This window comes from Desulfovibrio oxyclinae DSM 11498 (assembly GCF_000375485.1).
Lineage (GTDB): Bacteria > Desulfobacterota > Desulfovibrionia > Desulfovibrionales > Desulfovibrionaceae > Pseudodesulfovibrio > Pseudodesulfovibrio oxyclinae.
Map to the genome: position 1 here is coordinate 171,966 of NZ_AQXE01000007.1, position 46,161 is coordinate 218,126.

The 46,161-nt window shown below is 61.6% G+C and carries 42 protein-coding genes (1 of these 42 cut by a window edge); 31 read left to right on the forward strand and 11 right to left on the reverse strand.

Annotated features, from left to right (window positions below):
- Nucleotides 1-396: the 5' end (the start) of a cyclopropane fatty acyl phospholipid synthase gene (cfa, locus tag B149_RS0109355; protein WP_018124927.1), read on the reverse strand. The gene continues 717 nt to the left of window position 1, outside the view; the window shows 396 of its 1,113 coding nt (coding positions 1-396); it begins with the start codon at nt 394-396; the stop codon falls past the left edge of the window.
- A 471-nt stretch (nt 397-867) separates the two neighbouring features.
- On the opposite strand from cfa, the gene B149_RS0109360 reads away from it, so the two are divergent.
- The 4 genes from B149_RS0109360 to corA all read left to right on the forward strand — a co-directional run bounded on the left by B149_RS0109360 (nt 868) and on the right by corA (nt 4,948).
- Nucleotides 868-1,878: a BMP family lipoprotein gene (locus tag B149_RS0109360; protein ID WP_018124928.1), complete on the forward strand. Its 1,011-nt coding sequence runs from the start codon at nt 868-870 to the stop codon at nt 1,876-1,878.
- Nucleotides 1,875-3,482, forward strand: coding sequence for a HAMP domain-containing sensor histidine kinase (locus tag B149_RS17920; protein ID WP_051069542.1), 1,608 nt, complete (start codon nt 1,875-1,877; stop codon nt 3,480-3,482). Before B149_RS0109360 ends, B149_RS17920 begins: the two co-directional genes overlap by 4 nt.
- Nucleotides 3,483-3,649: 167 nt before the next feature.
- Nucleotides 3,650-3,880 carry a LapA family protein gene (locus tag B149_RS0109370; protein WP_018124930.1) on the forward strand — a complete coding sequence of 77 codons (231 nt, stop codon included), beginning with the start codon at nt 3,650-3,652 and terminating at the stop codon, nt 3,878-3,880.
- A 6-nt stretch (nt 3,881-3,886) separates the two neighbouring features.
- Nucleotides 3,887-4,948, forward strand: coding sequence for a magnesium/cobalt transporter CorA (gene corA / locus B149_RS0109375; protein WP_018124931.1), 1,062 nt, complete (start codon nt 3,887-3,889; stop codon nt 4,946-4,948).
- Between the two features lie 7 nt (nt 4,949-4,955).
- Here corA and polA read toward each other — a convergent pair whose 3' ends face one another.
- Genes polA through cbiR form a run of 4 tightly spaced genes read right to left on the reverse strand, consistent with a single transcriptional unit; the run spans nt 4,956 to nt 9,988 of the window.
- A complete protein-coding gene (polA, locus tag B149_RS0109380; RefSeq protein ID WP_018124932.1) occupies nt 4,956-7,592 on the reverse strand; it encodes a DNA polymerase I in 2,637 nt (878 codons plus the stop codon).
- A 17-nt stretch (nt 7,593-7,609) separates the two neighbouring features.
- Entirely contained in the window at nt 7,610-8,605 is a 996-nt protein-coding gene (locus B149_RS0109385; protein ID WP_018124933.1) for a DHH family phosphoesterase, read from the reverse strand.
- A gap of 7 nt (nt 8,606-8,612) precedes the next feature.
- Nucleotides 8,613-9,116 (reverse strand): bifunctional adenosylcobinamide kinase/adenosylcobinamide-phosphate guanylyltransferase, encoded by a 504-nt coding sequence (locus B149_RS0109390; RefSeq protein WP_018124934.1) that lies wholly within the window; start codon nt 9,114-9,116, stop codon nt 8,613-8,615.
- Nucleotides 9,113-9,988 carry a cobamide remodeling phosphodiesterase CbiR gene (cbiR, locus tag B149_RS16870; RefSeq protein ID WP_342661891.1) on the reverse strand — a complete coding sequence of 292 codons (876 nt, stop codon included), beginning with the start codon at nt 9,986-9,988 and terminating at the stop codon, nt 9,113-9,115. The genes B149_RS0109390 and cbiR overlap by 4 nt, the downstream gene beginning before the upstream one ends.
- A gap of 27 nt (nt 9,989-10,015) precedes the next feature.
- On the opposite strand from cbiR, the gene B149_RS18710 reads away from it, so the two are divergent.
- Nucleotides 10,016-10,165, forward strand: coding sequence for a hypothetical protein (locus tag B149_RS18710; protein ID WP_018124936.1), 150 nt, complete (start codon nt 10,016-10,018; stop codon nt 10,163-10,165).
- Here the strand turns inward: B149_RS18710 and B149_RS0109405 are convergent.
- A complete protein-coding gene (locus B149_RS0109405) occupies nt 10,162-13,263 on the reverse strand; it encodes a UvrD-helicase domain-containing protein (protein WP_018124937.1) in 3,102 nt (1,033 codons plus the stop codon). The genes B149_RS18710 and B149_RS0109405 overlap by 4 nt on opposite strands.
- Nucleotides 13,264-13,369: 106 nt before the next feature.
- Between B149_RS0109405 and B149_RS0109410 the strand changes: the two genes are divergently transcribed.
- Genes B149_RS0109410 through B149_RS0109425 form a run of 4 tightly spaced genes read left to right on the forward strand, consistent with a single transcriptional unit; the run spans nt 13,370 to nt 18,609 of the window.
- A complete protein-coding gene (locus B149_RS0109410) occupies nt 13,370-13,858 on the forward strand; it encodes a MarR family winged helix-turn-helix transcriptional regulator (RefSeq protein ID WP_245533208.1) in 489 nt (162 codons plus the stop codon).
- Nucleotides 13,837-14,376, forward strand: coding sequence for a DUF2269 family protein (locus B149_RS0109415; protein WP_040372512.1), 540 nt, complete (start codon nt 13,837-13,839; stop codon nt 14,374-14,376). The genes B149_RS0109410 and B149_RS0109415 overlap by 22 nt, the downstream gene beginning before the upstream one ends.
- Nucleotides 14,369-15,445, forward strand: a complete 1,077-nt coding sequence (locus B149_RS0109420) for an efflux RND transporter periplasmic adaptor subunit (RefSeq protein ID WP_018124940.1) — start codon at nt 14,369-14,371, stop codon at nt 15,443-15,445. Before B149_RS0109415 ends, B149_RS0109420 begins: the two co-directional genes overlap by 8 nt.
- 8 nt (nt 15,446-15,453) lie before the next feature.
- Nucleotides 15,454-18,609, forward strand: coding sequence for an efflux RND transporter permease subunit (locus tag B149_RS0109425; protein ID WP_018124941.1), 3,156 nt, complete (start codon nt 15,454-15,456; stop codon nt 18,607-18,609).
- Between the two features lie 78 nt (nt 18,610-18,687).
- Here the strand turns inward: B149_RS0109425 and argB are convergent, their stop codons facing one another.
- Complete coding sequence (gene argB, locus B149_RS0109430) at nt 18,688-19,599, reverse strand: acetylglutamate kinase (RefSeq protein ID WP_018124942.1); 912 nt, start codon at nt 19,597-19,599, stop codon at nt 18,688-18,690.
- A gap of 168 nt (nt 19,600-19,767) precedes the next feature.
- On the opposite strand from argB, the gene B149_RS0109435 reads away from it, so the two are divergent.
- Complete coding sequence (locus tag B149_RS0109435) at nt 19,768-20,961, forward strand: putative sulfate/molybdate transporter (protein ID WP_018124943.1); 1,194 nt, start codon at nt 19,768-19,770, stop codon at nt 20,959-20,961.
- 82 nt (nt 20,962-21,043) lie between these two features.
- On the opposite strand, the gene B149_RS16875 is transcribed toward B149_RS0109435, so the two are convergent.
- Nucleotides 21,044-21,628 carry a tetratricopeptide repeat protein gene (locus B149_RS16875; protein WP_018124944.1) on the reverse strand — a complete coding sequence of 195 codons (585 nt, stop codon included), beginning with the start codon at nt 21,626-21,628 and terminating at the stop codon, nt 21,044-21,046.
- Between the two features lie 200 nt (nt 21,629-21,828).
- On the opposite strand from B149_RS16875, the gene B149_RS0109445 reads away from it, so the two are divergent.
- On the forward strand, nt 21,829-22,335 hold the full coding sequence (locus B149_RS0109445) for a peptidylprolyl isomerase (RefSeq protein WP_018124945.1): 507 nt from the start codon (nt 21,829-21,831) through the stop codon (nt 22,333-22,335).
- Between the two features lie 62 nt (nt 22,336-22,397).
- On the opposite strand, the gene B149_RS0109450 is transcribed toward B149_RS0109445, so the two are convergent.
- The gene (locus tag B149_RS0109450; protein ID WP_245533209.1) at nt 22,398-24,686 is read right to left on the reverse strand and encodes a GGDEF domain-containing protein; all 2,289 of its coding nucleotides are present in this window, start codon (nt 24,684-24,686) and stop codon (nt 22,398-22,400) included.
- Nucleotides 24,687-25,392: 706 nt separating this feature from the next.
- Here B149_RS0109450 and B149_RS0109455 point away from each other — a divergent pair.
- The 4 genes from B149_RS0109455 to B149_RS0109470 all read left to right on the forward strand — a co-directional run bounded on the left by B149_RS0109455 (nt 25,393) and on the right by B149_RS0109470 (nt 31,616).
- The gene (locus tag B149_RS0109455; protein WP_018124947.1) at nt 25,393-27,081 is read left to right on the forward strand and encodes a DNA primase family protein; all 1,689 of its coding nucleotides are present in this window, start codon (nt 25,393-25,395) and stop codon (nt 27,079-27,081) included.
- A 349-nt stretch (nt 27,082-27,430) separates the two neighbouring features.
- Entirely contained in the window at nt 27,431-28,909 is a 1,479-nt protein-coding gene (locus B149_RS17925) for a hypothetical protein (RefSeq protein WP_051069544.1), read from the forward strand.
- Complete coding sequence (locus B149_RS0109465; protein WP_018124948.1) at nt 28,906-29,745, forward strand: hypothetical protein; 840 nt, start codon at nt 28,906-28,908, stop codon at nt 29,743-29,745. Before B149_RS17925 ends, B149_RS0109465 begins: the two co-directional genes overlap by 4 nt.
- Nucleotides 29,742-31,616, forward strand: a complete 1,875-nt coding sequence (locus tag B149_RS0109470; RefSeq protein ID WP_018124949.1) for a terminase gpA endonuclease subunit — start codon at nt 29,742-29,744, stop codon at nt 31,614-31,616. The genes B149_RS0109465 and B149_RS0109470 overlap by 4 nt, the downstream gene beginning before the upstream one ends.
- 233 nt (nt 31,617-31,849) lie before the next feature.
- Here B149_RS0109470 and B149_RS0109475 read toward each other — a convergent pair whose 3' ends face one another.
- Nucleotides 31,850-32,260, reverse strand: a complete 411-nt coding sequence (locus B149_RS0109475) for a hypothetical protein (RefSeq protein WP_018124950.1) — start codon at nt 32,258-32,260, stop codon at nt 31,850-31,852.
- Nucleotides 32,248-32,997, reverse strand: coding sequence for a hypothetical protein (locus B149_RS0109480; RefSeq protein ID WP_018124951.1), 750 nt, complete (start codon nt 32,995-32,997; stop codon nt 32,248-32,250). Before B149_RS0109480 ends, B149_RS0109475 begins: the two co-directional genes overlap by 13 nt.
- Before the next feature lie 227 nt (nt 32,998-33,224).
- Here B149_RS0109480 and B149_RS0109485 point away from each other — a divergent pair, with 227 nt between their 5' ends.
- From B149_RS0109485 to B149_RS0109565, 16 genes are all read left to right on the forward strand, one after another.
- Entirely contained in the window at nt 33,225-33,488 is a 264-nt protein-coding gene (locus B149_RS0109485; protein WP_018124952.1) for a hypothetical protein, read from the forward strand.
- Nucleotides 33,481-34,269 carry a BRO-N domain-containing protein gene (locus B149_RS17930; protein ID WP_018124953.1) on the forward strand — a complete coding sequence of 263 codons (789 nt, stop codon included), beginning with the start codon at nt 33,481-33,483 and terminating at the stop codon, nt 34,267-34,269. Before B149_RS0109485 ends, B149_RS17930 begins: the two co-directional genes overlap by 8 nt.
- A gap of 202 nt (nt 34,270-34,471) precedes the next feature.
- On the forward strand, nt 34,472-34,684 hold the full coding sequence (locus tag B149_RS0109495; RefSeq protein ID WP_018124954.1) for a hypothetical protein: 213 nt from the start codon (nt 34,472-34,474) through the stop codon (nt 34,682-34,684).
- Nucleotides 34,684-36,207: a phage portal protein gene (locus B149_RS0109500; protein ID WP_018124955.1), complete on the forward strand. Its 1,524-nt coding sequence runs from the start codon at nt 34,684-34,686 to the stop codon at nt 36,205-36,207. Before B149_RS0109495 ends, B149_RS0109500 begins: the two co-directional genes overlap by 1 nt.
- The gene (locus tag B149_RS17935; RefSeq protein ID WP_018124956.1) at nt 36,197-37,564 is read left to right on the forward strand and encodes a S49 family peptidase; all 1,368 of its coding nucleotides are present in this window, start codon (nt 36,197-36,199) and stop codon (nt 37,562-37,564) included. The genes B149_RS0109500 and B149_RS17935 overlap by 11 nt, the downstream gene beginning before the upstream one ends.
- Nucleotides 37,565-37,566: 2 nt before the next feature.
- Entirely contained in the window at nt 37,567-37,950 is a 384-nt protein-coding gene (locus B149_RS16895) for a capsid cement protein (RefSeq protein ID WP_018124957.1), read from the forward strand.
- 17 nt (nt 37,951-37,967) lie between these two features.
- Entirely contained in the window at nt 37,968-38,960 is a 993-nt protein-coding gene (locus B149_RS16900) for a hypothetical protein (RefSeq protein WP_018124958.1), read from the forward strand.
- A gap of 80 nt (nt 38,961-39,040) precedes the next feature.
- The gene (locus tag B149_RS0109520; RefSeq protein ID WP_018124959.1) at nt 39,041-39,313 is read left to right on the forward strand and encodes a hypothetical protein; all 273 of its coding nucleotides are present in this window, start codon (nt 39,041-39,043) and stop codon (nt 39,311-39,313) included.
- An 8-nt stretch (nt 39,314-39,321) separates the two neighbouring features.
- Nucleotides 39,322-39,738, forward strand: a complete 417-nt coding sequence (locus B149_RS0109525) for a DUF5675 family protein (RefSeq protein ID WP_018124960.1) — start codon at nt 39,322-39,324, stop codon at nt 39,736-39,738.
- Nucleotides 39,739-39,740: 2 nt separating this feature from the next.
- On the forward strand, nt 39,741-40,331 hold the full coding sequence (locus B149_RS0109530; RefSeq protein WP_018124961.1) for a 3TM-type holin: 591 nt from the start codon (nt 39,741-39,743) through the stop codon (nt 40,329-40,331).
- A complete protein-coding gene (locus B149_RS0109535) occupies nt 40,328-40,927 on the forward strand; it encodes a hypothetical protein (protein ID WP_018124962.1) in 600 nt (199 codons plus the stop codon). Before B149_RS0109530 ends, B149_RS0109535 begins: the two co-directional genes overlap by 4 nt.
- Nucleotides 40,924-41,523, forward strand: coding sequence for a phage tail protein (locus B149_RS16905; RefSeq protein WP_018124963.1), 600 nt, complete (start codon nt 40,924-40,926; stop codon nt 41,521-41,523). The genes B149_RS0109535 and B149_RS16905 overlap by 4 nt, the downstream gene beginning before the upstream one ends.
- Nucleotides 41,520-41,999, forward strand: coding sequence for a hypothetical protein (locus B149_RS0109545; protein WP_018124964.1), 480 nt, complete (start codon nt 41,520-41,522; stop codon nt 41,997-41,999). Before B149_RS16905 ends, B149_RS0109545 begins: the two co-directional genes overlap by 4 nt.
- 9 nt (nt 42,000-42,008) lie before the next feature.
- Complete coding sequence (locus tag B149_RS18855) at nt 42,009-43,160, forward strand: phage tail tube protein (protein WP_018124965.1); 1,152 nt, start codon at nt 42,009-42,011, stop codon at nt 43,158-43,160.
- A gap of 530 nt (nt 43,161-43,690) precedes the next feature.
- Nucleotides 43,691-43,855, forward strand: coding sequence for a hypothetical protein (locus B149_RS0109560; protein WP_156816789.1), 165 nt, complete (start codon nt 43,691-43,693; stop codon nt 43,853-43,855).
- A 9-nt stretch (nt 43,856-43,864) separates the two neighbouring features.
- On the forward strand, nt 43,865-46,006 hold the full coding sequence (locus B149_RS0109565; protein WP_018124968.1) for a phage tail length tape measure family protein: 2,142 nt from the start codon (nt 43,865-43,867) through the stop codon (nt 46,004-46,006).
- Nucleotides 46,007-46,161: the final 155 nt, after the last annotated feature.

The window sequence follows — 46,161 nt, forward strand, 5'->3', positions numbered from 1 at the left end:
GTCCGTACCCTCGAAGTAGCCACAACTGTATTGCAGGTAGTCGTCGAGAAAAGAGAGAAAAAGGTCGTTGCCCAGGTCGTAATGCTGCTCCGCTACAATACGGCTTCGCAGTTTGGACTGAAGATTCAGGATTATTCCCGGGAGCATTCGCAGCAGGTGTCTGGGACTTCCCGTGACCTTTTCATGCAGGCGGGCCGCGAGCAGCCGCTTGATCATCTTGTCGATGCGCGGACAGTCCCACCAGCCGTCCATGTAAGATTCGCCAAGACCGAGGTTCTTATCGCGCCAAATGCGGGCGTACCACCTGTCGTCATACACCCGGATGTCCCAGGGTCTCTCACCGTTGATGGAAATGTCGGCCGACTCCATTAGTTCCCGGATGGTTTTGGCAATCACGACTCAAGTCCTCCTTTCGTCCGGAACAGAGCCAAAACGTGAGCCGCTCATAAGACTCCTTAGGCTCCATGGACGAGTCTTGGTCGGTTAGGGGAAAGGGTATTTTTCAAGATTTAACAAAAATTGACATTGATGCAACCTGCTTCAGTCGTTTTCACTGCACTGTGAAACTTCAGCGTGGCAGGAAATGTGTGGTTTGCGAATTCCATGGCGGTGAGAAAACGGAAAATCGCTTCAGTGGGCAATGCCCGGACATGATTGTCTTTCGTGCCCTCATGGAAGGGATGGGGGCGTACAGCGCCTTGCCAAGCCGTGCCGTTTGTGCAACTTTTCGCTCAGGAGCCGGGCACGGCGGCTACCGATTTTCATCCATTGCATGGGGGGAGCATGGTGAGAGCGTCCAGCGGGAAAACAATTCGGGAAAAAACAGCATTTATACGATCTTTTTGTCGCCTTATTGCGCTTTGCGTAATGCTTGTGCTTCCTCTCGGATGTGCTGAAGGGCCTTCTGAGAAGCGGGAGCAGAAGAGCAGCATCGCTGAAGAGCGCGGCGTGCTGTTCGGAATGTATCTGGATGCCAGCGGTCTCGGTGACAGGGGCTTTCTCGACATGCAGTATCAGGGGCTGGTGCGCGGTTGCCAGAAACACGATGCGCGTTTCGTCATCGAACAGCGTGAGAGTGATGACGGAGTGGAAGAAGCGCTCGGGAGTCTGGAGCATCTGGTGGCACAGGGGTGTCGCGCCGTATTCTGCACCAGTCTGGTCATGCGGGAAGCCATGCAGATTGCCGCAAGAAATCACCCGGACGTTCTGTTCGTGCTCATGGATACCCGACTGGAGGACTATCTGCCGAATACCGCCTCGGTCACGTTTCGTACCGGAGAGGCGTCGTACCTTGCGGGATACATAGCCGCCCACATGAGCGACAGTATCGGCATCATAGGCGGCACCGACGTGGTCCCGGTTCGGGAGTTCGTTGTCGGTTTTCGTGAGGGAATCCGGGCCGCGAGTGAGCAGACGGCCATCCATGAGCGCTACATCGACGATGTGGACGCAACAGGGATCGTATGGAACAACCCGTCGGCAGCCGCAGGCATTGCCAGAGCCATGTCGGAAACGCATGGCGTGGATCTCTTCTTTCCGGTGGCCGGCGCTTCGGCGCTGGGCGTATTCAACTACATCGAAACGACGGACAAGCTCGCAATTGGCGTGGACTCGGATCAGGATTATCTGGCCAAGGGTCAGATAATCACGAGCGTCATCAAGCGCATGGATGTGGCGGTGGAAGACCTCGTGGGCGAAATCTCGGCAGGGCGTTTCGAAAATCGCGACTATGCCTTCGACCTGTCCAGCGGCGGGGTGGCTCTGAGCCCAATGCATCACACCCGTCACATGCTTCCAGACGGCCTGCATGACGAGGTGGACTCGCTCAGGAAGAAGATAATCGACGGCACCATTCAGGTCCCCACGGCATACAGGTGAAAACGGTGAGAAGGGCGCTTCGGAGTTTACTAAAGGGCATCGGGGCCCGCCTTTCCCTGAAGATCAACCTTGTGGTGGTGGTCTGCATGGTCATGCTCATGCTCATCCCGGCCATTCTGCTGGCGCAGACTTACCGCCAGCGGCATCTGGAAAGCGTAAGGCGCGACGCGGAACGGATGGTGGAGCTCTTTGCCGAACTGTCTCAGGACCAGCTGGCTCGTCAGGCTTACGGCATGCTCTATTACAATGCCAAGAGCCTCATGGGAAAGGAAAACGTCCGCTTCGTGAACATCTATGACACGCAAGGTGTCAACCTGCTTCCCTTCACCGGAAAAGGTTCGCTTCCGGACGACAGTGTGCATGTGGTCAGCCGGGACGTGGTGGCCCGTCACATTGAATCCGGGTTCGTGGGACGCGTGGTGGTCGGCGTGGATCTCGCCCCGGCGGAGGCCGAGGTGGATCGGATGTTCGCTCTGCTGCTGCTTGGTATCTTCGGTTCCGGAGGCATCCTTGTGCTAACGCTGACCCATATGCTGCAACGGTTTGTGGTGCGGCCGGTGAACACCCTGGAAGAATCAGTCAGGACCATCGCGACCGGAGATCTGGAGCATCGCATAGCCGAAACCGGTCACGACGAGCTTGGGCGACTGGCTTCCAACATCAATATTATGACCGCCAACCTCAATATGAGCATGCGGGCCAGACGACAGGCCGAGGCCGGACTGGAGAAGCTCAACCGCGAGCTTGAGGAAAAGGTGCGCGAACGCACCGAGCGGCTTTCCGAAAAGGCCGTGGAGTTGGAAAAGGCCAACGAACGGCTTCAGGGGCTTGATCGTGTGAAGTCCTCCCTTCTTTCGCAGGTTTCCCATGAACTCAGGACGCCCCTGACTTCCATTCTCGGTTTCACCAAGGTCATTCACCGGGATTTCGACAGGCTTTTTATGCCGCTGGCCCGGGAGGACGGCACCCTGTCCCACAAGGGGGAGCGCATCGTCTCCAATCTTGAGATCATCGAGAACGAAGGAGACAGGCTGACACGGCTCATCAACGACCTGCTTGACCTGAACAAGATCGAATCGGGACACATGGAGTGGCGCGACAGGGTGGTGGACTTTTCGGAATGCGTGGAGCAGGCGGTCCGCTCGTGCTACGGCGCGTTTACCGCCAAGGCGGACGTGCAGCTTGAATGGGAAGTGGAAGACGAGCTTCCCGCCGTGTTCGTGGACCCGGACCGTATGGACCAGCTGCTGACGAACCTCATCGGAAACGCGGCCAAATTCACCCACTCGGGCAGCGTCTCCGTGACGGCTCGCAGGTGCGACGAAGGCTGGATCGAGGTCAGCGTGGCGGACACCGGAGTCGGCATCCGCAGCGAGGATCTGGACAGGATTTTCCGCAAGTTCACGCAGGTGGGGCAGGAAAACTGCGAAACCACTCGCGTGCGCGGGACCGGGCTTGGTCTGGCTATCTGCCGTGAAATCGTGGAGCGGTACGGCGGTTCGCTGCGGGTCGAGTCCGAATACGGAAAAGGCAGTGCGTTCATCTTCACCCTGCCGGTATACGGTCCCGATTTCCGAAAGACCGGCGAACCCTTGCTTGACTAGTACCTTACACAGCATTTTCGACTACCTTGCCGGAATTTCTTCCGGTTCTTGGCAACAGACCGCATATCGCGTTATGGTGCGATCACACTCAGGAAGCTTCTGCTCCCGGCAGAGCGCGCGTACGCGTTCGTAAGCCATCAGGCCGGGAGAACACCGAGGAGGTTGTTATGATCGCACGTTGGGAACGCATGAATATCAAAGAGCGTATCAGACTGGTTCTGGTGACGCTGCTCGTCGCCCTTGTCCTGCTGTTTTTCATTCAGAACAATGAAACCGTGCAGGTTGCCTTTCTGTGGGGAACCTTCGCGCTCCCCCGTTTCGTGATGCTCCCGGGACTGCTGCTTCTGGGATTCGTGGCCGGATACCTTGTGGCAAGACTGCGGAGGCACCGGAGGTAGCCGCTCATGGCAAGGTTTCTTCGCAAGATAGACCGCAAGGCTGGCCAGCCGCCCGGAGCGGTTATCTTTGTGGGCGAGCGGAAGATGGAGCGGCCGAGGCTGCGCGTCATTCGCTTCGACCCGCAGACCGTTCAGGAGGAAGAACCGGAGTCGGTAGAAGACGTGCAGGCCGCAGCGTCCCGGGGTGGCGTGCTCTGGGCAAATCTCGACGGGCTGCACGATGAATCGATATTGCATCGCTTCGGTGCGGGGTTCGACCTGCCGTCGCTCGTGCTCGAAGACGTGGCTAACACCTCTCAGCGTCCGAAGGCTGAGGATTTTGAGGAGTTCTCGTTCATCTGCGCCCGGATGCTCTGGCTTGGCGAAGACCGGCAGGTGCATGCGGAGCAGTTGAGCATGGCGGTGTTTTCGTCCGTGCTGCTCACGTTTCAGGAGCGGACCGGGGATGTCTTCGATGCAGTGCGCCAGCGTATTCGCTCTGGGCGGGGGAGGGTACGCAGACGCGATGCGCCCTATCTGGCCTGCGCATTGCTGGATTCCGTCATGGAAAACTGTATCCGGGTCATCGAGGTGCTCGGTGAACGGATAGAGGATATGGGCGAGGAAGTGCTGAATGATCCGTCCCCCGAACTGTTGGAGGAAATCCACGAATACCGGCGTGAAGTGGCCTATGTTCGCAAACATCTGAGGCCCATGCGGGAAATGGTGCATCGGCTTGCGCGCAGCGAGTCCGAGCTGTTCGGTCCGGACATGCGCCCGTTCCTCGATGAATTGACCGATCTGGCGGATCAGGCTTCCGAGGCCGCGGACCTGTACCGGGACATGCTGGGCGATCATCTGAACGCCTATAACATGGTCATGGCCAACAGGCTCAACGACGTCATGCGTTTTCTGACGGTGTTCGCCACCATCTTCATCCCATTGACTTTCGTGGCCGGGGTGTACGGCATGAACTTTCAGCACATGCCGGAGCTTGGCCTGCGTTGGGCCTATCCCGCATTCTGGGGTCTCATCGTCGCCCTCGGTGGCGGAATGATTGTCTATTTTCGCAAGAAAGGGTGGCTCTAGGCCGGGGCTAGTGTGCCTCGGCCCAGTTCACGCCAACGCCTACGTCCACCTTCAGCGGCACACTGAGGTCCACGGTGGACTGCATTACTTCCTGAAGACGGTTGCCCGCCTCCTGCGCCCGGTCCTCGGGCACTTCCGCGATGAGTTCGTCATGCACCTGAAGAATGAGGAGTGCGCCAAGGTCGCGCAGTTGTTTGTCGTCGCGAGCCTTGATCATGGCCATCTTGATGACGTCCGCGGCGCTGCCCTGAATCACGGTGTTCACCGCCTGCCTGCGCGCCTGGGAGACCACCTGGTTATTGCGGGAGTGCAGTTCCGGCAGCAGCCTGCGGCGTCCCGCCAGCGTGGTGACGAACCCTTTCTCCGTGGCGTCCTCGATGATGCCTTCGTAAAAACCCTTGAGCGTGGCGAGCTTTTCGAAGTAGCGCTCAATGAACTCCTTGGCCTCGTTCACGGTGATGCCGAGCTCGCGCGAAAGCTTCTGTGGTCCCATGCCGTAGATCAGGCCGAAGTTGACGGTTTTGGCGTTGCGGCGTTCCGAGTCGGTCACTTCGGAGGACGTTTTTTCGGCAAGCAGAGCGGCTGTTGCGGTATGAATATCCGCATCTTCGCGAAACGCTTCCACCAACGCCGGGTCCTGTGAGAAGTGGGCCAGCACGCGCAGTTCGATCTGCGAGTAGTCGGCCGCGGCCAGCAGGTTGCCCTTTTCGGCGGTGAAGCAGGCGCGCATGCGCTTGCCGTACTTCCCGCGGATGGGAATGTTCTGCAGGTTGGGCCGCGAACTGGAAAGTCTGCCGGTGGCTGTTGCGAGCTGATTGAAATGCGTGTGGATGCGACCGTCGTTGCCCGCCAGTTTTGGTAGCGGTTCCAGATAGGTGGAGCGCAGTTTTTCGAGCATCCGGTATTCCAGGACATCGTCCACGATGGGGTGTTGGTCGCGGATTTTCTCAAGCACGGTGTTGGCGGTGGAGTACTGGCCCCCGGCCGTCTTGCCCGCGGGCTTGAGCCCGAGCCTGTCGAAGAGCACGCCGGAGAGCTGCTGGCTGGAGCGGATGTTGAATTCCTCGCCCGCCTTGTCGATTATCTCGCGTGTCAGACCGGAGAGCTGCTGACTGACTTCATTGAGGAAATCGTCGAATGCTTCGCGGTCGATGGCCACCCCGGCTTTTTCCATCTCTACGAGCGCCGGGATAAGCGGAATCTCCAGGTCGCGCATGAGCGGGCCGAGCTTGGCGTTGTCTATCTGCGGCGACACGCCGTGCATGTAGGCGAGTGCGGCCAGACCGTCGGCGTCGGGATGTAGGTCCGAACCCGCGTCACTGAAGGCCTGTCCGGAAAAAAGGGACTGTTTCAGGCGGTCCCACTCGTACCCGCGTGATTCGGGGTCGAGCAGGTAGGCTGCGAGGCTGAGGTCGTACCACTGCGAGCTGGGTATGGACTCCCAGCACTCGTGGTCGCGAAGCAGCTCCTGAAGGCTGGGCGTGGCAATGAGCATGGCCTTGCCAACCTTCTCTGCCAGTGCCGGAGCTTCGGCGGTGCACAGGTATTCCTTTCCCTCAAAGCCGATGCGAAAGCCGTCCGGCGTGACGCAGAGACCGACTTCTCCACCCTTGAACGAGGGAAGCCCGTCCGCATCGGTCGTGGTCATCTCCAGCGGCGGCTGATCCTTTTTTTCTTCCACGGCCTCGCCGAAGAGGGAAAGCTGTTTCTGCCCGTTGTCGCCGGAAGGCTTGGGCGCGGCAGGAGCCGCCTTGCCGGATGACTTGGCCGGGACGGGGATGCTGGCCGCAAGCGACCTCAGCTCGTAGTTTATCAGAAATTCACGCAGCTTCTCCGCTTCGGGATCGCGCACCTCGAAGATTTCGAGCTTGTCCATGCAGCAGTCGAGCTTCATGCGCGTGAGTTCGCGGTACATGAAAATATTGTCGAGCTCCGGCTCAACCTTTTCCCTGAGTTTGGGCGGCAGGTTCTCGTAACCGTCGCGCAGGTCCTCCAGCGTGGGGTAGTCGGCCATGATCTTCTTGGCAGTGACCGGGCCCACCTTGGGAATGCCGGGGATGTTGTCCGAGGAATCGCCGATAAGAGCTTGAAAGTCGGGCCACTGGTTCGGTTCCATGCCTTCCTCTTCCCGAAAACTCTCAAGCGTGATCAGCTTTTCCTGCTTGCCTGCCGGATTGAGGATTACCACGTTTTCGTCGAGGCACTGCTTGAGGTCCTTGTCCGAACCCACGATCACCACGGGACGGCCGCCTTTGTAGCGGGCCGCAAGCGAGGCGATGCAGTCATCGGCCTCCACGCCTTCGGAGACCAGCAACTTGAGGCCGAGCATCTGCACGCCCTCGCGCACCGGTTCGATCTGCGCGGCGAGGTCTTCAGGCATGGCGGGACGGTTGGCCTTGTACTGGTCGTACAGGTCGTGGCGAAAATTCGGTCCCTTGCCGTCCATGATGAACCCGCAGAACGTGGGCTGTTCCTTTTTGAGAAGGTTCAGCACCGTGCGCAGGGTGGTGTTGATGGCACCTGTGGGAAAGCCGTCGGACCGGCTCAGGTTGGAGCGGGCGTAAAACGAACGGTACAGCAGGGCGGTCCCGTCAATGAGAAAGACGGGCTCTTTGTCGAAATTCAATTGTTTTATCAGTGACATGTGGTGCCGTCTCAGGGCTAGATTCGTTTTATCACGCCCCGTTTGCCCTTTCCGAGCTTTTTGAGCATGAAGATTTCGGGGTCCTCGTTGCCGAGGTTCTCCAGATCCACTTCGGCGCGGGCGGCTTCCTTGTGCCCACCCGCGGAACCAAGCTCACCGAAGAGGTTGGTGGCCATCTTGCCCATGTCGCGGCGCATGCCGTCGCCCCGGAAAATGACGACCAGCTTGCCTTCGTAGACGCCGGAGACGACGAGCCACGGGACACCGTGGATTCTGGTGAAGAAGTCGGCCACGATCACGAGGATGTCGGGGTTCTCAACCTTTCCGGCATGGGCGAACAACCCCTGTCCGACGCGGCGGAGATTGTAGAAGGAGCGGGAGAAGTAACGCATCCAGTCGAGGTGGAACTCGCTGCGGCTGATGCGGTTCATGAGCTTGGTGTCGGCGTACTTGTTCAGATATTTGAAGGCCGCCATGTCCGCGTCGATGAACTCGCGCTCGAAGCTTCTGGTGTCGCTCTTGATGCCGTACATGAGCGCGGTGGCCAGCAGCTTCGCGGGCCGGATGCGCATATTGTACAGGTATTCCGTGAGCATGGTGCAGGTCGAGCCGTATTTTGGACGCACGTCCACAAAGTCGGCCTCGGGCTTCTTCTCCGGAAGCAGGGGGTGGTGGTCTATGACCACGGAAAAATCGAACTGCTCGAATTCCGGATTGTGGTGCGGCTGGGAATCCACCAGTGCGAACTTGTCGTACTGTGCCGCGAGGTTCGGAATGAGTTTGCGCGTGGGGATGCGCAGATAGCGGATCATGGCCAGGTTGTCGGGCCGCTTGATCTCGTTGATCTGGCCGATGCCCACGTGGGACACCTTGCGGGCCATGATGCGCCTGAGGGCCAGTGCGGACCCGAGTGCGTCCGGGTCGGCGTTGATGACGATCAGCCAGGCGTCGTCCTTCTTGAACAGGGCGAGCAGTTTCTCGACGTGTTCATCCAGTTGGCGAAAAATAGCCATGCTGTTCCTATTTGAGCTTGAGCGGCAGGCCCGCGGCCACTAGGTGCACGCGGTCCGCGATGCGGGCCGTCCGGCGGTTGAGTTCACCGAGGTTGCGTATGAAGGCACGGACTTCGCCCGACATGGGCAGCGGTCCGAGACCGGCCTCGCATGAAACCAGAATAAGCTCAGCTCCTCTCCAGTTTTGAAGCGTGTCCAGCAGTTGCTGCACGGCTTCTGTTTCCGTCCCGGCCTCCCGGCATGCAAAGAGCCAGAAGTCGAGACTGTCCGCAAGCACGGAACCAAAGTCCGTGTTAGCTTGTCTGAGTCTTTGAGGCAAGTCCCACCCGACCTCAAGCACCTCGATGAGAGGATTTCTTTCGTGACGGTGGGTATTTATCTGCCTTCGAAATTCCTGATCCCCCGCCTTTCCCGTGGCCACAAAGGCCTTTGGACCGGGGGCCTGCTCCAGCAGTTCCAGCGCGTAGTCGGACTTGCCCGACTTGTTTCCGCCAAGCACCAGCGTGATCATGCGCCGTCCTCCCGGTCGCCAAGCAGTTTATGCAATCGGCGCAGTGAACTTTCAAGCTGCCCCTGCCGAAAAACTTCCAGCACGAGGCTTCCGTCCTGCGGAAGCCGCCCGACCCATCGACGCAGCATATTCGCGCCTTTTTCGTCAAGATCGTCCAGCGGGCCGTGTTCGCCCCTTGGTCCGGGACCGTAAACGTGCAGCATCCGCACACGCTCCCACAGACCCGGCAGCGACTCCAGTCCGTCCTGCCCGAAGGCAATGCGGTGGCCGATGTCCAGGCACACCCCGTAACCGTTTTCGGCGATCTCTCCCCAGCAGGCCGAAAGATCGTTGCCCTCGATGTTTTCGATGAGCACTGATTCGGTGGCGATACCGCCGTCTGCAAGGAGTTGGGAGAGTTGCCCGAGTTTCCGGGCATCATCTGGGGGATGTAGGACATAGGCCGTCGGGCGAAGATAGTCAACCTTGCGGGCGAGGGCGAGGATGGCTTCGGCCACTGACGTGACGCCTTCCTGCCACGGCAGGTCGAGCGGAAGGTGCACGCTGTAACGCAGGTTCAGTTCCGAGAGGTCCGGAGGCAGGTCGTTTTCGTCATAGGCGAGGCAGGAGTCGGTTTCAAAGAACGTCAGACTGACCTCGTCCACCATTCCTTCCAGATGACGGCAGTTGCCGCCCACCGTGTCCGGAATCACGAACGAAGGCGCAGCAATGCGCGGCCCACCGTCGAAAAGTCGACGAGTGCGCGAAAAATGTTCGCTTTTGCCGGACGTATTCTCGGAAACGTGGGAAATAACGGCCCGGTTGCCGGAGCAAGGGGTTGATAAGTGAAGACTATCTCTTCGGGGCATGACTATTGCTGAGTCTGTTGACATCGGAAACCCTGTCCGGAGGGTCAGGCCATGAATTCCATACGAAACATTGCACAGCACACATTCAACCCCCTGCACGTCTTCTGCAGACTGCGGCAGGTAGGTATGAATATCCGCGCGGCGCGCGTTGTCTGCCGTGTCTATGAAAACTGTCTGTATAAGCTGATGTTCCCGTTCTAGCCGAGCAGGCTCATCTGCTTTTCCTTCGTGACCTTCTTGGCGGTCATGGTGCTGTGGGTGAACATGTCCGCGGGCACTTCGCGAAGATAGCGGGAGGGCGGCAGGTGAAGCTCCTTGCCGAACAGGTGCCGTTTATCGGCCCGGCTCATGAAAAGCATCCTCTTCGCCCTTGTCATGGAGACATAGAGCAGACGACGTTCCTCGGCGAAAGACTGGCCCCGTCCGGGGGTGAGCGTCACCTTGGCCGTCAGCAGGTCCAGTCCGGCAAAGGGCATGATCCCTTCTTCCAATGCCGGAATGAAGACCGCATCGAACTCCAGTCCCTTGGCCGCGTGCATGGTCATTATCTGAACTTTCTCGGCGGATTTGCCGACAAGCTCGGTCTCGCTCTGCAGGCTGACCCAGTTGACGAGCCCGGCCCAGCCGCCTCGCCTGTCGAACTCGGCTTTGAGCTGTTTGAACGGCTTGCTTTCCCAGAAGAACTGGTCGAAAGGCGGTACTTCCTCAAGGTAGGCCGAGAGCCCGATGGGACCCTTGGCAAGGATGTGTTCCGGCACTTCCAGCACTTCCTCGCTGCCGATCATGGTCATGCCGAGGAAGCTTCCGGCCGCGTCAAGGATGATTTTGCAGCGTTCGTCGTTCCAGAACGGTTCGGTCTCGGGCGTGGCAACAGGCAGGCCGAACCGTTTGAGCGCGGATTCAAGTATCGGCACGAGGGCCTTGAACCGAACCAGCACGGCGATGTCGCCGGGGGCCATGGAGCCGTGGCCGATCTCGTCGGCAAGGGTGTGGCTCGTGGCACCGATGAGTTGCTTGGCGCGGTCCGCTATCCACGCGGCCTCGCGGGTGTCGTCGGGGGCTTCGAAGGCGTGCAGCACGGTCTCCCGGTCCCGGACCGCGCGAATGCGCGTGTCATCAGGGAAAAGGTGCTGGGCCGCAGTGAGCACATCCTGTCCCGAGCGGTAGTTCTCTTCAAGCGTGATGGTTTTCAGCGACGGCCAGAAGCGTTTCAGCTGTTCCTCCGCGTTATCCGTGGCGCCGCGGAATCCGTAGATGGACTGGCGCGGGTCGCCGATGCAGAAAACGCCCTTGCCGGATTCGGGGGCGATGCCCTTGATCACCGCAAGCTGCAACGCGGTGAGGTCCTGCACCTCGTCCACGAGTACGTGTCGCCACGGCTGATGAAAGGTGGGCGCCTCGGTCTGCTCAAGCATGAACTCCAGCAGGTCGGTGTGATCCAGCAGGTTCCAGTGGTTTTTCTGGTTGCCGTAGTTGATGTGGGCGTCAAACAGGTCGTCGGGCACCGGTTCGAGCCGCTCGCGCGAAAGATTGTATTTGTTCCAGTAGTGCTTGAGGTGCTTCTTGGAGATGTCCGGGTTCACCTCGTGAAACAGCTTGATGGCAGCGTCTTCGGGCAGGATGACCGGAGTCTCGGAGTAGGCGTGCTTCCAGTAGTCGAAGCACAGGGAGTGCAGGGTGCCTGCCTGCGGCTGCTCGTCGTCCATGCGTTCGCGCTTCAACCGGTCACGAAGCTCCTGTGCGGCGCGGCGGGTGAAGGTCAGGCACAGGATGCGTCTGGCGCGTTCGCCCTCGTCGAGCAGGCGNTTGACACGGCCCATCAGGGTCTGCGTCTTGCCTGTTCCGGGGCCTGCGAGCACCAGCGTCGGTTCAGGGCCGGCCTTGATGGCCTTCTGCTGCGCATCATTATAGGTAATGGTCTCGGGTTCCACTGAGGCGGCTGCTTCCGGTACGGACGGGGAGACACAAACGGCCTCGGCCTCATCTCCCTTGGCGGGGCGGGGGATGTCCACCAGCGTGGCGCCGTTGCGGATCTGGTCGCGCTCCTGCTGCGTGAAGACGCTGATGACGCCGAATTCGCCGTCGTAACCGGGGGTGCGGATGACGCGTCCCTCGCGCATGCGGCCGATGCCTTCGGCCAACGGGCAGCCAAAGCGCTTGAGTTCTTCCTCCGGCGCACGTTGCAGCACGTTCAGCTCGGAGCCGAATTCGGCGATGAGGTCCATGTACGCCTTGTGCACTTTTTTGGAGCCGGGGCCAACGCCGATGACCTCGCTGAGCACTTCCTTGAGCGGGATGAGCGAGGTGTAGCCGGGCTGGTTGGCTGGCTGCTTGGCTTCGTGGCGGTCCGCCAGTTCAAGGACGCGGGCGTAGACGCCGCGGGTGATCGGCTTTCCGCAGACGGGGCAGAGCCCCCCGCGCGATTCGGATTCGCGAGGGTCCATGACTACGCCGCATTTGCGGTGGCCGTCCATGTGGTACTTGCCCTCTTCTGGGAAGAATTCGACGGTGCCGAGAAATTTGTTGCCCAGTCCTTCGCCCTTGAGTGCGCGATAGATGCCCTCGTAGGACATCTCGGCCCGGAACAGGTTGGCCTCGCGCCCCAGTTTTTCCCCGGAATGCGCATCCGAGTTGGATACGAGCCGGATGCGGTCGAGCTCGCTCCAGGTCCAGTTCATCTCCGGGTCCGAGGACAGGCCGGTTTCCATGGCGAAGATCTCACGGGAATATTCGCCAAAGCATTCGGCAATGGAGTCAAAGCCGGATTTGGAGCCGAAAATGGAGAACCACGGAGTCCAGATGTGAGCGGGGACAACGAAGCCCATGGGGCTTGTGTTCAGGACGAGGTCCAGCAGGTCGCGGGAGTCGAGCCCGAGAATGGGGCGGCCGTCGGATTCGATGTTGCCGATGGCGTCGAGTTTTTCATTGAAGCGCTTAACGGATTCGATATCGGGCAGGTAGACGAGGTTGTGGACTTTCCGGGTCTTGCCGCCGCGCTTGTATATGGAACTGATCTCCGCCTGAAGCATGAAGCGGGTGGTTCCGGCCAGCGGCCCCTGTGTTCCGGGAATGATCTCCTCAAGTCCCTGAGGGTCCTTGAGCGTCAGCAGCCCGGAACCGTCGTCCACAAGGTTTTCCTCAATCTCCTCCAGCCATCCGGGATGGGTGAAGTCGCCGGTTCCGAGGACGTTCAGGCCCTTGACTCGACCCCACGCGGCAAGCGTCCGAATGGTCAGATTCTTGCTGGTGGCCCTCGAAAAACGCGAATGAATGTGCAGGTCGGCGGTGAAACGTTCCATGGCCGAAACACTATGCCCAAAGGTCCGATATTGCAACCCGGATGGAGACATTTCACCTTGACGGCTGTTGTTGGTTGCGCATACAACGGCTGCCATGAAAACCGACATGCTCAAAGCGAGGGATTCCCTCGGTTATCTCAGCTATAAAACAAGCCGCGTCATATCCAATGCGCTGGCCGCAAAGTTTGCGGAAAACGGCATCAACGTCACGGTGGAACAGTGGCGCGTCCTGATGCCTCTTAGCAAGGTGGACGGGCTTCCGCAGGGCCGCATCGGCGAAGTGCTCATGCAGGAAAAGACCGGCATCAGCCGCTTGGTGGCGGGACTGGAGCGGCACGGCTACGTGCGCCGCGAGTCAGATCCGCAGGACCGGCGGCTCAAACGGCTCTTCATCACCGACGCCGGGCGTGAACTGGTTGAAAGAACCATAGTGCTCATGCATGAGGTGAACGATGTCGTGGAGCAGGGCATTGCGCCGGAAAGGCTGGCCTCGGCCAAGGAAGTGATGCACAAGGTGTTGGAAAACCTTTTGGGTCACCCCGACCCCGCGGTGGCCTGTTCTCAGGAGCAGCCATGCGACAAGGAAGACGATTGAGGCTCTCGGTCACCGGGCGCAAGTGGCTCAAAGTGCTGCATCTGGCTGCCGCGGCGTGCTGGATCGGCGGGGCGGTTTCGCTTCTCTCGCTGTGGTTTCTCAAGCAGGGGCTGCTGGACGGGGCGGTGGTACACGGCATCAACCGTGCCGCGCATCAGGTGGACATGGTGGTCGTGGTCGTTCCCGGCGCATTCGGATGCCTCTTTACCGGGCTGGCCTACTCGCTGCTGACGGACTGGGGCTTTCTGCGGCACGGCTGGATTATCGCTAAATGGGTTCTCACTGTGGGTGCCATTCTTTTCGGCACGTTTTATCTCGGCCCCTGGGAAACGGCCATGATGGACCTGACCGGTGAACTTGGCTCGGAAGCGTTGACGGATGCGCAGTACATCCGCAGCCAGGCACTGAATTTTCAATGGGGAACGGTGCAGGTGGGCGTCCTGCTTCTGACGGTGTGGCTTTCCGTCTTCAAGCCGTTCAGGAATCTGCAAAACAGGAAGGATAAGCGACATGCGTAATATTATTTCCGCTTTGGCGGTGCTGGCGTTTCTCATGGCGGGAAGCGTTGCGGCACACGCTCAGGACAAGAAAGGCGGCCAGCCGCCCGCGCCGGTGGTTGTCGGCGAAGTGACGCAGGGCAAGGTGGCTCCGCGCACCGAATACATCGGTACCGTCTACTTCACCGAGCAGTCCGAAGTTGCCGCGGAAGTCGCGGGCAAGGTCGTGGACATTCCGGTGAACCACGGTTCCCGCGTCAAGAAGGGCGACGTGCTCGTGCAGCTGTCCACCGATATCATCGACCGCAAGGTCGCCAACGCGCGTGCGCTTGTGAATCAGGCTCAGGCCGAATACGAGAATGCGCGCCTCGAAGGTGAGCGGGTTACCAAGCTTTTTGACAGCAAGTCCGTTGCCGAGGGCGAATACGACGCCAAGCGTCTCGGCGCGGAATCGGCCGAGATGAAGATGGTCGCGGCTCGCGCCGTGCTGAATCGCCTCGAACTGGAACGCCGGAAAAAGACCATCCGCGCCCCCTACGACGGTGTCGTGGTGCAGCGGAACGTCAGCCGCGGCGAATGGGTTTCCACCGGCTCCGAGGTTCTGGTCATGGGTCGCGATGACGAGTTCGACGTGGAATGCAACATCCCTGCCCGCGCCGCAGGCGTGGTACAGGAAGGGCTTGAAGTGATTGTGCGTGTGAACGACCGTGAGCTTGATGGCCGGGTTTATGCGGTCATTCCCAAGGGCGACGTCTCCACCCGTACGTTCCCGGTCAAGATCCGGGTCAAGAGCCCGGGCTGGCTGGCCGAAGGGATGGAAGCCCGCGTGTCCCTGCCTTCCTCCGCACCCGGCGAGACCCTGATCGTCCCCCGCGACGCGGTTATTTCCTCGCGCGGCCAGATGGTCGTCTGGACCATCGAGGACGGCAAGGCTGCGCCGATTCCCGTTCGGGTCACCGGATTCCGCGGTCTGGAGGCCGGGGTGGTGGCCGAAGGGCTCAAGGAAGGTATGCCCGTCGTGACCAAGGGCAATGAACGTCTGCGTCCCGGACAGCCCGTGCGGCCCGTTCAGGCCGACAAGGAACAGTAGGGGGCGCAATGGATATCGTCAAAACGGCAATCACCAAGCCGGTCGCGGTTCTGGTGGCCGTCATTCTGATCCTCCTCTTCGGTTCGCTCGCTCTCATCGGCCTGCCGTATCAGCTTTCGCCGAACGTAAGCGAGCCGGAGATATCCATCACCACCACCTGGCAGGGTGCCACGCCGTACGAAATCGAGCGTGACATCATTGAAGAGCAGGAAAAAGTGCTCAAGGGTGTGCCCGGCCTCGTGGAAATGGAATCCACCTGCTCCAACGGGCAGGGTGAGCTGACGCTGAAATTCGAGATCGGCACCGAGGTCAACGGTGCGCTCCTGCGCGTGTCCAACAAGCTCGACGAAGTGCCGAACTATCCCGACGCCGTGGACAAGCCGATCATTTCCGCGTCCGGAGCTTCGGCCTCGCCGGTCATCTGGATGATCCTGCGCACACTGCCCGGCAACGAACGGGACCCTCAGACCTACCGTACCTTCTTCGAGGACGAGGTGCGCCAGTACATTGAGCGCGTCGATGGCGTGGCCGACCTGTTCATGGGCGGTGGACGCGAGGACGAGATGCAGGTGATCGTGGATCCGGTGAGACTGGCCGCGTACAACCTGACCATCGGCGAACTCAAGGCGGCGCTCCAGTCCGCCAACGTCTCCATGTCCGCGGGCACCCTCGGTCTGGGCCGGCGCGACTACCGCGTGCGCACACCGGCCGACCTCAACACGCCGGAGAAGCTGCTCGACACCGTCATCAGCTCCTCCGGACAGTTCCGCGTGCAGCTTCGCGACGTGGCCGACGTCAAACTCGGTCACGAGAAGGCCACGGTGGTCATGCTGCATAACGACGAGACCGGCGTTGCCATCGGCGTGGAACCGCAGCCGGGCAGCAACGTGCTGGAGTTGACGGATCGCGTGCACGACGTGGTGCAGGAGCTTAACGCCGGCATCATGAAGGACAACAACGTCACCTTCGACTGGGTCTATGACCAGCGCTCCTACATCAACGGCGCCATCGACCTCGTCCAGAAAAACATCATCATCGGTGGCCTGCTCGCCATTGCCGTGCTGATGATTTTCCTTCAGAGCGGCACGGCCACGATCATCGTCGCGGTCGCGATTCCCATATCCATCATCGGCTCGTTCATCATTTTCGGCATAGCGGGACGAAGTTTGAACGTCGTATCAATGGCGGGCATATCGTTCGCGGTCGGGATGCTGGTGGACAGTGCCATTGTCGTACTGGAAAACATCGACCGACATCGAAACATGGGCAAGTCGCCGTTCAAGGCGGCCTATGACGGGGCCAGCGAGGTGTGGGGCGCAGTGCTTGCCTCCACCCTGACCACTGTGGCGGTCTTTTTGCCCGTGGTCTTCATGGAGCAGGAGGCGGGGCAGCTGTTCAAGGACATCGCCATCGCCGTCACCTGCGCCATCATTCTCTCGCTGTTCGTCTCGGTGCTGGTGATTCCCATGCTCGCCAACCGTCTGTATTCCTTCGCCGCCAAGCGCAAGGCAAAGAAAATGGCGGGCAGCGAGGAGCCGGAAAAAGAGAAATTCCTCAAGCGCGTCATGAAGCCGGTAACCCGGCTGGGCGGACGCATCTCGGACATGGTTATGGCCCTGTTGCGGCTGGGCATCTCCACCTGGAAAGGAAGGGTGGTCACCATCCTGTCCCTGACGCTGGCTTCGGTGCTCATCGTCTGGGCCTTCTTCCCCAAGATGGAATACCTGCCGCAGGGCAACCGCAACCTCATCCTGAACATCCTCATCCCGCCGCCGGGGCTTTCCTACGGTGAACGTGAAGAGATGGGGCGCAACGTGTTCGACATGACCGCTCCCTACTTCAAGGACGAGGTGGACGGAATGCCGCAGATCGACGAGATGTTCTATGTCTCCGCGCCCACCATCAATCTCTTCGGCGTCATCTCAAAGCAGGAACAGCGAGCCGGGGAGTTGATTCCCATGTTCTCGCGCGTGCTCAACTCCATGCCCGGCGTGTATGGTGTTTCGCTTCAGGCGAGCATCTTCGAGCAGGGGCTCGGCGAAGGGCGCAACATATCCATAGACGTCAGCGGTCCCAACCTTGAGCGGATAGTCGCGGCAGCAGGGACTATGTTCGGCATGGCCAGAAAGGAAATACCCGGCGCGCAGGTGCGTCCGATTCCTTCACTGGAGTTGCTGTATCCCGAGGTGCGCTTCAATCCCATGCGCGACCGCGTGCGGGCCGCAGGGCTCACCGCTCGCGATCTTGGCGAGGCCGTGGACGTGATCCTCGACGGACGCAAGATTGGCGACTACAAGGCCGCCGGGAAGAAGAAGATCGACCTGGTGCTCAAGGGCGCCGACGAGCTGGTGCGCACACCTGAGGATCTGGAACGCGCGCTCATTGCAACGCCCAACGGCGGCGCGGTGCCGCTCGATTCGCTGGCAAAGGTCGAACGGACCTACAGCCTGAACCAGATTCGCCACCTTGAACGCAGGCGAACCATCACCCTGCAGGTGACGCCGCCCGAGAACATGCCGCTTCAGGAAGCCATGGAGATCGTGCAGAACAAAATGGTTCCGGCCGTGAAGGGCATGGGACTTCTCGAAGGGCTTCAGGTGCGCCTGTCCGGTGCTGCCGACAAGCTCACAGTGACGCGAGACGCGCTGCAGTGGAACTTCATCCTTGCGCTGTTCATCACGTATCTGCTGATGGCCGCACTGTTCGAGAACTTCATCTATCCCTTCATCATCCTGTTCACTGTGCCGCTGGCCGGTGCGGGCGGGTTCCTCGGGCTCAAGCTGGAGAACCTGTTCATCGCGCAGCAGCCACTGGATATCCTGACGATGCTCGGCTTCGTCATCCTCGTGGGGGTCGTGGTCAACAACGCGATTCTCATCGTGCACCAGTCGCTCAACAACGTGCGCGAGCATGGCATGGAGCATCTGGAAGCGGTGTTGGAGGCCACGAGAACGCGTCTGCGGCCCATCTACATGTCGGCGTCCACATCCATCTTCGGTATGCTCCCGCTGGCCGTGGCTCCCGGCCCCGGTTCGGAGCTGTACCGCGGACTCGGATCGGTGGTGCTTGGCGGGCTGGCCCTGTCCACCATCTTCACGGTGTTCGTGATTCCCGCGCTGCTCATGTTCTTCATCAAGATGGAGAAGGTGGGAAGCAAGGCGTAAAAGCGTCAACAGAACCAACAAAAACGCCCGCCGGAGTGATCCGACGGGCGTTTTTCGTTTTGCGGGAAGAGGGGAAGGCTAGTCGGGCGTGATTTCCGTGCCGATGCCGGACTGGGTGAACATCTCCAGCAGGACGCAGTTTTCCACGCGGCCGTCGATGATGTGGGCTTTCTCCACTTCGGGCAGGGCTTCGAGGCAGCATTTTATCTTGGGGATCATACCGCCCTTGGCGGTGCCGTCCTCAATGACGCCGAACGCCTCGGTGCGGGTCATGGAGGTGATGAGCTCGCCGTCCTTGTCCAGCAGGCCGGGGACGTCGGTAAGCAGGTGCAGTCTCTTGGCGCCGAGCTTGGCGGCCACGGCCCCGGCAACGGCGTCGGCGTTGATGTTGTAGGTGTTGCCTTCCTCATCCACGCCCACGGGCGCGATGACCGGGATGAAGCCGGACTGCTCCATGGAGCGGATGACGTCCACGTTCACATCAGCCACTTCGCCGACCTTGCCGAGGTCGATGATCTCGGGTGCGGTCTCGTCTTCGCCTTCGATGGCCAGCTCCTTGGGCTCGGCGCGGATGAGCATGCCGTCCTTTCCGGACAGGCCCACGGCCTTGCCGCCATGCATGTTCAGCAGGTTGACTATCTGCTTGTTGACCTTGCCCACGAGCACCATCTCGACCACGTCCATGGTGGCGTCGTCGGTAACCCGGTAGCCCTGCCGGAACACGGTGGGAATCTTCAAGGCCTCAAGCATTTCGCCGATCTGCGGGCCGCCGCCGTGAACGATGACCGGGTTGACGCCGATGAACTTGAGCAGCACCACGTTGAGCGCGAAGGCGCGCTTGAGATCCTCGTCGATCATGGCGTTTCCGCCGTACTTGATGACCACGGTCTTCTTGTAGAATTCGCGGATGAACGGCAGCGTCTCGATGATGCTGCCCGCCTGAAGCTGGTAGCGCTTCATGTCGCGTTGGCCGATGGGTTTCTTTTCCATTGTATTCCTCGTCTTCTTGATTCCGTTGACGGATAGTTGCCCGCCCGGCGGGCGGCTGTCAACATCCATGGCGCGGAAGAAGGCGGGAAGGTGCCGTTAATTCGGCGGGATGCCCTTGTCAGGAGGGGCGGAAATCACCTATCGTAACCGGCAACCAAGGAGGGCGCGGTGAAGGAGTTCCGATTCAACCGGGTGGAGTTCGCCGGATCGCTCGGCGATCTGGGAACCCTGCTTCCGCTGGCAATGGGCATGATCATGGTCAACGGTCTTGACCCTGTGGGCCTCTTCGTCACCGTGGGGCTTCTTTACGTGCTCGGCGGCAGCTACTACCGCGTGCCCATTGCCGTGCAGCCCATGAAGGTCATCAGCGCCTATGCCATCGTCACGGCCGCCTCGCAGGCGCAGATCATGGCGTCGGGCTGGCTCATGGCCGCCTGCCTGCTCTTTCTGGGCCTGACGGGACTCGTGGACAACGTGGCCCGGATGATTCCCAAACCCGTGATTCGAGGCGTACAGCTTTCTACCGGTATCCTGCTCATGTCCAAGGGAGCCGGCTTCATCGCCGGAACCTCTCCGTTTCAGCAGGGGCAGGGCATGGCCGAGCCGTTTCTCGCATTCCAGATGGTCGGTCCCGTTCCCGTAGGTATCATCATTGGCGCGCTGCTCGGGGCTGCTGCGCTGTTGCTTCTGGACAACAAGCGCTATCCCGCCGGACTGGTGGTGGTCGCCGCCGGTGCCCTGTGCGGACTGCTGCTCGGGGCCGCGTCCGGGCTGGGCAAGCTCTCCACCGGCTTCAATCCGCCGCCGCTGCTCCCCTTCGGATTCCCGTCCGGTGCGGACTTCACGCTGGCCCTGTTCACTCTGGTTTTGCCGCAGCTTCCCATGACCGTGGGCAACGCCGTCATCGCCAACCGTGACCTGAGTCTCGAATATTTCGGCGAGAACAGCAGGCGAGTCACCGACCGCGCCCTGTGCGTAACCATGGGCATCGCCAACGCCGTGGGCGCTCTGCTGGGCGGTATGCCGCTATGTCACGGGGCCGGTGGGCTGGCGGCGCATTATCGTTTCGGCGCCCGCACTGGCGGGTCCAACATCATCATCGGCGCCATTTTCCTCGCTCTGGCGATTCTCTTCGGAGCAGGCATCCTCAATATCCTGCACCTGTTGCCCATGGCAGCGCTCGGGGTGCTGCTGATCTTTGCCGGAGCGCAGCTGGGGCTGACCATACTGGACATGCGCCAGCGGGATGAGCTGTTCGTTATTCTTGTGATGGTGGGCGTGGCGCTGGCCTTCAATCTGGCGTGGGCCTTCGGAGTGGGATTGCTGGTGGCATGGGTGCTGCGCCGTGGTGTTTCCATCTGAGCCGTTCGAGGTGACGCATTTTTGCCCAAAAAAAGCGGACGGAGTTTTTCTCCGTCCGCTGTAATTATTGGCGGGTGAGGCTTTACTGTTTTTCCAGAGCCATCTTGATGAATTCCCGGACAGGCATTCCGTTGGGTGCCTTGGCTTCGGGATCGATCTCCAAAACGCGGCGCCATGTCTTGGCTGCCTCCTGAGGGCGTTCCAGATCATAGAACAGCACGATGCCCTTGTTGAACAGCGGGGTGATGTGAATCGGGTCCAGCTCCATGGCCTTGTCAAAGGCTTCGATGGCCTTCTGGGGCTTGCCGGTGCGACGATACATCACGCCAAGGTCCGACCAGACGCCGGGCTTGGACGGGTCCAGCTCCAGCGCCTTTTGATATGCTTCAACCGCCTTGCCCGGGCGGTCGTGGTCGAAGTAGTGGTTGCCCAGCGCGGTCCATGCGCGCGGGTCTTCGGGGTGGTTCTTCACCGCCTGAACAAGCTTGCCGGACTGGTCCTGCGTCGGTGCCTGAGAGGGCATCTGTGCCGGTGTCTGCGCCTGATGGGCGGTGCCGCCCGAGCCGGTGCTCATGGTCATGACGGTGACCGCGTTGCCCACGAACGCCCCGGCGAGAAAGGCGAGGACCGCCACGATAATGATCTTGGAATTGCCTTTTTCGGCCATACGGTTCCTCCGTTTTCTTGCGTTTGAGCCGAAAATGGTACCTGTTTCGGCCCTGAAAGGCCACGATAAAATATCTACATCAAGGGTATGAAATGGGAGCGTCGGAGGGCTTGCCGTTTCAGGGATGTGCGGGTATCTTGCGCGTCCCGAAAACATTGCAAGGAGGGGCAGCCAGCTGCCGTTCGTCAGGAGATGAAGAAATGGAAAATCCGCTTGTCTTGCTTGAGACCCCCGCAGGGGAAATACTCGTTGAACTGTATCCCGACAAAGCGCCCGAGACCGTCCGCAATTTCCTCGAATACGTGGACGAAGGATTCTACGACGGAACGCTCTTCCACCGGGTCATCAAGGGATTCATGATTCAAGGCGGCGGCCTGACGTTCTCCATGGAAGAAAAGTCCACGCGCGACGCCATCGCCAACGAGGCGAACAACGGCCTCTCCAACGTGGAGGGCTCCCTCGCCATGGCCCGTGAACCCGAAGCGCACAGCGCACGGGCGCAGTTTTTTATCAATGTGGCCGACAACTCGGACATCGACTACAAGGATGACACCGACGAAGGCTTCGGTTACTGCGTGTTCGGTCAGGTGGTGGATGGCATGGACGCGGTGACGAAAATCGCCAAATCCAAGACACGGTCATTTCAGGGCTTCGACGACGTACCGGTGGATCCGGTCTCCATCATCGCGGCCTACCGTTTCGAGTAGGCGATGGAGTTAAGAGAATATACAGCGCGGGGCTTCGGCTCCGCGCTTTTTTTGTGGGAAAGCTAGCCTTCCACGCATTCGATTTCCGCACTGCCGAGGGGCGGGCGCCGATCCATGGCGACGGAATTGCCGGGCATGGACTTGGCGTATTTCTTGATGTGCGCGGCACGTTCGCCCACTTCCATGAGTGAGCAGGGAGCCACCACTTCGAGGACGCCCATGGAAACGCTCACGAGTGGATATTCACGCTCAAGTCCGTCCCGGCCCTTGGCCTTGATCCACCCGGATTTGCGGTCCTCTTCGGTATAGCAGCCCCTGACGGCTCGCTGGAAACAGCGGCGAATGGAACGACACGTGCGCTCCACGGCCTGTTTGGAGGTGATGATCACGAAGTCGTCGCCGCCGATGTGGCAGGCAAGCGCGTCCGATGGACCGTGCTTGCGTGTGGCCCAAGTGATGATATCCGCACAGAGTTTGATGATGCGGTCGCCGTTTCGGAATCCGTATGAGTCGTTGTAAACCTTGAAGTTGTCCAGGTCAGCGTAGATGATGCAGAATTGTTCAGCCCGTTGCATCCGCGCCTCAAGCTCCTGTTCGATGGCGACATTGCCCGGCAGCCCGGTAAGGGGGTTCGTGCCCTTGGCCATCTCCACCTGAACCTTGGCAAGCGTATCCAGCAGTTTCTGCACCGAGACCGTGCCGAAAAGCTTTCCCCGGCGAACCACAATGACCTCGTCGTAGGCCTTCATGGCATCACGGTCCATGGCCAGACGGGCGGCCTGCTCCACAGGCATGGTTGCGTCCACTATAAGCGGATTGTCGTCCATGACAGACGTGACTTCCCGCTTGTAGTAAAGGGCTACTCCATATTGGGAGGAGAGTTGTCTGTTGAGATAATATTCCGTCACAAGACCGATGGGGCTGTCGTTTTCCGTCACCACAAGGCTGGAGAACTGATTATTACGCTTGAAGAAGTCCTGTGCAAACGAGACCAGCGTGTCCGGCGCGATGGCGTGTGGCGCTTCCACCACTTCGCCAACCGGAATGGAGCAGGTGACCATCTTGTGCGAAATCTGGGCGATGGATTTAAGCTCGTCCCAGTTGTTGTGGGCGTTTCGTTTCTGTCTGCTCGGGCGACCAAGGTAGTAGCCCTGCCCGCAGTGGACACCGATGTCCATAAGGCAGATGGCCTGATCGCGATTTTCTATGCCTTCCGCAATGATTCGAGAGCCGATCTTGTCGGCGAAGCTGGTGATGGTCTCGGCAAGCGCACGCTTTACCGGGTCTCGGTGAATGTCGTGAATCAGCGACTTGTCCAGCTTGATATATTCGGGCTGCAGTTCCGCGATGGCAGACAGGCCGGAGTAGCCGGCACCCACGTCGTCCACCGCCACTAGAAATCCCTGGCTTCGATAGTGCGCAAGTGTCTTGTAGAACAGGCCGAAGTCCTGAACGCTCTGGCGTTCCGTTATTTCGAAAACCACGTTTTCCGGGGAGAGCCCCTGTCTTTCGAGAAGTTCGAGTGTGTTTCCGGGAGTGAAGAGAGGGTCGGCCAAGGTTTTGGGATGGATGTTCAAAAAGATCTTCTGGTGGTGATCCATGGGGCCGAGGCCGCTGACGGCTCGCTCGCGGCATAGCTGTTCCAGACGGAACAGACTGCCGAGCGGTTCAGCCAGTTCGAAGAGCATGAGGGGCGATTCCAGCCTGCTGTTGCGGGGGCCGCGTGCCAGCGCCTCCCATCCGTGCACTTCGCCCTTTCGCAGATCGAGTATGGGCTGATAGCTTGATCGGATGCGTCCGTTGTTGAGGATGTCCTCGAACTCGGCGGCGATCCGGGTATTTCGCAGTTCGAGCGGAAGGGACGCCATGCGACGCGCTTCGGACAGGGCCGCAGGCAGTTCAAGGACATCGCCCGCCTCGTTGGTGCCGGTCAGGGAGTATCCCACGCCCACTTCCATGCCGATGCCGGTCCACTGCAACATGGTTTTCTTGAGCGCGCTCTGAAGTCGCACTTTCACGGCGTACGTCAGGTCGGCCGGATCGGGCTGGCTGTTTCCGCTGCAGTCCCATGCAATGATGTATTCACCCGGTTCGGAGGGCAGAGCTCTGGTCCGGTGCTCCGGGAGCACTTCGTCCACGACCTCGCGCACGGCTTTGGAAAGTTCGGTTTCGATTCGGTCCGTGATTTCGCTGCCGTAGACTCCGTTGTAGAGGGCAAAGTCCCGAATGGTGACAAGCAGAATGATGACCTGTCTGTTGAGGTCGGGAACCCATGACTGTTCCATACCCCCACAGGGGGGCTGACTGACGTTCTCATGATGGCGGATCTTGGAAATGAAGGATCGTAGCATGGTTCGCTGTCCCGTTTGTTGCTGAATGATCACCCTCCATTGGTACTCGCAATGAACGACACTGTGTTACGGTTTCGTGGTCTTGAGGAAAAGAATGGGAAAAGGATTGGTGGAGAAAAAACACTTTCGCTCCGCGATCGAATGCGGTTCCGGGCAAAAGGAAGGGCCTTCGCTCAGTGGGTAGCTATAGGGTAGCAAAAAATAAAACGGCCGCATGCAGTAATGCATGCAACCGTTTGATTTTCTTGGTGGAGACGAAGAGATTTGAACTCTCGACCCCTGCCTTGCGAAGGGGGAAAGTGTGTCAAAACCACACGATTCCCAACGCTTTTGGCGGCCATTCCCCCTCAAGAATAAGCCCTTCTTTTCGCAGTAAAGGTGAATTAAAGGTGAGCTGCTCACCTTCGCCTTTTAGACAGCCTGCAAGTAAATACGCGCTAGCGAAAGCTGGCGCATCCTTCAATGGGCGTCGCCCTTCTTGCTTCCCCCATACCCCTTCTCAAAAAAGCGAGGCAGAAGGGCTAAGGGCCTTTATTGATTCGTATATCTCTTTTTGGGTCCTCTGGTGCCTGTGGCGGGCACGGGTGCAGAGAGGCGCGGGGTTTGCGGTTGGGTGGGGTGGTAAAAGTTTTACAATTTTACAATCCATGCTGCGGTTGCGTCTGTGGCCGTGCAGCCTAGCCTCTGCGTTTGTAGGGGGTGCGGCATGAGTACGCGCGAAGAAGTGCGCAAGGCCGTGGCCGCTGAACGGGAGGAACATTTACAAGCCGAAGAGAACGGCGGCGGCGAATCTGCGGCGACTGGTCCGGCACAGTCGGGCGGGAGCGGGTACTTCGACCAGCTGCGTCAGGATTTCGAGGATAACCACCTCGGTGATGCGCGGCGCTTTGCGAATCGGTTCAACGGAAGCCTGCTGTTCGACAATACGCAAGGGCGATGGTCGCGCTTCGACCGCACGCACTGGACCGAGGATCGTGGGCGGACGCATCTGCACAGCTTGACGGAGATTGCGGAGGACTATCGGCGGCAGTCGCTGTTTTATGCCAAGAAGATCAAGGAGACCTCGGAGTCTCCGGAATACAAGAGCTCAAACAAGACCGAGAAGAACGACTTGCTGCGGCCGCTGCAACAGCAAAAGAAATCATGGGAGCAGCGGGCAAGGGAGCTCAAGGACCCGACCAGGATCAACAAGGTCCTGAGTCTGGCCAGCGTGTGCAATCCGGGATTTCTGGGAATACTCGGCAAGGAGTGGAACCCGGACCCCAAGCTGTTCGCCTGCGGGAATGCGGTTATTGATCTGGAAACCGGCAAGCAGCTTGACCCCGATCCCATGCAGTTCATCAACCGCTCCACCGACGTGGAGTGGATGCATCTGAACGATGAGTGTCCGTTGTGGGAGGAGACATTTCTGCCGCAGGTGTTCAACGGCGACACCGAGCTCATCGACTACGTCCAGAAGCTGGTGGGCTATTGGCTGACCGGGCTGATGACGCACCAGGAGTTCTATTGCCTCTGGGGGCCGCAGGGCCGAAACGGCAAGGGCGTTTTCTTCCGGACCATACGCCGGATCATGGGCAGTTACTTTCAGACGATTCCACCCAAGTTCCTGCTGGACGAGAAGTCGCTGCAGGCCACCGACAAACCCGACCAGATTCTGGTGACGCTGGAGCACACCCGGCTTGCCTGCGCCTCCGAAGCGCCCAAGCGCGCGAAGTTTTCCGAAGGCGCCATCAAGCAGCTGTCCGGGGGAGACCCCATTACCTGTCGAGGCATGTGGGCCGAGCATCTCACGGAGTACATCCCGAAATTCAAGATGCTGTTCGCCACCAACCGGGTGCCGTCAGTGAGCGGTGACGACAAGGCTTTTCAGGAACGGCTGCGGATTATCAAGTTTCCGTGCACGTTCCGCATGAACGCCAAGCCGGATCCGGAAGCCAAGGTGTATCCGATGAACCCTCAGCTGGAGTTCGAGCTCCATACGCCGGAGGCGCTCTCCGGCGTGCTTGCCTGGGCAGTGCGCGGCGCTGTCGAGTTTCTGCGCACCATGGACCTCACCCCACCGGCCTCGGTGCTTGAGGACACGCAGGACTACATGCAGGACAACGACTTCGTGGGCGAGTTCATCCGGGAGTGTCTCGTGGTGACCGCGGCCGATGACGGCGTCACGTGGCATGACGGAATCCGGACGCAGATGAAGGACGTCTACAAGGTGTTCGTGGAGTGGTGCAAGCGGGAGAAGTCCATCCCGGAGTCCAAGATATGGAGCCAGAATGCCCTGGGAAAGGACTTCGTCAACCGCACCGAGCTGGTCAAGGTGCCGCCGAAGAACAAGACGTTTTACAACGTGGCCGTCAAGAACGACTGGGCGAGCCTGATGGACGACGGGGGGCTGTAGCTGTGAAAGGACGAAGCCCCGAAGCAAGGTCGAAGCAAAGGTCGAAGTGGTCTTTTGTCAGGGAATCCGGCCCTGTCTATGATTCTTCTATGCCTCTTCTTACCCCTTTATACCTTTTGAAAGGGAAAGGGGTATGGAGAAAAAATATAAAGAGGAAAAATAAAGCGGCCGCCAACTCGCCGTTTTTAGGTCGAAGGGCGAAGTTGGTGGATGAAAGTTCGTGGTTCCAGTCGCTTGTGTTGAAAAACAAGGCCGAAGCAAGGTCTACCCGCTTCGCCCTTGGCGTCTGTCTTCGCCCTTGCGGCCATTTGTCTGCCGCGATGGTGCCTGACGGCAAAGGGGGGCGGCGATGAGTATTGCGATGGAACGCATGAGCGCCGAAGAACGCCGCAGTGTGGCCGAGTCGCTGCTGACCGAGGTGGTGCCCTACAAGGCCGAGGAAATCGGCAGTCACTGTCCGTTTCATGCGGAGCAGACCCCGGGCGGTGCGTTCTTCTACAACTTCGCCATGGACTCGGCCTACTGTCACAGTTGCAGCCAGACGTCCGACCTGGTCGGGATTTTCAACGTCGTGCACGGCAGAGCCGAAGATGATGCGGACGGCTGCCGCGAATTTGTCAAAACCTACTGCCCGGAGAACGGGCCGGTCCGAGTTCCCTCGACCAGACGGCAGGAGCGTCCGCGTCGGCAGTGGCATCCGGGCGGTGTGGAGTTGCCGCCGAAGGTCTGGCGGGAAAAGGCGAACCTGTTCGTGGAGCACGCCGTGGAGCGGCTGCAGGATAATCCGGAGCAGCTCGCCGAGTTGGAGCGGTTCGGGATCGATGCCGACACGGCGCGGGCCTGCCGGTTCGGCTGGAACGACCGGGACAAGTGGCCGCCGTTCTCTGCGTGGGGGCTGCCCAAAGAGATGAACGACCGTGGCAAGGAACGGAAGGTCTGGCTGCCGGAAGGTCTCGTGATTCCCGCTGTGCGTGAGGGCGAAGTGGTCAAGCTCAAGATCCGCCGGCCGAATCCCGTCACACCGTGGGGCGAGAACCGGAAGTACTGGGAAGTCAAGGGCGGAGCCAACGGTTTGTACCATGTTTATGGTTCGGCTGCGTATCGGGCTTGGGTGCTCGTCGAGACGGAGCGTGACGCGGCCATGATCTGGGCTGCCTGCCGTGGCCTCGGTATCGGGGCCATGGGTACGGGTGGCGCGGCGAAGCGTCCCTGTGGCTTCGTGGCCGATACGTTGCGCCGGGCCGCCGCGGTGCTCAACGCTTTTGACTACGACAAGGCCGGCGCGAAAAACACCTACAAGTTCTGGGAGCGGGAATTTCCTAACTGCCTGCGCTGGCCTGCGCCTCCATCCATGGGCAAGGACGCCGGCGAAGCGTTCGAGGCCGGTCTGGATTTGCGCGGGTGGGTGTTGGAAGGGCTGCCCGGACATATTCGAAGGCGGCTGGAGCAGGGCGTTTCGAAGCAGCGTGAGCCGCAGCGCGCGCCAGCGGTCGATAGCTCGGCGCCTAAAAGCGACAAGCCCTATTTCGAGCAGGTGCTGGAGTGGATGGAGGGCTGGCCCCAGTGGCGGGACAGGCTCGTGAGCATGCGGCAGGAGCTGCGGGAGCTCGGCGCGAAAGTCTACAGGGACTCGTCCGGCAGTCCGTGGATCGGGCTGGTGGATCAGGATTATCCGGCACTGCACGGGGACGCGGACAGGCTCGACCGGTTCAACGGGCTGGTGGAAGCGTTCCATGCGCGACAGGTGCTGGACGATGAGCTGGGGCTGAATTCGCTGGCAAACATTGTGGATCACTATTTCGGCAGCCGACTGGAGGTGCGCGGATGAGTTGGAAGACAGGCGTCTGGTTCAAGACGGCGCGGCAGGTGCACCAGTTCCTGACCTGCCCGCTGGGGGAGCAGTTCATCTACGGCGACGGGGAGACCGCGACGAAGGAGAGCGGCATCGTCTACGCGGTGTCCGAAAAGACCATCTACAACCATGCGGCCGATGAGGACGGCCCCGCAAAGCTGCCCCGGCGCAGGAAGGGCGGTTTTGCCATGCGTACCGTGGAGACCTACGCGCGGGACCATCTTTCCAAGGTGGTGGATGCCGCGGGTGAGGATCCCGCGCCGCAGCGGGAGGACTCCGGCGCGGCCGTACGGCGGACCATGGCGGATGCGGATCTCAAGGAAATCAAGGCCGCCAAGGAACGCCTTGCCTTTGAGCGCGATCGCGGGCTGGTGCTGCCGACTTCCACGGTCGAGCGGGAGCTGGGCGAGCGCACGCAGGCGTTCAAACTCTATCTGACCGCGTTCATGCGCGACATCAAGGCGGAACTCATTTCGCAGGTTGGCGGTGATGTCGCCACGGCCCGGGAGATCATTGATCTGGTGGGTGGCGACGAAAGCAAGGTCGAAGAGCTGTCCGGCTGGATGTTTCAGCGCTCGCCCATTTTGCTGGATCTCTGGCGGCGCAGGCTCGCGGAAGCGCTGAACAGTTTTGCCAGGGGCGAGTGGTACACCGAAGAGATGCACGAGGCGTGGGAGCTGTTCGAGCAAACCACTTCCTCGCGGGCGGAAGAGGTCGCGCTGGATCTGATCGCGCTGGCCGGCGGTGACGTGTCCACGCTTGGGGCGGTGCTTGAGCAGTTCGACATCCGCGAGCGCGGAGGTGCGGCATGACGCTGACGCCGCCGATCAGGCTGTTCGATGGAGAGCGGCAGGTCTTGGAAAGCCGCCCCTGGAAGTCCACCGCGCAGTTCGCGCAGGAGGACTTCGTGCTCGTTGCGGGACCGTATCAGGGGCAGCGGTTCCGGCACGACAAGCTGCCGTACGCGCGGTGGATCATGGACCTCTGGGACAGGCCCGCCCTGCGCGTCCTGTTCATCCTTGCGCCGTCGCAGACCGGCAAAACGACCATCGCCTATGCCTGCATCGGTTCCGAGGTCAGCCGGGACCCGTGTTCCTTCGGCATCGGCATGCCGGACAAGGATACGCGCGACAGAATATTCGAGGAAAAGCTGGGGCCGCATTTTCAGAAAAGCCCGGCGCTGCGCGAAATGCTTGTGGACGGTCGCGAGGCGGTACAGCGCGGCAAGATCCTGACCCGGTTCGGGGCCTGTTACGGCATGTACGCCGGATCCGACGCTTCGGCGTCTTCGGTCTCCCTGCGGGTGGTGGGCATCGACGAAGAGGATGCCTACCTCGACAAAAAGGCCGTGAGCCGGATGCTGGAGCGCACGCTCTCCTATGACGAGGAGGCCAAGGCCATCCGGTTTTCCAAGGTGCGCGGCAATGAGCAGCAGTCCACTATCTGGACCGACATGAAGCGCGAGGCCCAGGTGGTCTACGAAATACAGGCGCGCTGCCCCAACTGCGGAACCTACCAGGTCATGCGGCAGGACCGGATCAAGGTGCCGCCGAAGATGCGCGACCCGCGCAAGATCCGGAATCAGCGCGCGGCGTGGTACGAGTGCGAAGGGTGCGCCATGCGCTGGAACGATCACTACCGAAACATCGCGGTGCAGCGCGGACGGCTGTACGCCGAGCAGAAGGTGGAGAACCCCATGTGCGTGGCGGTGCATGTCCCGAGCTGGTGCAGCCCCAACGTGTCTCTATCCACGGTGATGGCCGACTGGTTTACGGCGCTGGACAAGGGAACCCCGTCGGCGATGGAATGGTTCGACAATTCGCATCCTTGCAAGCCGCACAAGGTGGTGACCGTCAAGACAAGCGAGGACCAGATCCGCGAGATGGTGGCGCACGACCGGCCGCCGCGGATCGTGCCGTCCGAGGCCGTGGCTCTGACCATGGGAGCCGACTCCCAGAAGGCCAGCTTTTTCTACGTGGTCCGGGCGTGGGCCAAAAGCGGCGAGTCCTGGCTCGTGGATTACGGAGAGGTGCTCACCGAGGAAGAGCTGCACACGCTGGCGTTTCGAAACGTCTACCCCGTGGAGGGACGCGAGGACGTGGTCATGCCCATCTACCGAGCGGCAATCGACTTCGGCGGAACGCGTGACGAGTCTCGCTCCGAAGGGTGGTCCCGGTCCGAGGAGGTCAAGCTCATGGTCAAGGGGTGGGAGCGTGACAACTTCCATCTGGTCAAGGGCGCCAGCCGCAAACAGGACACCGTGGTCCGTCGTTCCCAGACGGTCATCGATCGCAGCGTGCCGCGGGAGTATCAGGAAGAAGTCGCCTTCTTCACGCTGGATACCGTGGATCTCAAGGATCTCATCTTTCTGACCCGGCTGCGGCCGGACTCCATGCAGCCCATGTGGCTCCATGCGGAGGTCGGCGAGGACTACATCCGGCAGCTCAATTCCGAGGAGCGCCACGAGGACTCCAAGGGCGGGGCCAAGTGGGTGGCCAAGGGCGCCAACCACCTGCTGGACTGCGAAGTGTACGCCGCGGCGTGCGCCCATCCGGAATGGTCTCCGGCGATCCAGCTTTTGCCGGAGCCGGCGTACCGGCCCGCGGTCATTCCCGAATCAATCGAAACCGGTTCCCGCAGCCCGCTCTCCGGCCGCGTGGCGAATCCGTTTTACAGGAGGTAGGTCATGGGTGCTGCGGAAACTCTGAGCAAGGAAGTGTTGCGGGAGCTGGTTACGGAGATTCAGGAAGCCAAGACTGTGGACTGGTCGGCGAGAGATGGAGCGGTTTGCCCATTGTGTAATGCGCGACGTTGCCGTGTAACGACGTCTAGCGGATGGGTTGGCGATGTTCGGGAGCGATTTCATCGATGCCCGGATTGCGGCTTGCGGTTCAAAAGTGTGGAAAACAGCTAAGCCTAGCCATGTTCTTTGTTTATCTGGAGGCCCTCTGAGAACTTTCGCTGTAAGGCCTTTTTTTCCGCTCTGACCTTTGCGGCTAGTTGCTTTTTCTGTTTTTCCAGCTCGGCAAGAGTGGCCTCATACTTGGCGACGAGTGTGTCCAGACCGAAGCGTTTCACGATATGGCACATCATTTCCCAGTCCTCGTTCGGGAAACAATCTTTGGAATACATGTCCGGGTCGAAAATGGAACTGTCACCCTTGATAAGCAGTAACCTATGCTTGCACATGGTGTTATTACTACCAGCAGGGCAGTCACATTCGATAATGAGCCCATTTTCCGGGAAATCCAGATCAAAGGTAACGGCATAGCCGCCAACGCCGGAGCTGCTGGCAACATAAAGGGTGGTCGTTTTCAAGTCATGCATTCGCGATCACCAGTTATGAGCATCCGCACGAAATCGTCTTGGGTTGTTGTGTAGAAGACCGGCTGTCCAAGCCCTGTCTTTGAGCTGTTTGGCTTTTGAACCTTGAACCGAACAAAGCCGGGGTTTCGCGGATAATATTTGTCCAGAAACCAATTCCACTTGTGAGCGTTAGGGTTATGAATAAGCTCGACCTTCCACCCCTGACTTGTCAGCTCTTCACCTTTTGCTTCGGCCTTTTTTACGTCTGCGTCCGTGTATCGGTATCTCTTGTAGGCTGCCGGTACCGCTGGAGTTCCCGAGGTTACCTGAACCTGTTCTGAGATGCATTTCAATGCCTCCCGCCACACTTGTCTGCACTTCGGGGTGTCATACATCATGGACCCTTCGGAGAAACAGAATCTGCTGCCTTGGGTCCAAACGGTTTTGGTGGAATCGTCCTGATCCTCCGTATCATCCTCTGCGTTGGGAGGTCCAAGCCTCATGCCGAGGGAGCGGGCATAGGCCCCAGTGATGTAGTAGGCCCAGCCTTGAGCGCTACCGCGCAACGCATTGTTTTCATTCGGGTAGATGCCACCAAATAAGCGCTTCTGCCTTTTGTTTTGCTTGGCGTAAAGCGGAGTAAGAGTCTCCAGTAGTTCCAAATCTCTTTTCATGAAAAAACCGATATCAATATCTCGCTCTTCTTGACAAGGGGTTTTATTTCGGGCACCCAGAAAATACGGAGCTTCTAACTCCAACAGGCGGACGCCGCCACCCCGTCAGAGTGCGGTTTTTTTGTGCCCATAGCTCATTGTCTTGTTTGTATTTCTGAACTATGGGGCGTAAAAGTTTCCAAAATATTTGCCGGGAGTGGGGAAATGTCCAAGGCTTCGGCCTAAAATACCCAGCCCTGCCTGTTGGGGTTAGAACTCCCGGCATCCTTCATATCGTTGGATGCCATTCTAAAACAACAGGAGGTTCCGTCATGGAACGCAATTTCATCATCACCGAATCCCGCTTGAACGAACTTGGCGACGAGGCCGCAAGGATTGACTCCCGGCTCGGGTGTCTTGCGCTGCTGCTGGAGACCAAGGGGCTACACAGCGACGGCGAATTGGAGGAACTGTGCCTCGGGCTTTCGGGCCTGATTCGCGGTGTCCAGTCCGACGTGCAGGGAATCTTTGAGCACGTGGATCCGCATGGCGAATTCATCACCGCCTGCCACCTGCGGGAGGTGAGCAATGGGTAGCGTGATCCCGTTCGACTTTGACGGCAGTGCCGTGCGCGTCGTCATGCGCGAGGACGAGCCGTGGTTTATCTCAAGAGACGTGTGCAATGTTTTGGGGTTAGACAGAACAGCAACTCGTCGGCTTGAGGAAGACGAAAAGGGTGTGCAAGAAGCACACACCCTTGGCGGGGTGCAGCAAGTGTCAGTTCTGTCCGAGTCCGGCCTTTACGCCCTGATCTTCACCAGTCGCAAGCCCGAAGCGAGGCGGTTCCGCAAGTGGGTCACTTCCGAGGTGCTGCCCGCCATCCGCAAGCATGGACGGTACGAGTCATGCGGAACAACCGGACTGCCCGGAGACGTGCCGGATTTCTCGCTGCGCCTCAAACCCGCGCTGCGGGCGCAGGCCATGCACACCGCAGTGCAGACCGCGCGGCTGGACGGCGGGAGCGAGCAGGACGTGAAACGGCTGTACGCCGAGTTCTGCGGCCTGTTCGCAGCTCGCCCGCAGAAAACCGGCGCTGCCCTGAGCGACCCCGCGGCAGATCTGGTGCGCGACTTCGTGAAGGAAAACCTTGAGGTGACCGACGTCTCGGAAGGCTCCATGCCCCGGCACCTCAAGACACAGGCCAAAGACCTTTACGAGCTGTTTCGCAACTGGTGCCGCGACGTGCGCAACCTCGAACGGTCCGAAATTCCCACCCAGAACGCTTTCGGACTGGTGCTCAAGCGTCAGCCCGGCGTGGTCAAGGTCTCCCCGATCAACCGGACTTTTTACAACCTTGTAAAAATCTGCACTTGGTGACGGGGTGTCGGCACACCCCTTGCAATTTATATGATTCACTCAGCAAAAGGCGGTCTTCGGGCCGCCTTTCTCTTTTGGCGGACTGTAGTAAATTCCTACCGGTAGTAATTTCCTATTGCTGTAAATTTACTACGGACGCGCTCCCTGCGCTGCCGGTAATCGTGGCTCCAGATTACCGAAGGCAAACCGCAGGGAGTTGCGCATGTCCGAGAAGATTACCCCCGAAGAAGTCGAGGCCGGATTGGTCCGCTCCGCCGAAGTGCAGGAGTACACCACGCCGCTGGGCCAGACGGTCAAGCGCGCAGGCGTGCGGGATCTCAAGGCGCTGCGCGACGACCTGAACGCCGAGGAGCGCGTGCGCAGCAGGGGCAACATCCTTGAGCGCACGGCCGTGGCCGCCAAGAGGAGGGGCTAGTGGGTATCAATCCACGGGTCCACTCCAGACGGGTGGGGCGCGGCAGGCACGCCAACCGCAACAGCGCCAGCCTGCAGGGCGCCATGTCCTCCTGGCTCCGCTCGGTGGTCAGCCGCCGGGAAGCCGACACGCAGCTGGAACGCTCCGCCGAGCGCGCGCTCGACCTGTACCACAACGACGCCATGGCCCACGGGGTGCTCGAATCCCTGCTGGTGGAGGCCGTGGGCATCGGCCTGACGCCGCAGCCCGCGCCGAAAACCGAGTGGATGGGCCGCGACGCGCAGTGGGAGGCCGACTTTCAGGCCGCCGCGCTGCGCGTCTGGGAAGAGTGGGGGCTCGACTGCCGCCACTGGTGCGACGCCACCCGCCGCCAGAACTACTACGGCCTGCAAGGGCTGTCCTACCTGAACTGGAAGCTGCTCGGCCTCGGGGTCAATCAGGTCATTGCCAAGCCCCGGCCCGGAGCGCCGCTCTCCACCTGCCTGCTGCCCATTGACCCGTTCCGCGTGGTGACGCCGACCGACGCCTCCGCCGCAAGCGAAATCTACGACGGCGTGGAGGTGGACCGGGACGGCGAGCCGACCCACGTCTGGATCCGCAAGCCGAACGTCAGCGGCCTGCGCCCGCGTAGCGGCGACTGCAAGCGCCTGCCGGTCTGGGACGAAGTCACCGGCCTGCCGCGCCTGCTGCTGGTCAGCGACGTGCGCAACATCGCCGAATACCGGCAGGACTCCATCCTCGGCCCCATGATCAGCGAGATCCGCCACTCCAACGACCTCGCCGAGGCCGCGGTGGTCGGGGCCATGGTGCGTAACATGTACACCATGTTCGTGCAGGACTTCGGGCAGGGCACCATCTCCAAGAGCACGCCCTGGGACCAGCGCGTGGTCAACACCGAGAACGGCCAGATCCTGCTCGGCTCGGGCAAGGAAAAACCCACCTTCTTCCAGCACGACGCCGCGCCCTCGCGGTATTCCGAAATGTTCGGCGCGATCGTGGACCGGCTCGGCATGGCCACCGGACGCGGCGCGGAGAACGTCTCGCGCAAGTATCAGGCCAGCTACTCCGCATCCAAGGCCAGCATGGAGAAGGCCGACCAGTTCAACGAGTCCGAGCACCGGATCCTCAACGACCGTTTCAGCCAGCCCGCGTGGGCGTGGATGCTCTACGAGGCGAGTCTGCGCGGAAGGCTGCCCCTGAGCCGCAAGGAATTTCTGGACAACCTCCACGCCTGCACGGCGTGCGAGCACCTGCCGCAGCCGTTTCGCCAGATCGACCGCGAGAAGGCCGCCAAGGCCGACGTGCTGGAGCTTGCCAACAACACCACCACCCGCCGGGAACTTTTCGGCCGCAAGGGCCGCGACTGGCGCGACCAGCTGCGGCAGGCGGCCATCGAGAAAAAATTCATCCGCGAGCTTGAGGCCGAGTACGGCGTGAGCCTGAGCGCTTCCGACCAGGCAACGGCGAGCACCGAATCCGACGACAAGGAACCCGACGACAAGGAGGCCGACGATGAGAGCTAGACGCGCCGTGACGCTGCTGGCGAACGAGGTCTGGGCCATTGCGCCCGACAAGCTGGAGCAGATCGCGGACCTGACCGCCGCGCTCATGGAGGGCCGCGAAACCGGCGGCGACATTTTCGCCAACCTTGCTGGCGAGAGCGGCGAGGCCGGCAAGGCCTACCGCGTGCAGGACGGCGTTGCCGTGATCCCGGTCTCCGGCGTGATCGCGCGGCGGCTGAACATGTTTCAGTCCATTTCCGGCGGCTGCTCTACCGAGCTGATCGCCAAGCACGTGCAGGCGGCGCGCAGCGATGACGACGTGCGGGCCATCCTGCTGGACATCGACTCGCCCGGCGGCGGGGTCTTCGGCCTCACCGCGCTGGCCGAGGCCATCCGTGAGACCGCGCAGGACAAGCCGGTGGTTTCGTGGTCCGGCGGCCTGATGTGTTCGGCCGCGTACTGGACCGGCACGGCCGGAACCGAGACCTGGTGCGCCCCGGACGCCGAAGTGGGCAGCCTGGGCGTTGCCTGCGTGCACTACGACCGCTCCGCCGGCGACGAGAAGGCGGGCGTCAAGCGGACCGTGCTGTCCGCCGGCAGGTACAAGCGCATCGCCTCGGACGAGAAGCCGCTGTCCGAGGAGGGCAGGGAGTACCTGCAGGAGCGCGTGGACCACTACTACTCGCTGTTCGTCGAGGCCGTGGCGCAGAACATGGGCATGTCCGTCGAGGCCGTGCTCGAACGGCTCGCCGACGGCTCCACCCACATCGGGACCACAGCCCGGGACAAGGGCTTTGTCCATACCGTTGGCAGTTTCGACGCGGCTCTTGCCCGCGCTCTGGAGCTCGCCGAAACCCACAATCAGGAGGCACAAGCCATGCCCACCGGAAACAAATCCGTTGCCGGCACCGAAGCCCGTGGAGGCGCTTCCGGTGCCTTGGACTACTCGGCCATCACCGCCGAATCCCTCGCAACCGAACGCCCGGACCTGCACGGCCGCATCATGGCCGACGGCCACGCCGAAGGCGTGAACGCCGAGCGCGGCCGCGTGGTCGAGATCATGGGGGCGGGCGTCGATCGCACGCTCACGCTGGAAGCCGTCAAGAGCGGCATGGAGCCGGGCGACTTCTACCGGCAGGCGCTCAAAACCGAGCGGCAGGCCGACAAGGCCGCGCTGGAGCAGTTCGAGCAGAATCTTTCCGACTCCGCGGGACAGGACGGCGCCCAGAAGGAGGCCCGCACCGGCAGCGGATTCGACGAGCTGGTGACGGCCCACATGGCCGAGGCCGGATGCAGCCGCGGCGCGGCCCTGCTGGCCGTTGCCCGCAAAAACCCCGAAGCCCACGCCGCATGGCTGGCTGAACAGAACAGGAGGTAGCCATGTCCTGGAATGATTTCGGAATCGGAACCCATACCTGCGGCGTGCCCGTGGTGGAAGGCCTGCGCGTGTCGCTGGGCAACGACGACCTGCTCGCCATTGCCGGAGCCGACGCGCTCGGCATCGGCGTGACCCGCAACGATCAGGACGCGGGCGAAGACGTGGGCGTGGCCTACCACAACAAGCCCGGAACGGTGATGGTCATCGCCGCCGGCGCCGTGTCCGTGGGGCAGGACGTGTACGCCGCCGCGGGCGGCAAGGTCGAAGCCCTGCCCGTGTTGGCCGGGGATTACATCAAGGTGGGTGTGGCCATGGAGGCCGCCGCCGAAGATGGCGACCTCATCGAAGTGGTGCCGAACGAACCCGGCAAGATCGTAACCGTCTAGACCGCAAGGAGAACGATATGAAACCCGCAAACGGAACCGCCGTGCTTCGCCCGGATCTGTCCGTGGTGGTCCACGAGGCCATGTCCAACGCCGCGGCGTTCGGCTTCATCGGCAGCGAGGTCTGCCCCTATTTCCCGGTGGCGGCCCAGTCCGCCGACTTTCCGGTGCTGCCGCTCAAGTCCCTGTTCAACGTGGAAAAAGTGCACCGCGCCTCCGGCTCCGGCTACCAGCGCAGCACCGAGACCTTCGAGGCCGGGCATTATTCCTGCCGCGAGCGCGGCCACGAGCATCCCGTGGATGACCGCTTCCGCGCCATGTACCGCTCGCAGATCGACGTGGACAACGCGGCCGTGGACATCTGCACCAACAAGGTGCTGCGCGCCTACGAGATCGAGGTGGCCAAGAAGGTGACCAAGCCCGCGAACTTTCTCACCAAGGCGGCGGCCGCCAAGTGGAACGTCTACGACACCGCCGACCCCAAGCAGAACATCGAGGACGCCAAGGAGGCGGGCCGCAAGAAGGGCATCAGCTACAACGCGCTGATCATCACCTGGAAGACCTATCTGGACCTGACGCGCTGCAAGAAGGTGCGCGACGCGGTCTTCTACATTTTCCCCGAGTCCAAGAAGACCGGCACCATCGGCCTGCAGCAGCTTGAGGCCTACCTCGACATCGAGATCAAGCTGGCCGGGGCCATGATGAACGCCTCCAACCGCGCCAAGAATCCCGACCTGCAGGACATCTGGGACGACAGCGTTGCCGTGCTGGCGCGCGTGGCCCCCAAGGGCTCCCAGATCACCGAGCCGTCCATCGGCCGGACCTTCCTCTGGAACGAGGGCGCGTCCGAGGAGATCATCGTGGAGGAATACTACGAGGAGGCCTCGCGCTCCAACATCATCCGGGTGCGTCACGACATCGATGTGCGCCTGCTCAAGTCCTACAACGAGGACGGCAACGTGCTCTCCGACATCTCCAAGAATTGCGGATACGTGATCACCGGCATTCGCTAGCCCTGTCATCCTCCCATAAACCGGCGGGTCGGGTTCCGGGAACCGCCCGGCCCGCCACCAAAAAAACAGGAGCGCGGCACGTGTCCTTCACCCCTCTGGAAACCCTTTTGATCGGCTTTGCGTGCTCGCTGCTGTCCGCTGTGGGCGTGCGGCTGCTGTTTGCGAAAAATTTTGTGACCCACACCCAGTGCACCTCCGAGCGGGAAAAGATGTGTCAGGCGGACAAGGAACTGCGCGAGCGGCTGAAGTCTCTGGACAATGGACAGCGAATCCAGTTCCGAATGCTTCGCGGAATCATCGTGCACTCCAACATCCCTGCGGAGCAGCAGGAACGAATCCTCAACGAGAATTAGGGGGAACCATGATTCATTGCGTCATCCTTCGCGACATCCACACCGGCGAGGCCACGCTGGGCCGCCTGCGTTTCGAGGGCGATACCGAAGATTTCTGCTTCACGCTCGAAGAGCCGTGGAAGGACAACCGCACCTACATTTCCTGCATTCCGGCGGGGCGGTACCGCTGCCGCCGGCGCTGGTCCAGCCGCTTCGGCCGGGAGCTGTTCGAGGTCTCCGACGTGCCGGGCCGCACCGCGATCCTGATCCACGCGGGCAACACCACCGACGACATCGAGGGCTGCGTCCTGCTGGGCGAATCCCGCGACGTGGGCAACCGCTATTTCGGCAAGCCCGCGGTGCTTGAGAGCCGGTCCGCCATGACCCGTTTCATGGAGCGCCTCCACGGCGTGAACGCCTTCGACCTGACCGTGGAGGAGGTGTAGCCGTGGCTCTGCCTCTGTTGCCCCTGCTCGGTCTGGTGCCCGAGGTGGTGGGCATGTTTACCGATGACGAGGACGTCACTAGGGCGGCCGAGACCGCCTCGAACGTGGCCCGCACCCTGACCGGAGCGGACGACGAATCCGCCGTGGACGCGCTCAAGGCCGACCCCGCGCTGCTCATGGAGTTTCAGACCCGCATGCGCCAGTTCGCCATGCAGGAAATGCAGGAGCAGACCAAGCGCCTGCGCCAGATCAACCGCACCATGCGCACCGAGTACGAGAGCGCCAATACCTACAAGACAGGCTGGCGGCCTGCCGTGGGCTGGGTGCTGGCATTTTCGTTCCTGATTATCGTGCTGGCGGTGGTGGTGCCGTGGGTCTGGTTCACGTTCGACGATCCCTCGCAGGTCAGCCCCATGCTGGAGAGCGCCGCGCGGCTGATCGGCGCCCTGAACAATCCCATTATTGCCATGGCCGCCGTGCTGGGCGTGCTCATCAAAAAGCGCTCCGACGACAAGCATGCGGCCATTGACGCACCGGACAAGGGCGGAACGCTGGGCAAGCTGTACCAGCAGTATTTCGGAGGCAGGCGATGACGCTGGAGCAGATCCGAACGGATGACCTGCGCGAACTCTTTTTTACCGCCGAGGCCGGGGCCGCGCTCGCCACGGTGGACGGCGGGCAGGTCAGCGTTTTGCGCACGCCCGTGACCGAGCTCCCCGGCGGTGCGGACGAGCCCGACCGGCGCACCATGACCATGCTTGTGCATGCGCAGGATCTGCCCCGGCCCGTGCTGGGGCAGGCGCTCGACATCGACGGCGAACGCTGGCTGGTGGGAGAGAGCGAGGTGCAGTGCAACGTGCTGACCCTCAAGCTGTTCGACGAGCTGGGCGGCTCCATGCGCTACGCCGTGGAAGGCATCGCCACCACGCTGGTGCGGCCGGACGGCAGCGAGATCCCGGCGCGGATCATCCTGGAGCGGGCCGGGCGCGTGGAGGCCACGCACGGTGACCACCAGCAGGCCGTGGTCAAGGCGCTGCGCGCGGACTTTCCGCAGCCGCCCGAGGGTCGCCTTGAGGCGGACGGGATGCAGTGGCGGCTGGGCGAAGTGCTCGGCCGCGCCGACGGGACCAACCGGTACCAGTGGGCCGTGCTGGCGATGGCCGAGTCGCGGCTGTGGGCGGGTAAATGAGCAAGCGCGGGCGCATCGGGATAGACGGCGTCGAAGAGCTCATGCGCGCCGTTCAAGGCTTCGAGCGCGGCGGTCCGCAGGTGGCGGCGCGGGCCTTGAACAAGACCGCGGGCAACGCCCGGACCGAGGCCGTGCGCCTGCTGCGCCAGCTGCTCAACCTCAAGGCCAAGGACATCCGCTCCGGCCTGAGCATCCACCGCGCCAACCCCAAGAGCCTGCGCGCCGCAGTCATCGCCAGAGGCAAACGCGGCGTGCCGCTTGCCAAGTATCCCGTGCGCCCGGGCAGGCCGAATCCCAAGCGGCCCCCGGCAAAAGGCGTGTCCGTGCAGATCAAGCGGTTCGGCGGCTCCAAGGTGGTCAAGGGCGCGTTCGTCTCGAAGATGAAGTCCGGACACACGGGCGTCTACCGCAGGCAGGGGGCGAAGCGGCTGCCCATCAAGGAACTCTACGGCCCCAACTTTGTGCAGTACCTCGACGGCGGGCGCGTGCGCCGCAAGCTCGACCGGCTGATCGGCCGACGGCTGGAGCACAATCTCCGGCACGAGATCAACTGGCAGATCCAGAAACAATTCAATCAGATCAAGGGGGCGCGATGACACAGCAGACATTCCTTGCCGCACGCAACACCGCGGCGCTGGCCGTGGCCACCAGCCCGGATATCCGAAATTTCATGGCGCGGGAGTTCCCGCTGCTGCGCTGGCGGGTCTACCGCGAGGTGTTCGCGGGCATGCTGCCCCCGGCGGATGCGGCTCCCTTCGCGGCGTTCGGGCCGTTTTCCCACGGGCAGCCGGACAAGGATCCGCACGCCATCGAGCACGCGCTGCCGGTGGGCGTCTTCCTTGCGCGGCCGCAGGGCGACTTTCAGGACGCGGGCAGCGACATCATGGTCATGCCCGGAGCGGCGCTGCTCGACGAGCTGGCCGCGCTCACCGAAAAGGCCGTTTCCTCCGCGCTGACCGGCGCGGGATTTCCCTTCGAACAGGACCCGTACCTGCCGGACGATCTGGCGCAGTACGGCGATTTCATCATGTCGTTCTACCTCTACCGGGTACGGACGCGACGCTATCTCTAGGAGGCATCCATGGCACTGACCCGCAAACAGGTTTTTCTGGACAAGATCGAGGCCGACCCCGGCGCGATCGAGGTCGTGGACCCGGCAACCGACGGCGTGCTCTGCCTGTCCGGCACCGAGATGACGCCCGAATCGGAGCGCGTGGACAACAGCCGACTTTCGTCCTCGCTCTCTGCCGAGGCGCACGTGGTCACCCGCACCAGCACCAGCCTCAAGCGCAGCGTGGAGCTGCGCGGCGGCGGCATCGTCGGGCAGGCGGTCAACCCGCCCGACTTCGACACTCTGCTGCGTTCCTGCGGCCTGATCCGCTCGGACGCGGTGTTTCTCGCCGTGGACAACGTGGTCGGCAATTTCGAGCGGGGCGAGACCGTCACCGGCGCGACCTCCGGCGCAACCGGGACGTTCCTCGCGTTGGTGCGCGGCGGGCTGCTGCTCTCCGGCGTGGCGGGAGTGTTCGAGGCGACCGAGTCCGTGTCCGGCGATGCAAGCGCGGCCACGGCGGACGCTGCGGCCGATCCCGTGACCTGCCCGCAGTACCTGCCCACCTCGGATCTTTCGCTCATGGAGAGTGCCACCACGGTCTACTACCGCGACGGCGACAAGCACACGGTCGGCGGAGCGCGCGGCACGTTCTCCGTAACCATGCCCGCGGGCCAGCCCGGGCGGTTGGATTTCACGCATTCCGGGCGTTTCGTCGAGCCGGTGGCCGAGCCCAACCCGGTGCCCACGCTCAACACGACCCTGCCGCCGGTGGTGGAGTCCGCGTCGCTCACCGTGGGCGGNCGCACNCCNGTGGGCGTGGCGGAGCTGTCCATCGACCTTGCCAACAACCTGACCCGCGACGCGGATCTCAACGCGCCCGANGGCATGCGCGGCTACCGCATNTCGGGCCGCTCGCCCAGCGGCTCCATGGACCCCGAGGCCGAGACGCTCACCGCAGACAACAACCCCTACGCGGACTGGAAGGCCGGGCGGCTGGCGCAGCTGTTNGCGGTGGCCGGATTCGAGCCGGGCAACCGTGTGTTCGTGGAGGCTCCCGCCATCCAGTACGGGGCGCCCGGCTACGGCGACCGCGAGGGCGTCATGACCCGCAAGCTGCCGTTCGAGCTCAAAAAACACGACGCAGCCGGCGACGACGAGCTGCGCATCATCTTTTTCTAGGAGATCACCATGGAAGCGAAAACCTACACCGCAGGCGAGACCACCTACCGGCTGCTCGGCCCCGTGTTCGGCGTGCTGGAGCACGTTGCGGGCACGCTGGCCGAGCTGGACTGTGACCATGTCGAGGAGGTGTTCGATCACCTTGGCGAGCGCGTGCCCGCGTTCCTCGCCGGGCTGCTCTGTCCCGAGGGCGAGCACCCCGCGGATCGCGATCTGGAGGCCATCGCCCGGGACGTGCGGTGGTCCATGGACGGGACGCAGCATCTTGAGGTGTTGCGGGATTTTTTTGCCAGCTGCGGTCCGGATCAGATCCTCGCGCACGGGACCGTGGTCAACGAGCTGGCGGGGATGGTNGTGGCGCGGAACAGGTCGCGCCGTGGCGAGATGCCGCAACCTGCATCCGGCGAGACGTCGCCCTGCTCTGCGGCGGAGACATCACCCGACGCGAGTTCATCCTCTGGCGATACGGCTACGCAGACGCCGGGGAGTTCCTCGACCAGCAGGTCAGGCGAGTAGTGTTCGAGGAGGCGGTGCTGGGCTTTCTGGACGTGGACTGGCGCGGCCTGGGCCGCACCGATGCGCGGGAGCGCGCGCCGCAGGCCGTGGGCCAGCAGTGCGGCGGGCGGTACGTGGACGAGTGCCGGCAGCAGTTCGGCAACGCCCTTGAAATGGTCTGTGCAACCTGTCCCGACTAGGAGGGCATGATGGCGAACGATTCGAGCGTGCGGGTACTCATCGAAGCGGTCAACAAGACGCAGGACGAGTTCCGCGAGGTCCGCCGCGATCTCAAGCGCACCGAGCGCAGCACCCGCAAAGCCGAGACCGCATGGGATCGTTTCGGGCGCGGGGTGAAACGGGGGGCAGGCGATGCCGAGAAAGCCGTGGGCCGGTTCACCGATCGCCTCGGTCCTCTCGGTAGCGTCCTCGGTTCCTTCGGAGCCGCGGGTCTGGGCGCGGCAGCCGGGCTGGCTGCCGTGGCTGTGGCTGCTGTCAAGGGCACCATGAGCGCTGCAGACTGGGGACGCCGGATGAACCGCACCGAAGCGCTGATCCGTTCCACCGGCGCGGCCGCAGGCTTCACCGCAGCCGAACTGGACAAGCTGGCGCGCGAGCGGGACCTCGCCACGTTGGGCGACCGCAACGAGATCATGGACGCCATCAACATGCTGCAGACCTTCAAGAGTGTGCAGGGCGATACTTTCAAACAGGCACTCACTCTGTCGCAGGACATGTCCGAGACCATGGGCCAGTCGCTGAAAACGTCCATCACCCAAGTGGGCAAGGCGCTGGAAGACCCCGTGCGCGGGCTCACCGCGCTGCGCCGTTCCGGGGTTTCGTTCACGGCGGCGGAAGAGGACATGATCAAGTCGATGGTGGAAGCCAACGACATCATCGGCGCACAGGAGAAGATTCTCGAAGCCCTTGAAGGACAGTTCAGCGGTGCGGCGGAGGCGGCCGCAGTAGGCTTGCCCGGCGCGCTCGACACCTTGTCCTACGAATGGAGAGAGTTCCTCGAATCCATGGAGCAGACGGACGCAGCCACCGGCTTTATCAAGGATTTGACTCGGCAGGTCCGGTACATGCGCGAGGAAATCCAGATGCTGAACGGCACCCTTGATCCGGAGGTGAACGTCTCGAAGCTCCGCACGCAGATCCAGCAGCAAAAAAACATGATCAAGACTGCCAAGGAGCAGGGGCAGTCGGAATGGAGCCTTGAGATCGGCGGGGTGACGGTTGCCCAGACAGAGCTTTCCGAGGCGCAAAGCAGGCTCGCGGAACTGGAAGAACAGTTGAACAGAGCGGTGCGTGCTGCGCGCGACAGGCAGACAGAAGATCGAATCCGGTCCGGGGCGTATTTGCCAGACAGGTATGGCGACAAGGACAGTCCTCGGAAAGATACGGACAACGGCCCCGACGGTCCCTCCATCCCGGAAACATGGTGGGCCGATGACTACGCCAACGGGGTCAAGGAACGCCAGCGGGTGTTCGCCAAGGCGCTTGAGGACCAGAAAACGGCGCTCAAGGATTTTGACCGCGACTACCGGGAAATCACCATGGGCGAGACGCAGTTCGCCATCGCGGAGGTGCAGGCGCGGTCCGAACAGTTGCAGCGCTACGCCCGGGGCGACGCGGAGGAGGTCGCCGAGATCCAGCACTGGGAAAACCTGCGCATCGCTGAGATCAACGAAGAGGCCGCCGGCAAGTCTGCCAATGCGTGGGAGCAGTACGCGGACGGCGCCATGGACTCCATGCGCAACATGAGCTCGCTGGCCAACACCGTGGGCAGCACCATGGAAGACGCCTTCGTGTCCGCGTTCACGGGCGCCGAAGTCTCCGCCGAGAAGATGTTCCAGACGATCTACGCGGAGATGGTCCGTGTCTCGATAGCACGCCCCATGGCCGGCGCCATGACCGAGGGGCTCGGCTCCATCTTCGGCGCCATTTTCCACGACGGCGGCGCGGTAGGCGGTCCGGCCCCGGTGCGGGCGGTGCCCGCCGACCTGTTCGCCCACGCCCCGCGCTACCACGGGGGCGGACGGCTCGGCCCCGGGGAGCGGCCCGTCATCGCACGCGACGGGGAGATCATTCTCAACGCCGCCCAGCAAGACAACGTGGCAAACCAGCTCGGCCGCGACGGCGCACCGGTCAACGTGCGCGTGATCAACAACGGACGCGGCGAGGTGCGCACCCAACAGCACCAGCGCGCGGACGGCGGCATGGATCTGGACATCATTTTCGACGAAATCGACCGGCTGTCCGCGCAGGGCATTCGCGGCGGCCAGACCCGGACCGCCGAGGCCATCGAGGACATTTACGGCGCAGACCGGGGTATCCGGAGGTACTAGATGAACGACNTGCTNGACCACGCCATTGCCGAGGCGCGCACCCACGCACCGACCGACACGGTGATCTACCGCGCGCTGGAGTTCCAGCACATCTCATTCACCGAGCCACTGCGGGTTGTCCGGCGTTCGCCGTCCGAGCGCAGCCCGCACATGGC

Excerpts from the sequence above, each read along its gene's own strand:
- B149_RS0109410 (WP_245533208.1), top strand. The coding sequence starts at position 13,370 with ATGCTCAAAGCGAGGGATTCCCTCGGTTATCTCAGCTATAAAACAAGC.
- B149_RS0109385 (WP_018124933.1), bottom strand. The coding sequence starts at position 8,605 with ATGGCTATTTTTCGCCAACTGGATGAACACGTCGAGAAACTGCTCGCC.
- B149_RS0109445 (WP_018124945.1), top strand. The coding sequence starts at position 21,829 with ATGGAAAATCCGCTTGTCTTGCTTGAGACCCCCGCAGGGGAAATACTC.
- cbiR (WP_342661891.1), bottom strand. The coding sequence starts at position 9,988 with ATGTCAACAGACTCAGCAATAGTCATGCCCCGAAGAGATAGTCTTCAC.
- B149_RS0109545 (WP_018124964.1), top strand. The coding sequence starts at position 41,520 with ATGACACAGCAGACATTCCTTGCCGCACGCAACACCGCGGCGCTGGCC.
- B149_RS17935 (WP_018124956.1), top strand. The coding sequence starts at position 36,197 with ATGAGAGCTAGACGCGCCGTGACGCTGCTGGCGAACGAGGTCTGGGCC.
- B149_RS0109485 (WP_018124952.1), top strand. The coding sequence starts at position 33,225 with ATGGAACGCAATTTCATCATCACCGAATCCCGCTTGAACGAACTTGGC.
- B149_RS0109565 (WP_018124968.1), top strand. The coding sequence starts at position 43,865 with ATGGCGAACGATTCGAGCGTGCGGGTACTCATCGAAGCGGTCAACAAG.
- B149_RS17925 (WP_051069544.1), top strand. The coding sequence starts at position 27,431 with ATGAGTATTGCGATGGAACGCATGAGCGCCGAAGAACGCCGCAGTGTG.
- B149_RS0109390 (WP_018124934.1), bottom strand. The coding sequence starts at position 9,116 with ATGATCACGCTGGTGCTTGGCGGAAACAAGTCGGGCAAGTCCGACTAC.
- B149_RS18710 (WP_018124936.1), top strand. The coding sequence starts at position 10,016 with ATGAATTCCATACGAAACATTGCACAGCACACATTCAACCCCCTGCAC.
- B149_RS0109360 (WP_018124928.1), top strand. The coding sequence starts at position 868 with ATGCTTGTGCTTCCTCTCGGATGTGCTGAAGGGCCTTCTGAGAAGCGG.
- argB (WP_018124942.1), bottom strand. The coding sequence starts at position 19,599 with ATGGAAAAGAAACCCATCGGCCAACGCGACATGAAGCGCTACCAGCTT.
- B149_RS0109455 (WP_018124947.1), top strand. The coding sequence starts at position 25,393 with ATGAGTACGCGCGAAGAAGTGCGCAAGGCCGTGGCCGCTGAACGGGAG.
- B149_RS0109495 (WP_018124954.1), top strand. The coding sequence starts at position 34,472 with ATGTCCGAGAAGATTACCCCCGAAGAAGTCGAGGCCGGATTGGTCCGC.
- B149_RS16905 (WP_018124963.1), top strand. The coding sequence starts at position 40,924 with ATGAGCAAGCGCGGGCGCATCGGGATAGACGGCGTCGAAGAGCTCATG.
- B149_RS16875 (WP_018124944.1), bottom strand. The coding sequence starts at position 21,628 with ATGGCCGAAAAAGGCAATTCCAAGATCATTATCGTGGCGGTCCTCGCC.
- polA (WP_018124932.1), bottom strand. The coding sequence starts at position 7,592 with ATGTCACTGATAAAACAATTGAATTTCGACAAAGAGCCCGTCTTTCTC.
- B149_RS0109475 (WP_018124950.1), bottom strand. The coding sequence starts at position 32,260 with ATGCATGACTTGAAAACGACCACCCTTTATGTTGCCAGCAGCTCCGGC.
- B149_RS0109420 (WP_018124940.1), top strand. The coding sequence starts at position 14,369 with ATGCGTAATATTATTTCCGCTTTGGCGGTGCTGGCGTTTCTCATGGCG.
- B149_RS0109415 (WP_040372512.1), top strand. The coding sequence starts at position 13,837 with ATGCGACAAGGAAGACGATTGAGGCTCTCGGTCACCGGGCGCAAGTGG.
- B149_RS17930 (WP_018124953.1), top strand. The coding sequence starts at position 33,481 with ATGGGTAGCGTGATCCCGTTCGACTTTGACGGCAGTGCCGTGCGCGTC.
- B149_RS0109450 (WP_245533209.1), bottom strand. The coding sequence starts at position 24,686 with ATGCTACGATCCTTCATTTCCAAGATCCGCCATCATGAGAACGTCAGT.
- B149_RS0109535 (WP_018124962.1), top strand. The coding sequence starts at position 40,328 with ATGACGCTGGAGCAGATCCGAACGGATGACCTGCGCGAACTCTTTTTT.
- B149_RS0109370 (WP_018124930.1), top strand. The coding sequence starts at position 3,650 with ATGATCGCACGTTGGGAACGCATGAATATCAAAGAGCGTATCAGACTG.
- B149_RS0109425 (WP_018124941.1), top strand. The coding sequence starts at position 15,454 with ATGGATATCGTCAAAACGGCAATCACCAAGCCGGTCGCGGTTCTGGTG.
- B149_RS16895 (WP_018124957.1), top strand. The coding sequence starts at position 37,567 with ATGTCCTGGAATGATTTCGGAATCGGAACCCATACCTGCGGCGTGCCC.
- B149_RS0109465 (WP_018124948.1), top strand. The coding sequence starts at position 28,906 with ATGAGTTGGAAGACAGGCGTCTGGTTCAAGACGGCGCGGCAGGTGCAC.
- B149_RS0109470 (WP_018124949.1), top strand. The coding sequence starts at position 29,742 with ATGACGCTGACGCCGCCGATCAGGCTGTTCGATGGAGAGCGGCAGGTC.
- corA (WP_018124931.1), top strand. The coding sequence starts at position 3,887 with ATGGCAAGGTTTCTTCGCAAGATAGACCGCAAGGCTGGCCAGCCGCCC.
- B149_RS0109525 (WP_018124960.1), top strand. The coding sequence starts at position 39,322 with ATGATTCATTGCGTCATCCTTCGCGACATCCACACCGGCGAGGCCACG.
- B149_RS16900 (WP_018124958.1), top strand. The coding sequence starts at position 37,968 with ATGAAACCCGCAAACGGAACCGCCGTGCTTCGCCCGGATCTGTCCGTG.